This is a genomic window from Kineococcus anabasis (assembly GCF_054590795.1).
The window spans coordinates 250,551-291,679 of sequence record NZ_BAAIHU010000012.1 but is presented as its reverse complement, the minus strand read 5'-3'; the positions used below and the strand labels follow the sequence as shown (position 1 = coordinate 291,679).

Annotated in this window: 34 protein-coding genes and 1 pseudogene (1 of these 35 only partly in view); 19 read left to right on the top strand and 16 right to left on the bottom strand. The window is 77.0% G+C overall.

Features of this window, described 5'->3' with window-relative positions:
• Positions 1–24: 24 nt before the first annotated feature.
• A complete protein-coding gene (locus tag ACYQBY_RS19825; RefSeq protein WP_459645610.1) occupies positions 25–1,812 on the bottom strand; it encodes an MDR family MFS transporter in 1,788 nt (595 codons plus the stop codon).
• Positions 1,809–2,363, bottom strand: a complete 555-nt coding sequence (locus ACYQBY_RS19820) for a MarR family winged helix-turn-helix transcriptional regulator (protein ID WP_459645609.1) — start codon at positions 2,361–2,363, stop codon at positions 1,809–1,811. Before ACYQBY_RS19820 ends, ACYQBY_RS19825 begins: the two co-directional genes overlap by 4 nt.
• Positions 2,364–2,626: 263 nt before the next feature.
• Between ACYQBY_RS19820 and ACYQBY_RS19815 the strand changes: the two genes are divergently transcribed.
• Both ACYQBY_RS19815 and ACYQBY_RS19810 read left to right on the top strand, forming a co-directional pair.
• Complete coding sequence (locus ACYQBY_RS19815) at positions 2,627–3,037, top strand: ATP-binding protein (RefSeq protein ID WP_459645608.1); 411 nt, start codon at positions 2,627–2,629, stop codon at positions 3,035–3,037.
• Positions 3,038–3,258: 221 nt separating this feature from the next.
• Positions 3,259–5,295 (top strand): cytochrome c oxidase assembly protein, encoded by a 2,037-nt coding sequence (locus ACYQBY_RS19810; protein ID WP_459645607.1) that lies wholly within the window; start codon positions 3,259–3,261, stop codon positions 5,293–5,295.
• Between the two features lie 81 nt (positions 5,296–5,376).
• Here ACYQBY_RS19810 and ACYQBY_RS19805 read toward each other — a convergent pair whose 3' ends face one another.
• Positions 5,377–5,781, bottom strand: coding sequence for an OsmC family protein (locus tag ACYQBY_RS19805; RefSeq protein WP_459645606.1), 405 nt, complete (start codon positions 5,779–5,781; stop codon positions 5,377–5,379).
• 9 nt (positions 5,782–5,790) lie between these two features.
• The gene (locus ACYQBY_RS19800) at positions 5,791–7,722 is read right to left on the bottom strand and encodes a bifunctional sugar phosphate isomerase/epimerase/4-hydroxyphenylpyruvate dioxygenase family protein (protein ID WP_459645605.1); all 1,932 of its coding nucleotides are present in this window, start codon (positions 7,720–7,722) and stop codon (positions 5,791–5,793) included.
• A 299-nt stretch (positions 7,723–8,021) separates the two neighbouring features.
• On the opposite strand from ACYQBY_RS19800, the gene ACYQBY_RS19795 reads away from it, so the two are divergent.
• The 5 genes from ACYQBY_RS19795 to ACYQBY_RS19775 all read left to right on the top strand — a co-directional run bounded on the left by ACYQBY_RS19795 (position 8,022) and on the right by ACYQBY_RS19775 (position 13,775).
• Positions 8,022–9,404, top strand: coding sequence for an ATP-dependent 6-phosphofructokinase (locus ACYQBY_RS19795; protein WP_459645604.1), 1,383 nt, complete (start codon positions 8,022–8,024; stop codon positions 9,402–9,404).
• Between the two features lie 133 nt (positions 9,405–9,537).
• On the top strand, positions 9,538–10,026 hold the full coding sequence (locus tag ACYQBY_RS19790) for a hypothetical protein (protein WP_459645603.1): 489 nt from the start codon (positions 9,538–9,540) through the stop codon (positions 10,024–10,026).
• Positions 10,027–10,341: 315 nt separating this feature from the next.
• Positions 10,342–11,046: a hypothetical protein gene (locus ACYQBY_RS19785; RefSeq protein WP_459645602.1), complete on the top strand. Its 705-nt coding sequence runs from the start codon at positions 10,342–10,344 to the stop codon at positions 11,044–11,046.
• A 189-nt stretch (positions 11,047–11,235) separates the two neighbouring features.
• Complete coding sequence (locus ACYQBY_RS19780; RefSeq protein WP_459645625.1) at positions 11,236–13,125, top strand: sensor histidine kinase; 1,890 nt, start codon at positions 11,236–11,238, stop codon at positions 13,123–13,125.
• Positions 13,122–13,775: a response regulator transcription factor gene (locus tag ACYQBY_RS19775; protein WP_459645601.1), complete on the top strand. Its 654-nt coding sequence runs from the start codon at positions 13,122–13,124 to the stop codon at positions 13,773–13,775. The genes ACYQBY_RS19780 and ACYQBY_RS19775 overlap by 4 nt, the downstream gene beginning before the upstream one ends.
• A 21-nt stretch (positions 13,776–13,796) precedes the next feature.
• Here ACYQBY_RS19775 and ACYQBY_RS19770 read toward each other — a convergent pair whose 3' ends face one another.
• Positions 13,797–14,411 (bottom strand): TetR/AcrR family transcriptional regulator, encoded by a 615-nt coding sequence (locus ACYQBY_RS19770; protein ID WP_459645600.1) that lies wholly within the window; start codon positions 14,409–14,411, stop codon positions 13,797–13,799.
• A 79-nt stretch (positions 14,412–14,490) separates the two neighbouring features.
• On the opposite strand from ACYQBY_RS19770, the gene ACYQBY_RS19765 reads away from it, so the two are divergent.
• Positions 14,491–15,222: an SDR family NAD(P)-dependent oxidoreductase gene (locus ACYQBY_RS19765; RefSeq protein ID WP_459645599.1), complete on the top strand. Its 732-nt coding sequence runs from the start codon at positions 14,491–14,493 to the stop codon at positions 15,220–15,222.
• Positions 15,223–15,516: 294 nt separating this feature from the next.
• Positions 15,517–16,884, top strand: a complete 1,368-nt coding sequence (locus tag ACYQBY_RS19760; RefSeq protein ID WP_459645598.1) for a hypothetical protein — start codon at positions 15,517–15,519, stop codon at positions 16,882–16,884.
• 8 nt (positions 16,885–16,892) lie between these two features.
• Here the strand turns inward: ACYQBY_RS19760 and ACYQBY_RS19755 are convergent, their stop codons facing one another.
• From ACYQBY_RS19755 to trpB, 3 genes are all read right to left on the bottom strand, one after another.
• Entirely contained in the window at positions 16,893–17,660 is a 768-nt protein-coding gene (locus tag ACYQBY_RS19755) for a GntR family transcriptional regulator (RefSeq protein ID WP_459645597.1), read from the bottom strand.
• Between the two features lie 61 nt (positions 17,661–17,721).
• Complete coding sequence (trpA, locus tag ACYQBY_RS19750) at positions 17,722–18,516, bottom strand: tryptophan synthase subunit alpha (protein ID WP_459645596.1); 795 nt, start codon at positions 18,514–18,516, stop codon at positions 17,722–17,724.
• Positions 18,513–19,706 (bottom strand): tryptophan synthase subunit beta, encoded by a 1,194-nt coding sequence (gene trpB, locus ACYQBY_RS19745; protein ID WP_459645595.1) that lies wholly within the window; start codon positions 19,704–19,706, stop codon positions 18,513–18,515. Before trpB ends, trpA begins: the two co-directional genes overlap by 4 nt.
• Before the next feature lie 543 nt (positions 19,707–20,249).
• Between trpB and ACYQBY_RS19740 the strand changes: the two are divergent.
• Positions 20,250–21,176, top strand: a pseudogene (locus tag ACYQBY_RS19740) (glycoside hydrolase family 5 protein); the annotation flags it as partial.
• The gene (locus ACYQBY_RS19735) at positions 21,153–21,947 is read left to right on the top strand and encodes a cellulose binding domain-containing protein (RefSeq protein WP_459645624.1); all 795 of its coding nucleotides are present in this window, start codon (positions 21,153–21,155) and stop codon (positions 21,945–21,947) included. The pseudogene ACYQBY_RS19740 and the gene ACYQBY_RS19735, both read left to right, overlap by 24 nt.
• A gap of 83 nt (positions 21,948–22,030) precedes the next feature.
• Here ACYQBY_RS19735 and ACYQBY_RS19730 read toward each other — a convergent pair whose 3' ends face one another.
• Positions 22,031–23,857, bottom strand: a complete 1,827-nt coding sequence (locus tag ACYQBY_RS19730; RefSeq protein ID WP_459645594.1) for a DNA polymerase — start codon at positions 23,855–23,857, stop codon at positions 22,031–22,033.
• A gap of 123 nt (positions 23,858–23,980) precedes the next feature.
• Here ACYQBY_RS19730 and ACYQBY_RS19725 point away from each other — a divergent pair, with 123 nt between their 5' ends.
• From ACYQBY_RS19725 to ACYQBY_RS19710, 4 genes are all read left to right on the top strand, one after another.
• Positions 23,981–25,588 (top strand): methyl-accepting chemotaxis protein, encoded by a 1,608-nt coding sequence (locus ACYQBY_RS19725; protein WP_459645593.1) that lies wholly within the window; start codon positions 23,981–23,983, stop codon positions 25,586–25,588.
• 34 nt (positions 25,589–25,622) lie between these two features.
• Entirely contained in the window at positions 25,623–27,680 is a 2,058-nt protein-coding gene (locus ACYQBY_RS19720) for a S9 family peptidase (RefSeq protein WP_459645592.1), read from the top strand.
• Between the two features lie 57 nt (positions 27,681–27,737).
• Positions 27,738–28,373 carry a YczE/YyaS/YitT family protein gene (locus ACYQBY_RS19715; RefSeq protein WP_459645591.1) on the top strand — a complete coding sequence of 212 codons (636 nt, stop codon included), beginning with the start codon at positions 27,738–27,740 and terminating at the stop codon, positions 28,371–28,373.
• A gap of 63 nt (positions 28,374–28,436) precedes the next feature.
• Positions 28,437–29,351: a CAP domain-containing protein gene (locus tag ACYQBY_RS19710; protein ID WP_459645590.1), complete on the top strand. Its 915-nt coding sequence runs from the start codon at positions 28,437–28,439 to the stop codon at positions 29,349–29,351.
• Positions 29,352–29,398: 47 nt separating this feature from the next.
• On the opposite strand, the gene ACYQBY_RS19705 is transcribed toward ACYQBY_RS19710, so the two are convergent.
• Both ACYQBY_RS19705 and ACYQBY_RS19700 read right to left on the bottom strand, forming a co-directional pair.
• Positions 29,399–30,796: a hypothetical protein gene (locus tag ACYQBY_RS19705; RefSeq protein WP_459645589.1), complete on the bottom strand. Its 1,398-nt coding sequence runs from the start codon at positions 30,794–30,796 to the stop codon at positions 29,399–29,401.
• On the bottom strand, positions 30,793–31,698 hold the full coding sequence (locus ACYQBY_RS19700; protein ID WP_459645588.1) for a poly(ethylene terephthalate) hydrolase family protein: 906 nt from the start codon (positions 31,696–31,698) through the stop codon (positions 30,793–30,795). Before ACYQBY_RS19700 ends, ACYQBY_RS19705 begins: the two co-directional genes overlap by 4 nt.
• A 201-nt stretch (positions 31,699–31,899) precedes the next feature.
• Here ACYQBY_RS19700 and ACYQBY_RS19695 point away from each other — a divergent pair, with 201 nt between their 5' ends.
• The gene (locus ACYQBY_RS19695) at positions 31,900–32,889 is read left to right on the top strand and encodes a PaaX family transcriptional regulator (RefSeq protein WP_459645587.1); all 990 of its coding nucleotides are present in this window, start codon (positions 31,900–31,902) and stop codon (positions 32,887–32,889) included.
• A gap of 162 nt (positions 32,890–33,051) precedes the next feature.
• Here the strand turns inward: ACYQBY_RS19695 and ACYQBY_RS19690 are convergent, their stop codons facing one another.
• The 5 genes from ACYQBY_RS19690 to ACYQBY_RS19670 form a co-directional block, all read right to left on the bottom strand.
• The gene (locus tag ACYQBY_RS19690; RefSeq protein ID WP_459645586.1) at positions 33,052–34,092 is read right to left on the bottom strand and encodes a glutathione S-transferase family protein; all 1,041 of its coding nucleotides are present in this window, start codon (positions 34,090–34,092) and stop codon (positions 33,052–33,054) included.
• Positions 34,093–34,108: 16 nt separating this feature from the next.
• A complete protein-coding gene (locus ACYQBY_RS19685) occupies positions 34,109–34,645 on the bottom strand; it encodes a DoxX family protein (protein ID WP_459645585.1) in 537 nt (178 codons plus the stop codon).
• A 246-nt stretch (positions 34,646–34,891) separates the two neighbouring features.
• A complete protein-coding gene (locus ACYQBY_RS19680) occupies positions 34,892–35,368 on the bottom strand; it encodes a hypothetical protein (protein WP_459645584.1) in 477 nt (158 codons plus the stop codon).
• Positions 35,369–35,541: 173 nt separating this feature from the next.
• Entirely contained in the window at positions 35,542–36,225 is a 684-nt protein-coding gene (locus ACYQBY_RS19675) for a hypothetical protein (RefSeq protein WP_459645583.1), read from the bottom strand.
• A complete protein-coding gene (locus ACYQBY_RS19670; protein ID WP_459645582.1) occupies positions 36,222–36,719 on the bottom strand; it encodes a hypothetical protein in 498 nt (165 codons plus the stop codon). The genes ACYQBY_RS19675 and ACYQBY_RS19670 overlap by 4 nt, the downstream gene beginning before the upstream one ends.
• Before the next feature lie 122 nt (positions 36,720–36,841).
• On the opposite strand from ACYQBY_RS19670, the gene ACYQBY_RS19665 reads away from it, so the two are divergent.
• From ACYQBY_RS19665 to ACYQBY_RS19655, 3 genes are all read left to right on the top strand, one after another.
• Positions 36,842–40,192, top strand: a complete 3,351-nt coding sequence (locus tag ACYQBY_RS19665; protein ID WP_459645581.1) for a BTAD domain-containing putative transcriptional regulator — start codon at positions 36,842–36,844, stop codon at positions 40,190–40,192.
• Between the two features lie 209 nt (positions 40,193–40,401).
• Complete coding sequence (locus tag ACYQBY_RS19660; RefSeq protein ID WP_459645580.1) at positions 40,402–40,953, top strand: class I SAM-dependent methyltransferase; 552 nt, start codon at positions 40,402–40,404, stop codon at positions 40,951–40,953.
• On the top strand, positions 40,937–41,129 hold the 5' portion of the coding sequence (locus tag ACYQBY_RS19655; RefSeq protein WP_459645579.1) for an ankyrin repeat domain-containing protein. It continues 155 nt past the right edge of the window; 193 of the gene's 348 nt are visible here — the first part of the coding sequence; its start codon is at positions 40,937–40,939; the stop codon falls past the right edge of the window. Before ACYQBY_RS19660 ends, ACYQBY_RS19655 begins: the two co-directional genes overlap by 17 nt.

Sequence of the window (41,129 nt, the reverse complement as noted above, 5' to 3'; positions counted from 1 at the left end):
CGGGCCCCGCGCGCGGCGCGCCGCTCAGCCGCGGGAGGTCGGGGCGCTGCCCAGGGTGTCGTGCGTGGCGGCGTCGGCCACGCCCGCGTCCGAGGGCAGGGGCGCGGCCGAGCCCGCCACGCCCTCGGTGCCCTGCCCTGCGCCCGCCGCGGTGGCGACCTTCGGCGCGCCCGCACCGCCTCCACCGGCGGGTGCGCCCGCACCGCGGGCGGCCATCGCCGAGCCGGAGCGCAGCGGCAGCGCCGGCAGGAAGGCCACCACGAGGGTGCCCAGGACCATGGTCGCGGCGGCCACCAGGAAGATCACGCTGGTGGCGTCGGAGAACCCGGTCTTGAACGGGTGCGAGAGCACCGACGGCAGGGCGGCCACGAGGGAGGTGTCGCTCATCGCCTCGCCGAGGCGCTCCTGCAGCTGCGCGGGGGTGAGGCCCGCGTCCTGCAGGCCGGAGGCGAACTCCGGGGTGCGGGCGGCCTTCTGGTACTCCTCCGCGACCCGGTCGCCCAGCGTGCTGAACAGGATCGACAGGAACACCGCGGTGCCCAGGGTGCCGCCCATCTGCCGGAAGAACGTCACCGACGAGGTCGCCACGCCGATCTCGCGCGGGCTGGAGGCGTTCTGCACGGCCAGGATGATCGGCTGCATGTTGCCGCCGAGGCCCATGCCGAGCAGCACCATGACCAGCATGGTCTGCCAGATCGGGGTGTCCGCGGTGACGAGGGAGAACAGCAGCAGCGCCACGGCCATGAGGGCGGAGCCGATGACGGGCAGCGGCTTGTAGCGGCCCGTGCGGGCGATGACCTGACCGCTGACCGCGCTGGCCACGATGATCCCGAGGGTCAGGGGCAGCATCTGCAGGCCGCCCTCGGTGGGCGTGGAGCCCTTCGCGATCTGCAGGTACTGCGGCAGGACCGCGAACCCGCCGAACATGCCCATGCCCATGATGAAGCTGCCGAGGGTGCCCACCTGGAAGGTGCGGTTGCGGAACAGCCGCAGCGGCAGCAGCGCCTCGTCGCCCATGGCGCGCTCGGCGAGGACGAACGCCACGATCCCGGCGGCGCCGACCGCGTAGCAGGCGAGGGCGGCGGTGGAGCCCCAGCCCCAGTCGCGGCCCTGCTCAGCGACGACCAGCAGCGGCACCAGGGCCACGACGAGCGCGAGGGCGCCCGGCCAGTCGAGGCGGTGCCGGATGCCGGGCTTGGGCAGGTGCAGGTTGCGGTACACGACGAGCATCGCGGCGATGCCGATCGGCACGTTGATCCAGAAGATCCACTTCCAGCCGGTGATGCCGAGGATGGTCTCGTGCCCGGCGAAGAAGCCGCCGATGACGGGGCCGAGGACGCTGGAGATGCCGAAGACGGCCATGAAGTACGCCTGGTACTTGGCGCGCTCCCGCGCCGGGACGATGTCCCCGACGATCGTCAGGGCCAGCGACATGAGGCCGCCCGCCCCGAGGCCCTGGAGGGCGCGGAACGCGGCGAGCTCGTACATGGAGCCGGCGAACCCGCACAGCAGCGAGCCCACGACGAAGATCACGATGGCCGCCATGAAGAAGGGCCGCCGGCCGTAGGTGTCGGACAGCTTCCCGTACAGCGGCGTGGAGATCGTCGAGGTGATGAGGAAGGCCGTCGTGGCCCACGCCTGCAGGTCGAAGCCCTGCAGGTCGTCGGCGATGGTGCGGATGGCCGTGGAGACGATCGTCTGGTCCAGGGCCGCGAGGAACATGCCCAGCAGCAGGCCGCTGAGGATGGCCATGATCTGCCGGTGGGTGAAGGGGGCCGGTGCGCCCGCGGCCGCTGTCGGGGTGCTGCTCACGGGGTGTCCTCCGCAGGGGTGGTGGCCGGGGTGGTGCCCGCGAGCGGGCTGGTGCCGTCGAGGACCTCGCGGCGGACGCGGTCGAGGCTGTCGTTGAAGCGGCGCAGTGAGGCGGCGAACCGCTCGAGCTCGGCGGGCTCCCAGTCGCGCAGGGCCTCGCCGAGCATCGCCAGGCGCCGGGTGTGCAGCGTGCGCAGGAACTCCTCGCCGGCGGCGGTGAGGGCGAGCCGGGCGGCACGGCCGTCGGCGGGGTCGGGCTGGCGCTCCAGCAGGCCCCGCGTCACGAGCGCGGCGGTCTGCCGGCTGACGGTGGAGGGGTCGGAGTGCACGGCCTCGGCGAGGGCTCCGGCGCGCAGGGGGCCGGACTCGGCCAGGGTGGCGAGCAGCATCGCGGCGGCGCCGTCGGCCTCACCCTCCTCGCGGGCGAAGAGGGCCTTGAGGGCGTGGAGCGTGCGGTGCTGCCGTCGCAGCTGCTGGGCGAGGACCGCGCGGGGGTCGGAGACGTCGCAGAGGGACGCGAGCGGTGAGCCGCCCGGGGTGGTGCTGGACATGGAGCTCCCGGAGGGGTGGAGGTTCGTGACGCACTCTGCGCGGGGAGTGACCCGGGGAGAGCAGAGTCCTCACTGGTTGTAACGAAAAGTCGTGATCGGGCGAGAACCCTGCGGAGCGACGGGGACGTCCCAGGGATGAATGCTACATACAAGTACTTGGTTGGTGCAACCATTCCCCTGTCGTCCAGCGCCCAGCGCAGGCCTGCCGCAGAACCCCGGCCCCGGCCCCGATCGGACAGGACCGTCAGGACAGGAGTGGTGACATGGCCCCGAGCGTGGTGACGCTCGCCCCCGAACCCACGTCGTCACGTGCGGCCCGGCGTTTCGTCACGGAGTGGTGCCGCCGCGAGGGCGTGGTCGGCGACGCCGTCGACACCCTCCTGCTGCTCACCGCCGAGCTCGTGACCAACGCCGTCGTCTACGGCCGCAGCGAGGTGACCCTCGCCCTCACCCCCTCGCCCCGGCGCGTGCGCGTCAGCGTCGGCGACGAGAACACCCGCCTGCCGCAGCGGCGCGAGGCGGACCCCGGCGCGCTCAACGGCCGCGGCCTCGTCCTCGTCGAGGCCCTCGCCGACCGGCACGGCATCGACGTCTCGCCCGACGGCAAGATCGTCTGGTTCGACCTGGAGATCACCTCCCGCCCCGTCCTCGCCGGCTGCGGCGCTCCCGCCTGACCCGCCCCTACCGGGCCCCCGCCCATCTCCGGGTTCGGGTGCACCGGACGCCCGGCAGAGCGCCCGAACCCGGAGATGGGCGGGGAAGCGGGGGCTCGGGAGCGCCCGAACCCGGAGACGGGCGGGGAAGCGGGGGCTCGGGAGCGCCCGAACCCGGAGACGGGCGCGGACCCCGCCGGGCGCCGCGAGGGGACGTCGGCCCCGCGACCTACCCTGGGGACGTGGCTGCCCCCGCGCCCTCCCGAGAGTCCACCGGCTCCCCGTCCTCCACCACCGCCCCGGCCCTCGCCGGTGGGGGCGCCCTCCTCGCCGCCGTGGTCGCGGCCCTGCTCGGCCTGGCGGCCGCGGGGGAGCTGGCGGCCGGGCTCGTCGGGGACCCCGGCGCGCTCGTCCGCTACGGCCTGCCCGTGGCGCGCACCGTGCACGACCTCGCCGCCGCGCTCGCCGTGGGCTGCCTCGTCCTGGCCTGCGGCGTGCTGCCCGGCTCCTCCCGCGCCTCCGCCCGCGCCCTGGGCGTGGCCGCGGCGGCCGCCGCGACGTGGACCCTGGCCGCGCTGGCCGTGCTCGTCCTGACGTACTCCGAGCTGTCGGGCTCCCCGCTGGGCGCGCCCGGTTTCGGGGCGGGCCTGGCGCAGTTCTCCTGGTCGGTGGAGGTGCTGCGCAACCTGCTCCTGACGACCCTGCTGGCGGCGCTCGCCACCACCGTCGCGGCGGCCGGCACCGGCTACCGCGGGGCCGCGGCCGCGCTCGTCACCGCCGTCGTCGCCCTGCTGCCGCTGTCGCTGTCCGGGCACGCCTCCGGCTCCGCCTCCCACGAGAGCGCCGTGACCTCCCTCGGGCTGCACCTGCTCGGCGTCACCGTGTGGGTCGGCGGGCTGGGCGGTCTCCTCGCCGTGTGGGGGCTGCTCGGCGCCGGGCAGCGCCCGGCCGTGGACGGGGAGCGGCGCACCGACCACGTCACCGCCGCCCGGCGCTACTCCACCCTCGCGCTGTGGTGCTTCGCGGCCGTCGCCCTGTCCGGTGTCGTCAACGCCTCGGTCCGCCTCGGCGGCTGGGCCGGCCTGGCGAGCACCTACGGCGCGCTGCTCGTGGTCAAGACCGCCGCCCTGGTGGCCCTCGGCGCGGCCGGGTGGTGGCACCGCCGCCGCACGATCGACGCCCTGGCCTCCGGGGCCGGGCGCGCACCCTTCGTGCGCCTCGCCGCGGGGGAGGTCGTCCTCATGGGCGCGGCCACCGGCCTCGGCGTCGCGCTGAGCCGCAGCGCACCGCCCGTGCCGGAGCGGCCCGTGGACGTCAGCCGCGCCGAGGAGCTCCTCGGCCGGCCCCTGCCGCCGCCCTCCACCCCGCTGCGCTGGTTCACCGAGACCGCGCCGGACCTGCTGTGGCTCCTCGTCGGGGTCGGCCTGGCGCTCTGGTACGTGCTGGCGGTGCGGGCGCTGCGCCGCCGCGGTGACCGCTGGCCCGTGGGGCGCACCGTGGCCTGGCTGGCCGGCTGCGCGCTGCTGCTGTGGGTGACGTGCGGGGGGCCCGCCGCCTACGGCCGCATCTCCTTCAGCGCGCACATGCTCCAGCACATGCTGCTGACGATGGCGGTGCCGCCGCTGCTCGTCCTCGGCGGGCCCGTCACCCTGGCGCTGCGCACCCTGCCCGCCCGGCGCGACGGCTCCCGCGGCGCCCGCGAGTGGCTGCTGGTCCTCGTGCACTCGGGCTGGCTGCGGGTGATCGGGCACCCCGTCGTCGCCGCCGTGCTCTTCGCCGGCAGCATCGTGGTCTTCTACTACTCACCGCTGTTCGAGCTGGCCCTGAGCACCCACGTCGGGCACGAGCTGATGATGGTCCACTTCCTCGGCTCCGGGTACCTGTTCGCCTCGGTGCTCGTGGGCGTCGACCCGGGCGCGCACCGCCCCCGCTACCCGATGCGGCTGATCCTGCTGTTCGCGACCATGGCGTTCCACGCCTTCTTCGGGGTGGGCGTCATGCAGAGCACAGCCCTGCTGGCGGGCGGCTGGTTCGAGTCCCTGGGCCTCGGCGGGGACCTGCTCGCCGACCAGCGCCGGGGCGGGGGGATCGCCTGGGGGATCGGGGAGCTGCCGACGCTGTTCCTGGTGCTGGGCGTGGCCCTGGGCTGGGCGCGCTCGGACACCCGGGAGAACCGCCGCCGGGACCGTGCCGCGGAGCGCGACGGCGACGCGGAGCTGAACGCCTACAACGAGATGCTGGGCCGGCTCTCGGGCCGCGACGGCGCCGGGCGCAGCTGAGCGGCTCGCCCGTCCCCGGGCCGGGCGCTGCCGGACCACGCCCGGCCGGCGCCCGGACCCGGGGACGGGCGGGGGTTCCGCTCAGGCGGTGGCGAGCTGCACGTCGAGCTTCGCGGCGTCCAGGGTCTTGGTGAACGGGCAGAGGGACTCCGCCTCGGCGAGCACGCCGGCGGCGTCCTCCACGCCGGGCAGCGACACCCGCAGCTCGTAGGCGGCGGTGTAGCCGGGGCCGTCGTCCTGCGCGAGGGTCACGCGGGACTCGATGCTGGCCTCGTCGATGCTGGCGCCGCGGGTGCTCGCCGCGATCCGCAGGGACTCCAGCAGGCAGCTGCCCAGGGCCGCGGCCATGAGCTGCTCGGGGTTCGTGCCCTCCCCCGGGCCGCCGAGCTCGCTCGGCTCGTGGACGGTGACGGTCAGGGCGTCGTCGGAGGAGCGTGCCGCGCCCGGCGTGGCGGTCACGACGGCGGTGTACAGGTCCTTGGCCATGCCCCGACGCTAGGGGGAGCGCCGCACCCCCGCCCGGCGATCTTGGGCGCCCACCCGGCGGTCGAACCGCTCGGCCCGCTCCTGGCGCACCCGCTCCACCGCCGCCAGGCGCACCGCCGCGTTCTGCGTGCCGAACCCCGCGTAGGAGCCGGTGCGCTGGCACAGCTCCACGAGCAGGTGCTCGCCCACCGGCTCGGTGTAGCAGTGCAGGAACGCGCCCCCGCCGTCGGCGTCGTGCAGGACCCCGAGACGCTCCATGCGGTCCACGACCTCCGGCGGCAGGTCCGTGCGCGCCCGCAGGTCGTCGTAGTAGTTGCCCGGGATGCGCAGCAGCCGCCCGCCGCGCGCCAGGAACTCCTCCGCCGCGGCGAGGACGTCGGTGCACGCGAACGCCACGTGCTGCACCGCGCGGCCCGGGTTGCCGTCGCCCGCGGTGCCCGGCGGCTGGGCGTTGACGACGACGCGCACCGAGCCGTCCGGGGTGGCCGCCGCGCAGCTGCGCACCAGGCCGTGGGTCCCCGGCACCTCCTGCCGCTCCCCGACGTCCATGCCCAGCACGGCGCGGTAGTGCAGCACCGCCTCGTCGAAACGCGCGGGCGGCACGGTCACCGAGACGTGGTCCACGCCCAGCAGCCGCAGGTCCCGCGTCCCGGCGCGCTGCGCGGGCAGGCGCCCGGGCGCTCCCGGCGCGGGCGCGAAGTCCGCGCGCCAGTCCGCGGAGTCGTCGGCCAGCAGCACCGTCGAGCCGTCGGGTGCGGGCAGCTCCACCAGGCGCGCCTCCTCCGGCCCCACCGCCCGCTCCAGGGGCTCGGCCAGCACCGCCACGGCCTGCTCGGCGCTGCGCTCCACGTCCGCGCAGCCCAGCCCCACCGCCACCACCGACGCCGAGGTGCCCGCCCGGGGCGGCTGCGGGGTCCCCGCCGGGTGCAGAACGACGTCCACCCCGTCGCGCGTCCACAGCTCCACCGGCTTGGAGCGGTGCACCCCGGCGCGCGCGAACCCCAGCGCGGTGAGGGTGGCGGGCAGCTCGTGCGCGCCGGTGCCGGTGCGGGTGCCGGGGGCGACCTCCACGAACTGCACCGACGTGGGGCGCGGCTGCGGGACCCCGGCCACCTGCTGCAGCAGGTGGCGCAGGGAGCGCTGCGCGTCCCGGGCGGTGCGGTGCGGGTCGACGGCGCGGAAGACGTCGTTGAACACCTCCAGCGACCACGGGCCGCGGTACCCGGCGGCCTGCAGGTGCCCGGCGAAGCCCACGAGGTCGAAGCCGCCCTGGCCGGGGAAGCACCGGTAGCGGCGGCTCCACTGCAGGACGTCGAGGCGCATCAGGGGGGCGTCGGCGAGCTGGACGAACGCGATGAGGTCGCCCGGCAGGTCGCGGATGCCCGAGGGGTCGTCGCCGCGGGAGAGGATGTGGAAGCTGTCCAGGCAGATGCCGAGGGCCGGGTGCCCGGCGCGGCGCACGACGTCCGCGGAGTGCCGGTAGTCGCTGACGTGCCGGCCCCAGGCGAGGGCCTCGTAGGCCAGGCGCAGGCCGCGCGCGGCGGCCAGGTCCGCGACCGCCGCGAGCTGCTCGGCGGCGAGGTCGTCGTCGTCGAGGGCGTCGGGCGCGGTGCTGGAGCACACCAGGACGGTGGGGGCGCCGAGGGCGGCGGCCACGTCGAGCTTCTGCTCCGCGCGGCGCAGGTTGCGGGCGAACACCTCCGGCGGGACGGCCTCCAGGTCCCGCACGGGCTGGTGCAGGGCGATGGCCAGGCCGAGGTCCGCGGCGCGGGCGCGCACCTCGGCCGGTGTCCACGGGCACGCCAGCAGGTCGGCGTCGAAGATCTCCACGGCGTCGAAACCGGCGCCCGCCGCCGCGTGCAGCTTGCGCTCCAGGGTGCCGCTGAGGCAGACGGTCGCGAGGCTCGTGGCGGGTGCCGGCGGGCCGGGGAGGTCGCTCACGCGGGCTCCTGTCCGAGAGCTGGTCCGGGAGCTGGTCCAGGGGCGGGTCCGGCCGGGTGCACCCGTGGATGATCCCCGACGCGGCGGGGTACCGGTGCGCGGTGGCGACGATTCCACCCGTGCGGCGGCACCGCGGCGCCCGGGCGGCCCTGCGAGCGCTTTCCCGCGACCGGTCGGGAGCCGGCGGGGTGAACGGCCGGTGTCCGGTCCACCGGAGGGCCGCCCCGGTGGCCGGGGCAGGCCTCCGCATCCGGCACGATGTACGTGCAGGTCCGTTCGAACGAGGGTGGTCAACGGTCATGGACAGCGGCACCAACAGCAGCAAGGGCCGTGAGATGGACTTCACGGTGGAGACCCTGGGGCCGTGCACGGTGGACTCACCGCTCGCGCCCCGGCTCAACGCCCGTCGCACGACCCACCACTACGTGCAGCCCACCGACCGGGTGCTCTTCGACGACACCCTGTCCAAGATCGAGCGCCGGGACCGCCCCGTCAGCGAGCTGCCCGCGATGGAGCCGTGCGGCCCGCGCGACCGCATCTTCTTCGACCCGTCCAAGACCCGCGTGGGCATCGTGACGTGCGGCGGGCTCTGCCCGGGCATCAACAACGTCATCCGCGGCCTGGTGACGGAGCTGCAGAAGCACTACGGCGTCCGCCGCATCTACGGCTTCCGCAACGGCTACCAGGGCTTCGTCCCCCGCTACGGCCACGACGTCGTCGACCTCAGCGTCGACGTGGTCGACGGCATCGACGGGGAGGGCGGCACCATCCTCGGCACCTCCCGCGGCGAGCAGGACTGCGCCGAGATCGCCGACTGCCTGGAGCGGATGGGCATCTCCATCCTGTTCGTCATCGGCGGCGACGGCACGATGCGCGGGGCGCAGAAGATCTCCGCGGAGCTGCGCGAGCGCGGCCAGAAGACCGCCGTCGTCTGCATCCCCAAGACGATCGACAACGACATCCCCTTCATCGACCAGAGCTTCGGCTTCCAGTCCGCCTTCTCCGAGGCCACCCGCTCGATCCGCTCGGCGAAGGTCGAGGCGCGCACGGCACCCAACGGCGTCAGCGTCGTCAAGCTCATGGGCCGGCACTCCGGTTTCATCGCCTGCTACGCCGCGCTCGCGCAGAACGACGCGGACTACGTCCTGATCCCGGAGATCCCCTTCCAGCTCGAGGGCCCGCACGGTTTCCTCGCCGACCTGCGCTCGCGGGTGAAGGAGCAGGGCCACGCGGTCGTCGTGGTCGCCGAGGGCGCCGGGCAGGAGCTCTTCGAGGCCGACGAGGCCCGCGACGCCTCGGGCAACAAGAAGCTCAAGGACGTCGGCAAGCTCCTGCGCGACCGGCTGATCGAGGACTTCGCCGAGCACGGCATGGAGATCAACATGCGGTACATCGACCCCAGCTACGTGATCCGCAGCGTGCCGGCGAACCCGTACGACAGCGTGTACTGCACCCGCCTCGCCCACGCCGCGGTGCACGCGGCGATGGCCGGCCGCACCAACATGGTCGTCGGCCGCTGGCGCCGCCGGTTCGTGCACATCCCGATCAACCTCGCGGTCAGCTCCCGCAACCAGGTCGACCCGAACGGGGACCTGTGGTGGTCGGTGCTGGAGGCCACGGGCCAGCCGTGGACGTTCGGCGACTCCGACAGCCCCCAGGTGCAGGTCTTCGGGGGTCAGTGACGTTCCCCGGAACTTCGACCGGGCGTCACGGGAGGGGCACGGGAGCTGCACAGGACGGGGTGTGCCCCCGCAGCCGGGACCACGCAGGGACCGGGCGGGACCTCGACAGCCGACGAGAGGCCACCCCACCCCCGTGAACACGCCCACGCCCTCCACCGGCGCGCCGGCGTCGCAGGATCGCCGCCGCCACCGCCGCCTTGGTCGCGCCGGCGCGGAGGTGCTGCGCGGCAAGGTGTTCGACGGGATGACCGCGTTCGTCACCCCGCCGCCGGGCTGGCAGGTCCCCGTCGACGCGGACGGCGTCGCGCAGTTCCACCACCACCTGCCCACCGGTTCCCCCGAGCTGCGCTTCGGCGGCCTGGAGCCCACCGGCCCGCTGCCGTCGGCGGTGGACTTCCCGATCGTGCGCGGCGACGTCGCCGGCGACGACCTGGGCCTGTACCCCCGCATCGAGGAGGTGCTCGGCGCCTCCGGCCTGCCGCTGCGGTTCGTGCCCGGCAACCACGACATCGACTTCGACCCCACCGACGTCGCGGGCCGGGAGTACACCGACACCCACACCTCCGAGGTCCGCTCGGAGCTGCCGCGCCAGGACTTCCGCGAGGAGCTGTTCGCGAACTGAGCCCCGCACCCGCCCCCCGCGGGGACGGACCCGCCCTTCGCGGGGACGTCCCGCTGCGCGACACCGGCGTGTCGCCGGCAGGACGTCCCCGCAGGGGGCGGACGCACGCGGAGCGGGGACGTCCCGCGGCCCGGCACCGGCGTGTCGGGCGCGGGACGTCCCCGTCCTGCGTGGAACCCGGCGGCGCGTGGGACCCCGCCCGGGGGAGGTGCCCGCGAGGTCGGGACGCGCGCCCCTGACGCCCGGGACGCCGGGCGCAGCAACCTCTGCGGTGTCGCCGGGACGGACCCGGCACCGCAGTGCAGGAGCAGCGCCATGACCACCACCGTCCACACCACCACCACCGCGCGGAGCGGCACGGGCTCCCGCTGGACCGGGCGCGGCTGGGCCGCCGCCGGGGTCCTCGCCGGGGCGGCCGGGATCACGAGCATCCAGGCCAGCACCGCCGTCGACGCCCTCCACCGCCAGGACGGCGACGCGGAGGGCGTCGTCGCCGCCCTCGCCCAGCAGGTCCCGCAGATCCTCGTGTTCCACACCGCCACGACGGTGGCGACCGTGCTGCTGCTCGTCGTCGCCGCCGGCCTGCACCGCCGCCTCGCGCGCGCCCTGCCCGCCGACAGCCTCCTGCCGGCGGTGGCGGCCGGCGGTCTCGGGCTCGTCGCCGTCGCGGGCCTGATCGGCTCCGGGCTCGACACCGAGTTCGTCTTCGGCCTGCAGGACCCGTCGGTGCTCGTGCCCGAGGCCGCCGTCCTCTTCGCGCACTGGGTGGGCACCGTGCCGTGGCTGTGGGTCGGCTCCGGTGTCGCCGCGCTCGCGGTGGCCGTCGCCGCGCTGCGCCACCGCGCCCTGCCCCGCTGGATCGGCTGGGTCAGCCTCGTGCTCGGCGTCCTGACCACCCTGGTGGGCATCTCGCCGCTGCAGTACATGGCGGGGTTCCCCGGCCCGGTGTGGCTGCTCGTGGCGTCCCTGGGCTTCCTGCTCGGCGACCGCGCGGCCGACCGCGCCCCCACCGGCGCCTGAACCGGCGACCGCGGCTCCCGAGGCGGATCCGTGCGAAACGCCCCGATCACCCTCGCGGGTCACTACCGTCGCGTCGCTGTGGAGGGGACGACACGACGGCGGGAGCGCCCGGGACGCGCGGGGCTGCCCCGCACCGGAGCGGTGCTGGCCGTCCTAGCGTGGGTGGTGGGGCTGGCCTCGCTGGTCCTGATGGCCGCGGCGAGGCCGCCGCTGGACGAGAGCCTGTGGTTCTACCTGGTGGACCTGGCGGTGGCGTGCGTCTACGGCACCGTCTCAGGGGTCCTGCTGGCGCGCCGGCCGCACCCGGTGGCGTGGATCCTGGCCGTCGCGGGCCTCGGGGGTGCGCTCGCGGCGTTCGGCTTCGCGTGGGAGGCGCAGGTCGGGGCGTCCGGATGGCCCGCGGTGGGCCTGCTGATGGTGCTGCAGGGCGTGGCGTGGGTGCCCGGCACGCTGGCGCTGTTCCTGGTCGTGCCGTGGCTGGTGCGCGACCACCTGCTCGGGGGGGCGTGGTGGGGCGTGGCGGCCGGGGCGGTGGTCGCGGCGGCGTTCACGGTCGTGCAGCTCACCGGGCTCGAGGCGCCGCTGCCGTTCGTGCTGCTCGTCGTCGCGGTCGTGGCCGCGGGCCTGGTCACCACGGGGGAGGTGACCAGGCGGTGGCGGCGCGGCCCCGCCGCCGAGCGGGTGGGGCTGGGCTGGCTGGCGCTGGGCACGGGCGTCATGACCCTGTCGTTCGTGCCGCTGCTGCTGCCGCTGGTGTGGCCCGCGGTGGGCCTGCCGGTGTGGGCGACGCCCGTGCTGCACCTCGTCGCGCAGGCGTTCTTCCCCGCGGCGGTGCTCACCTCGGTGCTGCGGCAGCGGATGTGGGGCCTGGACCTGGCGGTCAGCCGCGCCGTCCTCGCCGGCCTGCTGACGCTCGTGCTGGCCGCGGCCTACGTCGTGGCGGCGGTGCTCGCCGCGCGGCTGCTGCCGGGGGAGGGCGTGGCGCACGTCGTGGCGGCCGCCGCCGTCGCGGCGCTCGTGCAGCCGTCGCGCCTGTGGCTGCAGCAGCGGGTGCACCGGCTCGTGCACGGTGAGGCGGTGGACCCGGTGCGGGTCGTGCGGCGTCTCGGCGGTTCCCTGGGGCGCCCGGGCAGCCCGGAGGACCTGCTCGACGGGCTGGTCCGCGACGTCGTGGCCGCCGTGCGGCTGGAGTCCGCCTCGGTGCACGCCACCGGGCGGGTCCTGGCCGCGGCGGGCACCCCGACGGGCGAGCCGGTCCGGGTGCCGCTGGAGCACCGCGGCGCCCCGCTGGGGGAGCTGGCCGTCACCGCCCCGCCGGGGGAGGCGCTGGACGCCCGCACCCGCCGCTCCCTCGCCGAGCTGGCCCCCGTGATCGCCGCCGCGGTGGCCCTGGCCCGCGCCTCGGCGGACCTGGACTCCGCCCGGGAGCGGCTGACGTCCGTGCGGCTGGAGGAGCGGCGCGTGATCCGCCGGGAGCTGCACGACGGGCTCGGGCCGTCCCTGGCGGGGCTGCGCCTGGGCCTGCAGGGCGCCCGCAACCTCGTGGCGCGGGACCCGGCCGCCGCGGACGCGCTGCTCGCGGCGCTGCAGGGCGAGCTGGACTCCCGCGTCGACGACGTGCGCCAGCTCTCCCGCAGCCTGCTGCCGCCGGTGCTCGACGAGCTGGGCCTCGGACCCGCCCTCGACGACCTCGTCGAGCGCCACGGGGAGTCCGGGGTGGAGGTGGTGCTGCGCTGCACCGGCGCCGACGGCCTGGACCAGCGCACCGCCGCGGCCGCCTACGGCATCGTCGTGGAGGCGCTGATGAACGTGGTGCGGCACTCCGGCGCGCGCACCTGCGAGGTGGAGGTGGACGTGCGGGCGGGCGGGGGCGCGGCGGGGGAGCTGCGGCTGGCCGTGGCCGACGACGGGCGCGGGATCGACCCGCGGGCGCGCACGGGGGTGGGGACCCGGTCGATGGCCGAGCGCGCCGCCGAGCAGGGCGGCTCCCTGGTGGTGCGCCCGCGCACCCCGTCCGGGACGGTCGTCGAGGCCGTCCTGCCCCTGTCGCCGGCCGGTGCCGGGGCGGTCGCGCCGTGAGCCCGCTGCGGGTGGTCGTCGTGGACGACCACCCGGTCTTCCGCCTCGGCATGGTCGGCCTGCTCGGCACGCTGGAGGGGATCGAGGTCGCCGGGCACGCCGACTCGGTCGCGGCGGCGCTGGCGACGGTGGACGCGCTCGGCGGCGCGGTGGACGTCGTGCTCATGGACCTCAACCTCGGGGACGGCTCCGGGGTGGAGGCCACCCGCGACCTCGTGCGCCGGCACCCCGGGCTGCGCGTCCTGGTGATCACCATGCGGGAGGACGACGAGTCGGTGGTGGCGTCGGTGCGGGCGGGAGCACGCGGCTACCTGCTCAAGGGCGCCACGCCGGAGGAGGTGGAACGGGCCGTGCGGGCCGTCGGCAACGGTGACGTGATCCTGGGTGCGCAGGTCGCGGCGCGGGCCGTGGCGCAGCTCGCGGGGGCACCGGTGGGCGGGCCCGCGGCGCCGTTCCCCGGGCTGAGCGACCGCGAGCGGGAGGTGCTGGACCTCGTGGCGCGCGGCTTCGACAACGCCACCATCGCGCGGCGGCTGGTGCTCAGCCCCAAGACGGTGCGCAACCAGGTGGCGATCGTGCTGGCGAAGCTGGGCCTGCCCGACCGGGGGGCGGCGATCGTGCGGGCGCGGGAGGCGGGGCTGGGCGCCTGAGGGCGCCGCCGGACCCCCGCCTCACCCGCGGGCGTGGGCCCTGAGGTGGCCGAAGGCGTGGTCCAGCGCCGTCCGCAGCCGCCGGGGGTCCCTGGTCGTCCTCGTCAGGAGCATCGCGCCCTGGACCGTGGCGAGCGTCGCGGTGGCCAGCGCGGCCGTGTCGGCCTCCGGCGCCAGCAGGCCCTGCTCCCGCAGCCGGCCGAGCGCCCCGGCGATGTCCCGCTCCCAGCGGGTGAAGGCCGCGACCAGCTCCTCCCGGCTCTCCTCGTCGCGCTCGCTGAGCTCGGCCGCCAGCGCCCCGACCGGGCAGCCCACCCGGCACGCGGAGTCGAGCTGCGCGGCCAGCAGCCCGTCGAACCACCCGCGCAGGTCCTCCCACGAGCGCACCGCCGCGAGGAGCTCGCCCTGCCCGCGCACGACGGTGTCGTGGCGGTGGGCGACGACGGCGCGGACGAGGCCCTGCCTGTCGCCGAAGTAGTGGTAGAGCTGGCTCTTGCCCGCACCGGCCGCCTCGAGCACCGCGTCGACGCTGGTGGCCTCGACGCCGCGCGCGGTCATCAGGGCGGCGGCCGCCTCGACGATGCGCTCGCGGCTGGTGCGTCCCTTCGCGGTGCGCGGTGCCGCCGTCCTCGACATGCCCTCACGGTACGCCTCTTGTACTGCCCGGTACATTCCGCTTTGATCTGTACCGATCAGTACAAAACGAGGGGGACGCATGGACCTGCAGGGGAAGAACGCGCTCGTGACGGGCGCCACCGCGGGCATCGGCCGCGCGACGGCCGAGGCCCTGGCCGCCGCCGGGGCGCACGTGCTGGTCGCCGGCCGCGACGCCGGGCGGGCGCAGGAGGTCGTCGCGGCCGTCACCGCCGCCGGGGGCCGGGCCCGCGCCGTCGTCGCGGACCTGGCCGCACCGGACGGGGTGGACGTCCTGGCCGCGGAGGCAGAGCGGGACGGGCCGCTCGACGTCCTCGTCAACAACGCCGGCGTCTACAGCTTCGCCCCGACCGCGGGGACGGACCGGCAGGCGTTCGACGCGATGTTCGACCTCAACGTCCGCGTCCCGTTCTTCCTGACCGCTGCGATCGGCAGGCGGATGGCAGCGCGCGGCACGGGCCGGATCGTCAACGTCTCCAGCGTCGCCGCCCACGTCGGCACGCCGACCACGGCCGCCTACGGTGCCACCAAGGCCGCGCTGGAGTCGCTCACCCGTTCCTGGGCCACGGAGTTCGGGCCGCACGGCGTGAACGTCAACGCCGTCGCGCCCGGCCCCGTCCACACCCCGGGCACCTCGGCCTTCCGCGACGGGCTCGAGGCCATGATGAAGAACACCCCGGCCGGCCGCCCGGGCGAGCCCGCCGAGATCGCCGAGGCCGTCCTCTTCCTGCTGCGCAACGACTTCGCCCACGGCACGACCGTCGTGCTCGACGGCGGGACGGCGCTCGGCTGAGCGCTGCCCCCGTCGGGACGGGCTCCCGGGAGGGTCCGCCGGGACCCGGTCCCGGGCGGGAGGACGCGACACCGCCCGGCGGGGCGCGGTCGTGATCAGCCGCGACTGCTGCCACGATCGGCGGACCACTCCCCGGGATCAGCCGTTCCCCCGTCCCACGCCGAGGTCCTCATCCGCGCCGCACCCGCCCTCCCGTTCGCCGTCTGCCTCGCGCTCGCGGCCGGTCTCGGCGCCTGCACCGGCGCCGACGGCGCCCCCCGCGAGCGCACCCGGGGCGGCGGGTCCGCGCCCGCGGTGCAGGTCCAGCGCCTGCAGGCGCCGGTCACCGTGCTGCCGGGCGGCGACCCGGGGGAGCTGGCCGCGGCGACCAGCCGGACGCTGTTCACCCGCAGCCCCGCCGTGGTGGTGGCCGCCGCCGGCGAGGAGGAGCGGGCGGCCGCCACGGCCCGGGAGCGCGGCGTCCCCCTGCTGCCGGCCGGGGACGCCGCGGCGGCCGAGGTGCGGCGCCTCGGTGCCACCGAGGTCCTCACGGCGGGCGCCGGGGCGGCGGCGTGGGCCGGGGAGGCCTTCGCGTCGGAGGGCCCGCGGGTGGCCGAGCTCGGGGCCGCGACCGGTTCCGCGTCCCGCCCCCGCCCCGCGCCGGACCTCCTCGTCCTCACCGACGGCAGCCCCGCGCAGGCCGCCGCGGCGGCCACCGCGCAGGCCGCGGGCGCGGTCGTGCGCGCGCTGCCCGGCGGGGACCCGCGCGCCGACGCGCAGCTCGTCGCCGACCTCGCCGCCCGCCCGCCCGCGCGGGTCGTCGCCCTCGGCGACACCTTCGGCCCGGTGGAGCGGCTCACCGCGCGCCTCGCCGCGGCGACGGCCGGCGCGCAGGTCCCCGGCGGCGGCCAGCTGCCCGTCGCCGGACGCCGCATCGTCGCCCTGTACGGGCACCCGGGGACCCCCGGCCTCGGGGTCCTCGGCGAGCAGGACGCCCAGGGGGCCGTCGAGCGCGCCCGGCGGGTCGCCGCGGAGTACGACGGGCTCGGCGGGCTCCCCGCCGTGCCCGGCATGGAGATCATCGCCACGGTGGCCTCCGGCTCGCCCGGTCCCGACGGCGACTTCTCCAACGAGGTGCCCGCCGAGACGCTGCGCCCCTGGGTGGAGGCCGCGGAGGCCGCGGGCATCTACGTCGTCCTGGACCTGCAGTGCGGGCGCAGCGACTGCGCCGAGCAGGCGCCCCTGTACGCCGACCTGCTCAGGCGCCCGCACGTCGGGCTGGCCGTGGACCCCGAGTGGCGCCTGCACGGGGACGAGCGGCCCCTGCAGCAGATCGGCTCCATGCACGCCGAGGAGATCAACCGCGTCGCGGCGTGGCTCGCGGAGCTCACCCGCGCCGAGCGCCTGCCGCAGAAGGTGTTCGTCGTGCACCAGTTCCGGCACTCCATGATCCGGGAGCGGCACCTGCTGGACACCGGGCACGACGAGCTGGCCGTCGTCCTGCACGCCGACGGCCACGGCACCCCGGGCCAGAAGATGGACACCTGGAACGCCCTGACGGCCCGGACGCCACCGGGTGCGCTGTGGGCGTGGAAGAACTTCTACGACGAGGACCGCCCCACGTTCACGCCCGCGCAGACGGCCGCGGTGCAGCCCTCCCCGGTGTTCGTGTCCTACCAGTAGGGCGCGGGTCAGCGCCGCGGCGCCGCGCCCCACGTCACCGACACCGCCGAGCGGGCCCGCTCGGCGCGCACCTCCACCAGCTCCCCGAGCATCGAGGCGTGGTCCAGCACGACCGGCACGTCGTCCGGGTCGTACGTCACGCGCTCGCTGTGCAGGGCCGCCGTCCCCGGCTCCGCCGCCAGGTGCCCGGCGGCGGCGCCGGCCAGCACCTCCGGCGTGATGCGCTCGGAGGCGCGGGCGATGTGCACGCCCGCGTCCGCCAGCGCCGCGTACAGCGAGGTGCCCGCCAGGTCCCGGCCCCGCACCCGGTCCGCGTGCGGCTGCGGAACCCAGGAGACCTGGTGCACGGCCGGGCGCCCGCCCAGCAGCCGCAGCCGCTCCAGGCGCAGCACCCGAGCCCCCGCGTCCACGCCCAGCACCTGCGCCACGGCGGGGGGAGCCGCGCGCAGGGCGGTGGCCAGGACGCGGGTGTCGACGTCGTGGCCCTGCTCGCGCAGGTCCTCGGCGAAGCTGCGCAGCGTGTCCGTGCGGTACGCCGGCTGCTGCGGGGCGACGAACGTGCCGCGCCCCGCCTGCTGCACCACGAGCCCCTCCTCCCGCAGGGTGCCCAGGGCCTGCCGCAGCGTCATGAGCGTCACCTCGTAGCCCGCGGCGAGGTCGCGCTGCGCGGGCAGGGCCCCGCCCGCGCTGAACTCCCCGGAGCGGATGCGCCGCCCGAGGTCGTCGGCGATCACCCGGTACCGCGGCACCCGCGCCCCGGTGCGTTGCTGCGCCATCGGCCCTCCCGTCCGGCCCTGCTGCGGGCGGGGCCAGTGTGGCGGACGGGCGTGCGCCCCCTCAGGCCGCGTCCAGGGCCGCGCGCAGCCCGCCGAGCCAGCGCCCCAGCTCCGCGGGCGACGCGCCGTCCGCGATGCGCCGCACCACGGCCGAGCCCACCACGACCCCGTCGGCCACCTGAGCGGCCCGCGCGGCCTGGGCGGGGGTGGAGATGCCCAGGCCCAGCAGCACGGGGGTGTCCGTCAGCGCGCGCAGGTCCGCCGCGAGCCGCACCGCCTCCGGGGGCAGGTCCTCCCTCTCGCCGGTGGTGCCCATGACGCTCTGCGCGTACACGAAACCCCGGGAGCGGCCGGCGATCGCGGCGCGGCGCGCGGGCGGGGTGGACGGCGCGGCGAGCAGCACGCGGTCCACCCCCGCCGCCGCGCACGCCGCGGACAGCTCCGCCGCCTCCTGCTCGGGCACGTCGGGGACGATGAGCCCGCCGACGCCCGCCGCGCGCAGCGCCGGGCAGAACCCGGGCGTGCCGAGCGCGAGGTTGGCGTACGTCATCGCCACCAGCGGCACCCCCACGTCGAGGCGGGCCAGCTCCGCCAGCGCCGAGGTGACGGTGGTGCCGCGGGCGAGGGACCCCTCCTGCGCGGCGGTGATGACGGGCCCGTCGAGGACGGGGTCGGAGAACGGCAGGCCGACCTCGACGGCGTCGGCCCCGGCGCCGGCGAGGGCGCGCAGGTGCTCCGTCCACTCCGCGGTCGCGCCCGCGACGAGGTACGGCACGAGGAGCCTGCGGCCCGCCGCGACCCGCGCGCGCAGCGCGGTCTCCAGCGGCCCGGTGCCCGGGACCGCCGGCGCGCTCACCGCAGCTCCCGCAGCGTCGCGATGTCCTTGTCGCCGCGCCCGGAGAGCGTGACGAGCACCGTGCAGCCGGGGGTGAGCTCCCCGGAGGCGGCCGCGCGCAGGACCCAGGCGATCGCGTGGGCGGACTCCAGCGCGGGCAGGATCCCCTCGGTGCGGGCCAGGCGGTGCACCGCGGCCACGACCTCGTCGTCCCCCACGGCGGCGTAGTGCGCGCGGCCGGTGTCCGCGAGGTGGGCGTGCTCCGGCCCCACACCGGGGTAGTCGAGACCGGCCGCGACGGAGTGCGCCTCGCCGACCTGCCCGTGGGCGTCCTGCACGACGTAGGAGCGGGTGCCGTGCAGGACGCCGGGGCGTCCGGAGCCGATCGCCGCGCCGCCCGCGGCCTCCACGCCCACGAGGCGCGCCGCGGTGCCGGTGAAACCCGCGAACGTGCCGGCCGCGTTGGACCCGCCGCCGACGCAGGCGACGACCACGTCGGGCACGAGCGCGGGCAGTTCGCGGGCGCACTGCTCGCGGGCCTCCTCGCCGATGACGCGCTGGAACTCCCGCACCATCCACGGGTAGGGGTGGGGCCCGGTGACGGAGCCGAGGCAGTAGTACGCCTCGCGGGTGCAGCCCACCCAGTGCCGCAGGGCCGCGCTGGTGGCGTCCTTGAGGGTGCGGGTGCCGGTGCGCACGGGCACGACCTCGGCGCCGAGGACCTCCATCCGGTAGACGTTCAGCGCCTGGCGCTCGATGTCGCGCTCGCCCATGAAGACGGTGGCGTGCAGGCCGAGCAGGGCCGCGGCGGTGGCGGTGGCGACGCCGTGCTGCCCGGCGCCGGTCTCGGCGAGGATCCGGCCGCGGCCCATGCGCCGGGCGAGCAGCGCCTGGCCCAGCACGTTGTTGATCTTGTGGGAGCCGGTGTGGGCGAGGTCCTCGCGCTTGAGCAGGACCGTGACGCCGAGCTCGGCGGAGAGCCGGTCGGCGCGGGTGAGGGGGGTGGGGCGCCCGGCGTAGGTGGTCAGGAGGCGGTGCAGCTCGGCCTGGAAGGCGGGGTCGTGGCGGGCGGCGGTGAAGGCGTGCTCGACCTCCTCGCAGGCGGGGACGAGGGCCTCGGGGACGAACCTGCCGCCGTGGGCGCCGAAGCGGCCGGTGGTGCCGGGGTTTGCGGGTGCGCAGGCCGGTGGCGGTGGGGTGGTCGTGGTCATGGCAGTTCCCTTCTAGATGTTTGTTCTAGAACAGTGCACCGAGCATGGCACGTCCTGTTCCCCGGCGCCAGGAGCACCGGGGCGCCCGTGTCCTACGTGTCACGGACAGTGGTCGCGACGGAATGTGAACGTCGTCATGTCACGATCGGGTCACGACATCGTTCTGGCCGGGCCGGCGGCGGTTGACACCGCACCGCGCGGGGGAAAACATCCACCGCGTCCAGCGCCCGATGTCGTCGACGACCGGAGGCGCCGGACTCCCACCCGGTGCGACGAAGGGTTTCGGCACGCAGACTCGCGAGAGCGCTCTCGCCGCAGTTCGTACCGTCGCCGCCACGCGGTGGCGACCGCGTGCCGCGCCGGGTCGCGCCTCCCGCCCGTCCTGCGCGGCCGGACCCGGTCCCGTCCACGTTCCAGGAAGGACGACCTGTGCAGACGATGAAGTCTCGACGGCGCGCGAAGCTGGCGACGGCCGCGGCCGGAGCCCTGCTGCTCGCCCCGTTCGGCGCGGCGGCCCCCGCCCAGGCGGCTCCCGCCGGCAGCCCGGCGGTCGTCAACGGTCAGGTCCGCGTCTGCGGCGTGAAGCTGTGCAACCAGCACGGCAACCCGATCCAGCTCCGCGGCATGAGCACCCACGGCATCCAGTGGTTCGACCGCTGCTACAACGACGCCTCGCTGGACGTCCTCGCGAACGAGTGGAGGAGCGACCTGCTCCGCATCGCGATGTACGTGCAGGAGGGCGGCTACGAGACCAACCCCACCGGTTTCACCAACCGCGTCAACCAGCTGGTCGACGAGGCCGAGGAACGCGGCATGTACGCCATGATCGACTTCCACACCCTCACCCCGGGTGACCCGCTGTACAACCTCGACCGGGCGAAAACCTTCTTCGACGCCGTCTCGCGCCGCAACGCCGCCAAGACGAACGTCATCTACGAGATCACCAACGAGCCCAACCGCGTGTCGTGGGCGAACGTCAGGAGCTACGCGGAGCAGGTCATCCCGGTGATCCGGCGGAACGACCCCGACGCGGTCATCATCGTCGGCACGCCCGGCTGGTCCTCGCTCGGGGTCTCCGACGGGAGCGACCACACGGTCATCACCAACAACCCGGTGCGCGCCGAGAACATCATGTACGCGTTCCACTACTACTCCTCGTCCCACAAGGACAACTACCGCGCCGAGGTCGAGCGGGCGTCGAGGGTGCTGCCCCTGTTCGTCACCGAGTTCGGCAACGTGGCCGCCGACGGCGGTGGCGCCGTGGACCGCGCGAGCAGCGTGGCGTGGCTGGACCTCCTCGACCGCCTCGGGATCGGCTACGCGAACTGGACGTACTCCGACGCGGCCGAGGGCAGCGCCGCCTTCCGGTCCGGGACCTGCACCAACGGCGGGTACGCCGGGACCACCAACCTCACCGAGTCCGGCGCCCTCGTGCGCAGCCGCATCATGACGCCGGACAACTTCCCGACCGGCACCGGTGGCGGTGGTGGGGACACGCAGGCGCCGACGGCCCCGTCGGCGGTGCGCTCGACGGGGACCACGTCCTCCAGCGTCTCCCTGGCCTGGACGGCCTCCTCCGACGCCGTCGGGGTCACCGGCTACGACGTGTACCGGGGCACCACCCGGGTCGGGACGGCGACCGGGACGTCGTTCACGGACACCGGCCTGGCGGCGAGCACCGCGTACTCGTACACCGTCCGGGCGCGGGACGCCGCGGGCAACGTCTCCGCGGCCTCGGCCCCGGTGTCGGTGACCACCGGCGCCGGCACCACCCCGCCGCCCCCGCCGCCCGGTGGGGTGAAGGTGCAGTACCGCAACACCGGGACCAGCGCCACCGACAACCAGGCGAACCTCGCCGTGCAGCTCGTCAACACCGGCACCACCACCCGGAACCTCACCGGGACCAGCCTGCGCTACTACTTCACCCGCGACGGGGGGACCTCCTTCACCGTGGCGTGCGACTGGGCGCAGATCGGCTGCGCGAACCTCCAGAACAGGGTCGTCCCCCTCGCCACCCCGGTGGCCGGGGCCGACGCCTACGTGGAGACCACCTTCACCGCCGGCTCCGTGGCCGCCGGTGCCTCCACCGGGGAGATCCAGCTGCGCTTCCACCGCAACGACTGGCAGAACCTGAACGAGACGAACGACCACAGCCGCGGCACGAACACCGCCCCGGCCGACAGCACCCGCATCACCGCCCACTCCGGCGGAACCCTGCTGTGGGGCACGCCCCCCGCCTGACGACGGGACGGCACCACCCGCACGTGCGACGGCGGCGGGCGGACGGAGGAACTCCGGCCGCCCGCCGCCCCACGTGTGGCGCCCTACTTCGCGTCGGACCAGCGGCGCACGACCGCGACGTCCGCGACGAACCGCACCCCCGAGCCCGCCGCCCACCGCGCCGACGTCGACCCCAGCGCCGCGTGCAGCAGCCCCGCCGTCGCCTCCGCCCGCTCCGCCGGGACGTGCACCAGCAGCTCGTCGTGCAGGCACAGCACGATCCGGCCCGCCCCCGCCCCCGCGCCCAGCCCCGCCCGCACCGTCGCCGCCCACGCCTTGAACAGCTCCGCCGCGGCACCCTGCACCACCGCGTTGCGCGCGAAGCGCCCCCGCCCGTGCGGCTCGCCGCCCGCCGCCGACAGCCGCAGCAGCCGCCCGCCCGCCGTGCGCAGGTCCCTGCCGTCCCGGCCCGCGGCCTCCGCGGCCCGCAGGTACGCCAGCGCCACCGGGTAGGCCGCCTCCATCCGCTTGAGCGCCTGCCCCGCCGTGCCGGAGGTCTGCCCGTACATCGCGGCCAGCACCGCCACCTTCGCGGTGGGCCGGTCGCAGCCGAGCTGTGCCGCGACGGGCGTGTACAGGTCGTCGTCCAGGGTGGCCGCCGCCAGCGCCGCATCGCCCGAGACCGCCGCCAGCACCCGCGGCTCCACCTGCCCGAGGTCCGCGCGCACCAGGACGTGCCCGGCCTCCGCAGCCACGCCCGGCCGCAGCTCCGCCGGCATGTTGTGCAGCCCCGCCTGCGCCGTCATCCGGCCCGCCGCGGCGTCGGCGGCGCCCCACGCCCCGCGCAGCCTGCCGTCGGGGCCGACGTGGCGGTCCAGCCAGCCGTAGCCGTACGTCGTGGCGATCCGCTCCGCCTTGCGCCAGGTCAGCAGCGCCGCCACCGCCGGGTGGGCGTCGCGGAAGCGCTCCAGCCGCCAGCCGCGCGTGTCCGGCAGGTCCAGGCCCAGCTCCCGCAGCGCGGCGAGCACCTGGGCGGGGTTGCGCAGGTCCGGTGCGGGACGTCCCGGCGGCAGCAGCGACGTCACCGCCCGGTCCCGCTCCGCGCGCAGGGCGGCCTCCTCCCGCTCGTCCCGGGGGCGCGGGCCGGCGGCGGCCGCGACGACCGCCTCGGTCGCGGCCCGGTCCACGGGCAGCCCGTCGTGCTCCAGCTCCACGGCCAGCAGCGCCGCCGCGGACTCCGACCACGCCGTCTGCACGGGCAGCGGCGGGCCCGCGCGCCCGGCCCGCGGATCGGGCAGCGCCGCCACGGCCGCGCCCTGCCGCTGCGACACCAGCAGGGCCAGCTCCGCCCAGCGGGCCGCGCGGCGCAGCAGCACCGCGGGCGGCTCCCCGGAGGCGGGGTGCAGCGCCGTGCCGTCCGCCCACCGCGCCCGCACGCCGCCGTCGTCGCGCAGGGGGTCCTCGGGGCGCTCCTCGCCGTCACCGGCCAGGTCCAGGGCGAGGGCGTCGGCGCCGTGCCGGAGGGGCCGCGCCGCCTGCGGCGCGGGCGCGGGCAGGCCCCAGGCCGCCGCCCACGCCGACGCCGGGTCGTCCGCCGGGGCCCCGTGCAGCAGCCGGTGCACGGCGCCGACGTCCCAGCAGCGGCCGACGCGGACCCCCGCGGCCACGAGCCCGGCGGCCGTCCCCGCGGCGGACCACCACACCCAGCGCGGCCCGGCCGCCGCGTCCACGGCGGCCACGACCTCCCCGGGCCCGGCGCAGGCCACCGTCCACGTCCCGCCCGGTGCGGCGAGGCCCGCGCCGACACCCGGCACCACCCACACCGCGAGCGCCCCGCCGCCGCCGACCCCCGCGGCGGCCAGCGCGGCGGGCACCCCGGGGGCCGGGACCGCGACGGGCGGCAGCGGGGCGGGCAGGACCGGCGGGGGCACCGGGGCATCCTCCCGCGCGACGGCGACACGACGGGCCGGGCGCGCCCCGCGCGGATGCTCAGGTGGGCGCCCGCCCTGCCGATGGGAGCACCGGCCCTCCTCCCCAGAAACCCGGAGAACCTCGTGACCGCCCTGTTCCGGCGCCTGCGCGTCGCCACCCGCCTCGCGGTCGCCGTCGGCCTCGTCGTCGTCCTCCTCGCCGTCACCGCAGGCGTGGCGCTGCTCAGCTCCGCCCACCAGCGCGACACCGCCCGCGAGCTGCGGGACCTGGCGCGGCTCACCCACTACGTCGACACCCAGCGGTTCTGGGACGCGGACGTGACCGGCTGGCAGGCCGCCTACGCGTGGGACACCTACCGCATCGGCGTGGAGCGGGCGCTGGCCGACGGCGAGGCGAACCGGGCCGGGTTCCTCGCCGACAAGGCCGCCCTGCTGGCGGAGCTGGACGCGGCGCCGCTGGAGCTCATGACGCCCGCCGAGCGCGCCACGCACGAGGTGGTCGTCGCGAAGTGGGACGAGTACTTCGCCTCGGAGGAGGCCGCCGTCCGGCTGTACCGCGCCGGGGACGTGCGCGGCGCCGAGGCGGAGATCATGGAGCGCAGCTGGGTCGTGTACGGGGAGGTCCTCACCGCGACGCAGGAGATGACGGCCTCCGTCGCGCGGCGTTCCGACGCCGCGTTCACCCGGGCCGAGGCGGAGGCCGGGCACACCCGGGACCTCGTGCTGGCCGTCCTCGGCGGCGCCCTCGCCCTTGCCGTGGTGCTCCTCGTGACCCTCACGCGCAGCATCACCGGCCCGCTGCGGCGCGCGGTGGCCGACCTGCGCTCCGTGGCCCGCGGCGACCTGACCGTCACCCCCGCCGTGGACGGGCGCGACGAGTTCACCGCCATGGGCCGGGCGCTGGCCGAGGCGGTGGCGAGCACCCGCGACACCGTGCGCGGCGTCGGCGAGGGCGCCCGGGACCTCGCGGACATGGCCGGGGCCCTCACCGGCACCGCGCGGCAGCTGTCGGCGGGGAACGCGGAGGCCGTCGAGCGGGCGGGGGCGGCGTCCGCCTCCGCCGAGGACGTGGCCCGCAGCGTCGACACCCTCTCCACCGGCTCGGAGGAGATGGGGATCGCGATCTCCGAGATCGCGCAGGGCACCGCCGCGGCCGCCGGCGTGGCCCGCCAGGCGGTCGAGGCGGCCGACCGCACCGGCGCGGCCGTCAGCGCGCTCGGGGAGGCGTCGGAGCAGATCGCCTCGGTCGTCAAGACCATCACCGCGATCGCGGAGCAGACGAACCTGCTGGCCCTCAACGCCACCATCGAGGCGGCCCGCGCGGGCGAGGCCGGCAAGGGTTTCGCGGTCGTCGCCAGCGAGGTGAAGGAGCTGGCGCAGTCCACCTCCGCGGCCACCGGGGACATCGCCGCGAAGGTCGCCGCGATCCAGGCCGGCACCGCCGACGCGGTGGCGTCCATCGCGGAGATCTCCCAGGTCATCGCGCAGATCGACGGCTACCAGGCCACCATCGCCGCGGCCGTGGAGGAGCAGACCGCCACCACCTCGGAGATGTCCCGCAACGTCTCCGAGGCCGCCGACGGCGCGCGCAGGATCGCCGTGACCGTCGCCGCCGTCGCCCGCACCGGGGAGGCGGGGCAGGCGGACCTGGCGCAGGTCACCGGCGCGGCCGAGGCGCTGACCGCCACCGCCGCCCGGCTGCGCGAGGCCGTGGGGGCGTTCCGCGTCTGATCCCGCGGGCGCCCGCCGCGTGGTACGACGGAGCGTGAGCCCATCGCCCTTCGCCGGCCTCGACGACTTCCTCGCCCTGCCCCGGCTGTCCGGCCTGGCCCTGTCCCCGGACGGGCGCCGCCTGGTCACGACGGTCGCGGCCCTCGACCCCACCGCCACCCGGTTCACCAGCGCGCTGTGGGAGGTGGACCCCACCGGGCGGCAGCCGGCGCGGCGCCTGACCCGCAGCGCCAAGGGCGAGTCGGGCCCGGTGTTCGCCGGGGACGGGTCCCTGCTGTTCACCTCCGCCCGCCCCGACCCCGCGGCGAAGGACGGCGAGGACGCACCCGCGGCGCTGTGGCGGATGCCCGCCGCGGGCGGGGAGGCCGCGCTGGTGGCGACCCGTCCCGCCGGGGTGACGGGCGTGGTGGCCGCCCGCGCCGCGACGCGCCTGGTGCTCACCTCCCCGACGCTGCCCGGCGCGGCCGCCGAGCCGGCCGGCGAGGGCGAGGCGTCCTCGGCGGCCGGGCGCGCCGCCGCCCGCAAGGAGAAGAAGGTCACGGCCGTCCTGCACGCCGGCTACCCGGTGCGGTTCTGGGACCACGGCCTCGGCCCGGAGCAGGTCCGCGCCTTCGCCCTCGACCTGGACGCGGACGACGACGCCGCCCGTCCGCCGCTGCGCGACCTCACCCCCGCGCCCGGCCGCGCGCTGGACCACGCGGGGGCGGAACTCACCGCGGACGGGACCACCCTCGTCACCACCTGGCAGGTGCCGGAGCCGCGCGGCTCGGTGCGCACCACCCTCGTCGCGGTGGACACCGCCACCGGGGAGCGCCGGGTGCTCGCCGACGACGGCGAGGGCGGCGGCGACCTGCTCGCCCCGGCGCTCTCCCCGGACGGCACCCGCGTCGCGGCGGTGCTGGAGACCCGCAGCACCCCGCACCGGGCGCCGCGGGTGCGCGTCGTCGTGCTGCCCCTCGACGGCAGCGGGCCGGTGGCGGAGGCCGCCCCGGGCTGGGACCTGTGGGGGACGGCGCCGCGCTGGTCGCCGGACTCCTCCGCGCTGTTCGTCACCGCGGACGAGCGCGGTGCCGCACCGGTGTTCCGCATCGACGTCGCCACCGGCGCGGTGCGCCGCCTCACCGGGGACCGCGGCGCGTACTCCGACGTGCAGGTCGCCCCCGACGGGCGCTCGCTGTACGCGGTGCGCTCGGCGGTGGACGCCCCGCCCGCCGTGGTGCGCCTCGACGCGCACGTCACCGACCAGCAGCCGGTGACCCTCCCGGGCCCCGCCGTGCCGGAACTGCCCGGAACCCTCACCGAGGTCACCACCACCGCCGCCGACGGCGCCGCCCTGCGCTCCTGGCTGGTGCTGCCCGAGGGCGCCTCGGCCGCCGCGCCCGCGCCGCTGCTGCTGTGGATCCACGGCGGCCCGCTGCACTCGTGGAACTCCTGGTCGTGGCGGTGGAACCCGTGGCTGGCCGCCGCCCGCGGGTACGCGGTGCTGCTGCCGGACCCGAGGCTGTCCACCGGCTACGGGCAGGAGTTCGTCGACCGCGGCTGGGGCGCGTGGGGCCGCGAGCCGTACACCGACCTCATGGCCCTCACCGACGCCGCGCTGGGACGCGACGACCTGGACGCGGAGCGCACCGCCTGCATGGGCGGCTCGTTCGGCGGCTACATGGCGAACTGGGTCGCCGGGCACACCGACCGGTTCCGGGCGGTCGTCACCCACGCCAGCCTGTGGGCGCTGGACCAGTTCGGGCCGACGACCGACGCGGCGTACTACTGGGCGCGGGAGATGACCGCGGAGATGGCCGCCGCGAACGACCCCGCCGCGCACGCCGGCGCCATCACCACGCCGGTGCTCGTCATCCACGGCGACAGGGACTACCGGGTCCCGGTGGGGGAGGGCCTGCGGCTGTGGTGGGACCTCGTCTCCCGCTGGGACGGCGCCCCGGAGGACCTGCCGCACCGCTTCCTGCTGTACCCCGACGAGAACCACTGGGTCCTCGCGCCGCAGCACGCGAAGCTCTGGTACGAGACGGTGTTCGCGTTCCTCGCCTGGCACGTCCACGGCGAGGGGTTCGAGGTCCCGGAGCTGCTGCGCTGATCCCGGCACCGGCCGGGTGGCCGACGTGCCCGCCGCCCGCGTGCGAGGGTGGACCGGGTGAGCGCCCCCCTCCGCCGCGTCCCGCAGTTCCTCACCGGCCTCACCCTGTGCTCGGCGGGGGTGTGGCTGTCGCTGCAGGCCGGTCTGGGGGTGTCCCCGTGGGACGTCCTCCACGCCGGCCTGGCTGCGGGCACCGGCCTGTCGTTCGGCGTGGTCGTCATGGCCGTGGGCGTCCTCGTCCTCGGTGTCTCCGCGCTGCTGGGGGTGCGGCCGGGCCTGGGCACGCTGTTCAACGTGGTCTTCGTGGGGGTCGCGCTGGACGTGCTGCTGGCCACGCCGTGGCTGGACGGGCTGGCGGCGGCGGGTGTCGCGGTGCGACTGGCGGTGCTGGCCGCGGCCGTGGTCCTGCTCGGGGTGGGCTGCGCCCTGTACATCGGGGTGGGTTTCGGCGCCGGGCCGCGCGACGGCCTCATGGTCGCGTTCCACCTGAAGGGCTGGCCGATCGGGCTGTCGCGGGTGCTCGTGGAGACGTCGGTGCTCCTCGTGGGCTGGCTGCTGGGCGGCCCGGTCGGCGTGGGCACCGTCCTCATGGCCCTCGGGCTGGGACCGGCGACGCAGCTGGCGTTCCGCCTGCTGCGGCAGGAACCCGGGGCGCACGCCGCGCGCCGACCGGCGGCCGCACCGGCCCGCTGAGCCCGCCGGAACCGGGGGGCGCCCGCGGCTCAGGTCCGCGGTGCCGTCTGCCGATGGGGGGCGATGACCGCCGTCGCCCGTCGCCGTGCCCGGACCGTCCTCGCGCTGGGCCTCGCCGCCCTGGTCGCGGCCCCCACCGCCGCCTCCGCCGCGGGGGTCCCCACCGTCGAGGCCGAGTCGATGACGCTGGTGCAGGGCCGCGCCGTGCTCGTCGCCGACGCCACCGCCTCGGGCGGCCGGGCCCTGCGGATGCTGACCAACGCCACGGCCACGGCGCCGGTGACCACCCCGTCGAGCGGGCGGCTGGTGCTGCGGATGCGCGGCGAGCAGTACCGCGGCGCGCCGCGGGCCACCGTCCGGGTCGACGGTGCCGTGGTGGCGACGTTCGACGTGACCGCCACCGCGTGGACCGACCACGCGGTGGCCGGCTCCTGGGCGGCGGGCACGCACACCGTCGCGGTGTCCTTCACGAACGACACCTCCCTCGCCGGGGTCGGCGACCGCAACCTCGCCGTGGACCGCGTCACCTTCGAGGCAGCCCCGACGCCGACCCCGACGCCCACCCCCACCCCGACGCCCACCCCCGCCCCGACGCCGGCGCCCGGGCTCGACGACGCCTACGAGACCCGGATCGTGGAGCTGGTCAACGCCGAGCGCGCCGCTGCCGGGCTCGCGCCGCTGGCCGTCTCGCCCTGCGCCGACCGCTTCGCCGAGGAGTGGTCCGCGCACATGGCCGCCACCGGGCAGCTCGTGCACCGCCCCGACCTGGGCACCCTCCTGACCGCCTGCTCGGCGCGCCGGGTGGGGGAGAACATCGCCTACGGCAACGTCACCGCCGACCAGATGATGGCCATGTGGATGGGCTCGGCCGGGCACCGCGCGAACATCCTCAACCCCGCCTACACCCACCTCGGCGTCGCCGCGGTCACCACCTCCACCGGGCGCGTCTGGGGCACCCAGAACTTCCTCACCCTCTGACGTCCGCCCGGCGGGCGCTGCCGCGGTACGGGGACTCCCGCTGCGGTTCAGGCGCCGCCCTCCCAGGGCCGGTTGAACCGCGGTGCGTCGGGGTGCACGAACCTCGGCGCGGTGTCCGTGCCGGCCCGGGTGGCCGCCGCGTTCATCGCCTGCGGGGACGTGGCGGGCCAGGAACCGCTGTCCAGCCGGGTGAGCACCGTGCGCAGCGCCGCCTGCTGCTCGGCCGGGGAGAAGGTGCAGTGGCCGGCCGACTCCACGCTCACCTGCCGCAGGAGGGGGCCCGCTCCCGCCCGCCGGACCGCGTCCCCGTACCAGCGGTCCTGCGCGGGCGTGGAGATCTGGTCCCCGGTGTTGGAGACCGTCAGGACCGGGATGCGCAGAGCGCCGTCGAGGACGATGCCGCGCGCGAAGCGTTCCACCGCGGCGGGATCGGCCTCGATGCGGGGTGCCGCGGCGAGGACGCCGAGGTCGGCGTCGAGGTCGAGGCCCGCCCGCCGGTAGAGCTCGCGCACGGCCCGGGCGAGCGCGGGGTCGGCCCGCCGGAGCTGGGCGGCGTAGTCGACGTCGGTGTTCCAGGACGGGTTGCCGCCCACGAGCCGGGTGATCTGGCGCCGGCTGCCCATCGCCTGACCGAGGTAGGGCAGCGGCCCGCCGGCGAGGGCGAGGTAGGCGCCCTCCCGCAGCGCGTCGACGTCGTGGCGGTCCGGGATCGGTGGGGTGGTGCCGTCGGGCCGGACACCCCACGCCGGCACCTGCCCGATCGCGGCGGCCAGGGCGGTGCGGGCCCGCCCCGCGGCCGTCTGCTGGGCGCGGCCGACCGCGTCGAGCCACGCGGTCCTGGCACCCGCCACGTCGGCCGGCACGTCGACGACCGGCAGGCCGGGCGCGAGGAGCCGCTCCAGCACGAAGACCGTGTCGAGCTTCTGGTTCCACTGCGCCACCGAGCCGCTCAGGCCGCCGCAGAACGGCACGGCGGCGTCGAACGCCCCCGGGTGCACCTGCGCGACGCCCGCGGAGACGAAACCGCCCATGGACGTGCCGGAGGCGATGGCGTTCCGGGCGGGGCCGTAGGCGTCCTCGAACCGCGCGAGGGCCTCGGCCTGGTTGTCGATCGCGGCGCGGAGGTCCCAGCCCGTGACGGCGCGCGTGGTCCCACCGCGTGCCACGCCGTCGGCGAGCAGGCGCTCGGTGAGGGGCTCGGTGGGGCCGGGCCCCGCGAAGTCCAGGGCGACCACCACGGTCCCGTTCCAGCGCGCCGGGACGACGAACTCGAACGGGGTCCCGTCCCGCAGGGTGCCCGTCAGGCACGTCGGGGCCGACGGCGAGGCGGGCAGGCACGGCCGGCCCGCCGGGGCGTCCGCCGCGGCGGGGGCGGCGGTCAGCGCGAGGGCGAGGACCGCCACCAGAGCCGCACCGGGAGCCGCACCGGGAGCACGGGGGCTCACGCCGGGAAACCCTTGGAGGTGACGACCCAGCCCTGCTCGGTGCACAGGCCGCACTGCGCGCCGGTGAACCGGGCCCCCGCGACCGGGTCCGCGCGCAGGGTGAAGTCGAACCAGTCCGCGGCGACCTGCCACCCCGTGGTGGACTGCGGCCCGGCGATGAGGCCCTGGTGGCCGGCGTCGCTCTTCTCGGCGAGGACGGCGGGCACGTCCAGCAGTTCGTAGTTCTCGATGCTGTTGCGGTGGGCGACGTCGCCCGGGCCGCCGTTGACCAGCAGCGTGGGGGTGTGCAGGTCCGCGAGCAGGTCGCGGCCGTACCCGCCGAAGGCCGGGGTGGGGAAGTAGCCGGTGTTGAAACCGGCGACCGAGTCGACGCGGGGGTCCGTCCCGGCCACCAGCGCCTCGATCCCGCCGCAGGAGTAGCCGATGACCCCGATCCGCGAGGTGTCGACGCGGTCGGAGAACTGCTTGCGGGCCGCCTTGGCGGTCGTGGCCCAGTCCACGGCGGCCAGCAGGTCCTGCGGCCGGGCGGAGGTCGCGCCGCTGCCGAGGGGGGCGTCGGGCGCGCCGTTCGCGATGACCACGTAGCCCTGCGAGGCCAGGCCGGTGAGGAAGCCCATCGCCTCGAAGTTGCTGCTGACGCAGGCGCCGTTGCCGAACACGAGCAGCGGGAGGCTGTTGCGGGGCAGGCTCTTCAAGTCCGCCGGCCGGTAGACGGTGTGCCCGGCGAGGCCGTCGGTGCCCTCCCGGACGGTGGCCTGCGCCGCGGCGGGCGCGGCGGAGCGGGCCGTCGGGGCGTACTCCTGCGGCTGCGCGGCGGCGGCGCCGGGAACGCCGCAGGCGAGGGCGCCCGCGACGGCGAGCGCGAGCGCGGAGGTGTGGAGTGCTGCGGTGGCGCGGGTCATGCGGGTCCTCCACGTCGAGGTTCGTGCGCGGCGCCGGGTCGCCGGGCGTCACGAGTGCGTGGGCGGCGTCGCCCACGCACGATTGGTGTCAGCAAGTGCGACGAGCGTCCACCCTGGTGTCGCCTGTGTCAACCGGCTCGGCCGCGGCCCGGGTGCGTACTGTGGGCCGCGCACCGAGGCGGCGGGAGGTGGACGGGCAGCATGGCGCCGGGCGACCTGCCGCGTGCGCAGCTGGGTCCCGAACCCCAGCTGCTGCTCACCTCGCTGCTCGGGGACTTCTGGTACTGGCGCGACGAGCACATCCCCTCCGCCGCGCTCGTGCAGCTCCTCGCGGAGTTCGGGATCACCGCCGACGGCGCCCGCGCGGCGATGCGGCGGCTCGTCTCGCGCGGCCTGCTCACCGTCGCCCGCAACGGGCGCACCACGGCCTACGGCATCCCCCCGCGCACCGCGACGGTCGTGGTCCAGCGCGTGCACCGGCTGCTCACGTTCGGCGCCCAGGCCCCGCAGTGGGACGGCGCGTGGACCGTGGTCGCGTTCTCCGTGCCCGAACGGGCCCGGGAACTGCGCGGCGCCCTGCGCGCGCGCCTGCGCGTCCTGCACTTCGCCGCGCTCTACGACGGGGTGTGGGTGTCCCCCCACGACGGCGCGGCCGCCGCCCGGGCCGTGCTGGACGAGCTCGGTGTGCGGACGGGCACCGTGTTCCGCGCCACCGAGGTACCCGGTGCGGCTCCCGGCGGCGACCCGCGCGCCGCGTTCGACCTGGAACCCCTCGCGGCGCAGTACGCGGAGTTCGCCGACCGGTACGAACCCCTGCTGGCCGCCGTCGAGGAGGGGCGGATCGGCCCGGCCGAGGCGCTGCGTGCCCGGACCGGGCTGCGCGTGGACTGGCGCAGGTTCCCCGAGATCGACCCGGACCTGCCCGGGCCGCTCCTACCGCCGGACTGGCCGCGCCCGCGGGCCCAGCGGGTCTTCGTGACGATCTACGACCGGCTCGGACCGCTGGCCGAGCAGCGCTTCCGCGAGCTGCTCGCACAGTCGGCCCCCGACCTCGCCCCGCTGGCCCGGCACCACGACTCCGCGACCGTGGCGGAGCTCTTCGCCGGGCTCGGTGGGGCGCAGCCGGCGGGGGACACCCCGTTCGAGCGGGCGCTGCAGGAACGCCGCCTGCGGGAGGCGGCCCACCCCTGAGGAGCTGTTCCGGCGACGCGCACGAGCGCGACGTCGGCGCCGTCCCCGTCCCGGAGCGGGATCCGTCCGTGTCCCCGTGGTGCACACCGGACCACCGGGCGCGGACCTGGGCGGGGTGGCCCGGCCGCCGGGTGACCCCGCGACCGCGTGGAGCCGGCGGGCTCACACCGCCTGCGGCCGGTGCCCCTCGGGGACGACCTCGGCCCCGACGGGGGGCGGTGGTGGGGTGCCGTCCCCGAAGGGCCTGCCGCCCAACGCTTCGCGGCCGTGCGGCTCCAGCCAGCCGGCGAGGTCCGGCCCCGCGGGCACGATCCCGGTGGGGTTGATGTCGCGGTGCACGACGTAGTAGTGCTGCTTGATGTGCACCACGTCGGTGGTGTCGCCGAACCCGGAGGTCTGGTAGAGGTCGCGGAAGTACGCCGACAGCACCGGCATCTCCGACAGCTTCGACCGGTTGCACTTGAAGTGCCCGTGGTAGACGGGGTCGAAGCGGGCCAGCGTGGTGAAGAGCCGGACGTCGGCCTCGGTGATGGTGTCGCCCACCAGGTAGCGCTGGTGCTCAAGGCGTTCGGAGAGCGCGTCGAGCCGTGCGAACAACCGGTCGTGGGCCCGCTGGTACGCCTGCTGGGTCCCCGCGAAACCGGCGCGGTAGACGCCGTTGTTGACGTCGCGGAAGACGTCGCGGTTGACGGCGTCGATCTCCTCGCGGAGGTGCTCGGGGTACAGCTGCGGTGCTCCCGGCCGGTGGAACTCCGCCCACTCCAGCGACAGGTCGATCGTCATCTGCGGGAAGTCGTTGGTCACGACCTGGCCCGTCCTGGTATCCACGATCGCCGGGACGGTGATGCCCCGGTCGTAGCCGGGGATCCGCGCGAAGAACGCCTCCTGCAACCGCTCGATGCCGAGCACCGGGTCGCGCCCACCGGGGTCCAGGTCGAAGGTCCAGCTGCGCGCGTCGTGGGTCGGGCCGCACACGCCCATCGACAGCACCGGCTCCAGGCCCAGCAGTCGCCGCACGATGATGGCGCGGTTCGCCCACGGGCAGGCCCGGCTGACGACGAGACGGTAGCGGCCCGGCTCGACGGGGTACCCGTCCCGGCCGTCGGTCGTGATCCGGGTCTCGATGTAGCGCTGGTCGCGCCGGAAGTCGCCGGTCGGGTTCACGTACCCTGTGCTGCCGCCGGAGATGTCGTTCGCGCTCACGAGGTCCTCCGCCGGATCAGCTCTGCGCGTCGGCCGACGTGACGTCGGCGGCGACGGCCGCCTGACGCCTGGCGATGGTGACGCCGGCACCGACCCCGGCCGCGACGAGCGCGGCGGCCGCGATCCACGGCCGGGTCAGCCTGTGGCCCAGCGCCGCGTCGACGGAGTAGCCGCCCGGGCCGGAGAGGGCCAGCGAAGCGGCCGTCAGACCGAGAACGGCCGGGTACTCGTACCCACCGGCCACGGCGAAGAAGCCGTTGGGACGGTGCACGACCGTGGCTGCGGCCATCGCTGCGGCCGCGGCTGCCCCACCCAGGGGCGTTGCGAGCCCGGCCGCCAACAACGCTCCACCGCCTGCCTCGGAGAGTCCCGCGAGCACGGCGTTCTGCTTGCCCGGCCGGAATCCCATGGCGTGCATGGCGCCCGCGGTGCCCTCGATGCCGCCGCCGCCGAACGCCCCGAAGAGCTTCTGGGCGCCGTGGGCGACGAGGGTTCCGCCGACCCCGAGGCGCAGGGCCAGCAGCCCCAGGTCCTTGCTGCGGCGATCGCTCACGTGCGGTCCTCCCGATGCCGGCACCCGCCGGGCGGCAGGCGCTGATGTAGTGCGATGCTCAACTAGAACACGGCGGAGGCGCTGCTGTCTCGCCGGACAGGTCCGGCCTCGGCCGGCGCCACCCGGCAGCCGCCTCCCGGGTCTCTGCGTGATGACGAGGTCGTCCGACCGGGCGGGGGGCCGGTGAGCGGCCCCCCCCCGCGGTGCCCGGCGCAGATCAGGCACTCCTCGTGCACGTCCACGAGGTCACGGTAGGGCTGCGCCGGGACCCCGGTGGCGTCCTGCCGCGTCGCGGGTTCCCGGCGGTGGGGGCACCGGTGCCGTGGCCGAACCACCTCCGCCGGTTCGGTGGTCGGCGTAGAACTGCCAGGCGACCTGCTGGGCGGTCAGGGCGGTGCCGTTCCAGACGGCGACCTCGTCGAGGGAGCCGGTGAGGTACCCGGGCGCCGGCCAGGTGGCGCTCGCCCCGGCGTGCACGCCCGGTGAGGTGCTCGCGGAGGAGTCCGCCGCCGTCACCGCGCCGGGAGCCTCCTCGAAACGGTGCTGGAACGAGGGCGTGTCGTTGCGCACCACGGTGGGGTGGTTCGGGAAGGACGCCGCCACCGTCAGGGACGAGGAGATCGGCACCCGAGCGCTGGACGCCGCCCACGCCAGCGGTGGGGAGAGCACCGCGAAGGTCGCCGGCAGGGTGAGCAGCGCACCGGCGCCCCGCCTCCTGCGCACACAGCGGGGGTGCACACCCCACCTCGGCTGAGCGGGACCCGGGACGTGCGGCACGGGGGTCTGCTCGGCCGGCCCGCCGGTGGTCCTCGGGCCTGTCCCCGCATCCGGGGACGACGCCCGTCGCGCGACGACCGCCGCCCCGGCGGGGACGGCGGCCGCGGCGCGTGCGCCGCTCAGCGCTGCTCGGTGGCGCGCGCGGTCCCGGCGCGCAGCCCCACCCCCGCCAGGCCCAGCCCGAGCAGAACCGTGCCGGTGATGACGGCCACGCCGTCGGGGCCGGGCAGGCCCGGCCCGGCGACGAGCACCGCGACCCCGGCGAGCAGCGCGGCCGCCACCGGGCGGGGCAGCGCGCGGGCGCGCAGGCCCCCGACGGCCAGGAGCACGTGGCCCACGAACAGCGAGAGGGCCGTGAGCGCAGTGACCCCGATCGCCGCGGACTCGATGGTGTGCGAGGTGTCGTGCCCGACGTGCGGGGCGACGAACGTCTCCAGGAAGGCGGAGGGGGACATCAGCACCATCGCCAGCCAGACCAGGCCGGTGCCGACCTGCGCGACGCGGGAGGAGCGCAGCAGCGCCGACACGGAGCCGATGCCCGCCGCGACGAGCAGCCCGCCCGCGGCGAACGTCACGTGCGCCGGCCCCCACAGGGGGGACAGCTCCGCCGCGTCGGAGTGCTCCAGCGGGTGCGCGAGGTTCCCGGCGGCGAACAGCAGGCCGCCGGCGACGACGCACAGGGCGCGCAGGCGCCGGCCGGCGCGGTGGTCCGGTCCCGGGACCCCGGCGGGGGCGCCGGTGGACGTGGTGGTGGGCGTGGTGGTGGCGGTACCGGTCGTCGTGCCGGACGTGGTGGTGGTCACGGGTTCTCCTCGGTGTTCTGGGTGTGGGTGTGGGTGTGGGTGTGGGTGTGGGTGTGGGTGTGCCCGGTGCCGGTGTGCCGGGGGACCGGGGCGGTGGGCGGGTGCCCGAGCGGGTCGAGGAGCAGCTCGACGCCGCAGTCGACCGCGAGCTCCACGAGGGTCGTCGGGGTGAGGCTCCCCTCGGCCAGGGCGGCCAGCAGGGCCTCGGCGCCGGGCGGTGCGGACACCACCGCCAGCCGGGCGGGCCCGTCGACCGCGGCCAGCGTCAGCGCGGCCCCGCGCGGCCACGGCAGCACGCCGGGTGCCCGGGCCTGCACCCCGCCCGGTTCCAGCCGTGCCGTGCCGTCCACGACCACCACGGCGAGGTCGCAGCCCAGCGGGACGCACCGCTGCAGGCGCCGCCCGGGGCCCAGGTCCACGAGCGCCACGCCCAGGCCGCGACCGGCCGGGGCGGGGACCCGGGAGGTACCGCCCGCCGCACGTTCTCCGCTCACCGCGGTCCCTCCGCTCCTCGTCCGCGCCGGGCCGTCCCCGGTGCGGTGGGACGAGGGTGCGCACCGCTCCTGGCGCCCGGCTGGTGGCCTGCTGGTGACGTGGCCGGTGGCCCGCTGGTGACGTGACCGGGGTGGGGGACGACCTCGCCGGAACCGCCCTGCGGGCGGCGCGGCCCTGCCTAGACTCCCTGCCCGTGTCCCTGGAGCTGCGCGTCCTCGGCTGGACCGAGGTCCTGCGCGAGGGGAGCCCCGTCGAGCTCGGCGGGCGCAAGCCGGCGGAGGTGCTGGCCCTGCTCCTGGCCGAGCGCGGCCGCCCGCTGGAGGCCTCCGCCCTGGCGGAGCGGCTGTGGCGGGGGGCGCCGCCGAGGGCGTGGGCGGTGAGCCTGCAGGGCCACCTGTCCAGGCTGCGGCGGGCGCTGGAGCCGGAGCGCGCGCCGCGGGCCGCCGCGACGCTGCTGCTCACCCGGGGCAGCGACTACGTGCTCGACGTCCCCGCCGACGTCGTCGACGCGCGGCGCTTCGAGCGGCTGCTGCGGGAGGCCTCCGCCTGCCCGGACCCGGCCGCTGCCGTGGAGCTGCTGGAGCAGGCGCTGGCGCTGTGGCGGGGCGCCGCCTACGCCGACGTCGCCGACGTGGCGGAGGTCGAGGCGGAGGCGCAGCGGCTGGAGGAGCTGCGGCTGCAGGCGTGCGAGGAGCTGGCGGCCCGGCTGCTGAGCCTGGGGCGCGCCGAGCAGGCGGCGGCGCAGCTGCGCCCGCTCGTGGCGGCCCACCCGCTGAGGGAGGGCGCCCGCGGGGTGCTGGCCCGCTCCCTCTACGCCGCGGGCAGGCAGGCCGACGCCCTGGCGGAGCTGCGGGACCTGCGCACCCGTCTCGCGGACGAGCTGGGGGTGGACCCGTCCCCGGCGCTCGTGCGGCTGGAGGCCGGCGTGCTGCGCCAGGACCCCGCCCTGGACGCCGCCCCCGCCCTGGACGCCGCCCCGGCGCCGGTTCCCGACGCCTCCGGCCCCGGAGGAGCGGACCCGGGACCCGGCGACCCCGAGCCCGGCGGCCCGGGGTTCGTCGGCCGGCGGCGGGAGCTGGACGCGCTCGCCGCCGCCTGGTCGCGGGCCCGGGCCGGCCGCACGGTCCCCGTCCTCGTCACCGGCGAGCCGGGCATCGGCAAGACCCGTCTCGTCGAGGAGTTCGCGCGACGGGCGGGCACCGTGCCGCGCTGGGGCCGGTGCCTGCAGGCGGCGGGCGTCCCGGCGTACTGGCCGTGGCAGCAGGTGCTGGGCGGGCTGCCGCCCCGCGCCGCGGAGGGTGACGCCGACGCCCACCGGTTCGCCCTCGCGGTCGAGATCACCGAGCGGGTGCGGGCCCTGGCCGCCCGGGAGCCGCTGGCGCTGGTGCTCGACGACCTGCAGTGGGCGGACGGCGACTCCCTGCACGTGCTGGAGGTCCTGCTCACCCAGCTGCGCGACGCGCCGGTCCTCGTGCTCGTCACCTGCCGCCGGGAGGCGCTGCCGGGGGAGGGGGCCGGCCGGGTCGCCGCCGCGCTGGTCCGCGCGCCCGGCGCGTGCCGCCTGGACCTGGAGGGGCTGAGCGGCCGGGACGTGGCGCGGCTCGTCGAGCACGTCGCCGGGGTCCGCCCGGACGGGGTCCTCGCCGACGCCCTCCTGGCCCGCACGGGCGGCAACCCGTTCTTCGTCGCCGAGGTCGCCGCCCTGGGCGACGGCGACACCGCGCAGGTCCCCTCCAGCATCCGCGACGTGCTGCGCATCCGCGTGCGGGACCTGCCGGACGGGGCGGTGCGGGTGCTGGAGGTGCTGGCCGTCGCCGCGCGGGACGTGCCGCTCGGGCTGCTCGCCGACGCCCTGGGCACGTCCCCGGCCGCGCTGGAGGACGACGTCGTCGCCGCCCTGCGGCACGGGCTGGTGCGGGAGACCGTCCCCGGGCGCCTCGGGCTCGCGCACGACCTGGTCCGCGACGCCGTCCTGTCGGACCTGGGCCCGGCCCGCCGCGCCGGGTTGCACGGCGCCCTCGCGGACGCCCTCGGTGCCGGTCCGGCCGGTGCGACGTCCGCGGCGGCGATCGCCGCGCACCGCAGCGCCGCCGCGCTCGGGCGGGTGGACGCCGACGCGGCCGCGGCGTGCCTGCGCGCGGCGCGGGAGGCCCTGGCGCAGGCCGGCGACGACGAGGCCCGGGTGCTGGCCGCCCGCGGGGTGCAGCACGCGCCGGCGGGCGGGGACCTCGCCGCCGACCTGCACCACGTGCACGGGGTCGCGGCCCGCCGCCTGGGCCGGCTGGAGGAGGCGGCGGCCTCCCTCGCCGCCGAGGCCGACGTGGCCCGTGCCACGGGCGACACCCGGCGGCTGGTGCGGGCGGCCGTCGCCGCGGCGGGCGGGCTCGGCGGGTACTGGTCGCTGTACGCGGCGCCCCTCACCAGCGACGCCGCGCTGCTGGAGGAGGCCGCCGCCCTCGCCGCGGACGCCGAGCCGGCCTCCGCGGGACGCGTCCTCGCGGCCCTGGCCGCCTACCGGGCCACGCGGGGGCTGCCCTCGGCGGCCGGTGTCCTCGCGCGCGCCGCCGCCGCGGCCGGGTCGGCGGGTGCGGCGGACACCTGGACGCACGTGCGGGTCGCCGAGTGCGTCGTGACGTGGACCCCGGCCACCGCGGCGCGCCGCGGTGAGCTGGCTGCGGCGCTGCTGGCGGACGCGCGCGGCGAGCCCGCGCTCGAGGCCACCGCCCTGCACCTGCAGCGGGTGACGCTGCTGGAGCAGGCCCGGTTCGCGGAGTCCGAGCTGGCCGCCCGGCGGTTCACCGAGCTCGCCGGTCGCCGGGGCGATGCGGAGCTGCAGCTCCTGGACGTGTGGTGGCACGTGGGGCTGATGCTCGCGCGGGGTGAGCTGGACCGTGCGCGCACCGTGGCGGCCGACGCCGCGCGGGACGGCTCGCTGGTCTCCGCGGCCGCGGCGGTCATGGCGCGCTCGTCGAGGACCACGACGGAGGGGATCGGCGCCTGGCTGGAGGGGCGCCTGGTCGACATCGTCCCCGACGCGGTGGACCTGGCGGCGGCCAGCGACCCGGAGTGGCTGCTCATCCAGGCCCTCGCACACGCCGAGGCCGGCGCGTCCGGGCCCGCCCGCCTCGCGCTGAGCGGTCTGGAAGGCATCCCCTCGGCGGGGCCGCGGGAGCCGTCGCGGGTGGTGCTGTCGGCGGAGACGTACGTCGCGCTGGACGACGCGGACGGGTGCGCGCGGGTGCTGCCGGTGCTGGAGACCTACGGCGACGGCATCGTCGTGCTCTGGCCGGGGCTGACGGTCCTGGGTCCCGTGGCGCTGTACCGGGGGTCGGTGCTCGCCGTCCTGGGCCGGACCGGGGAGGCGCGCGCCGAGCTCACCCGCGCCGTCGCGCTCGCGGAGGCGATGGGGGCCCACCCGTACGCACGGCGCGCGCGCCGACGGCTGGCCGCGCTGCCCCCCGGTCCGCGCTGATCCGCGGCGGCTCCCGCCCCGTCCCCGGGTGCCACCAGCCGGCCGCCAGTCCCCGGCAAGCCGGAGGAGCCAGCGTGGTGCCCGTCGCAGCACCGCACGTCGCGGGGTACCGGGGGGGGGATCCCGCGACGCGCGGCGCGGCGGGCGCTCCTGCGGCGGGGGAGAGGGAGCGGTGGTCCCGCGGTGCACCGACCTGCCACGATCCCCGCATGCTCGCGGACCTGCGCCGGCACCTGCCCGGCGTGCGCGCTCACCGGGCCGGGGCCGAGCGGCTCCCGGTCGCCGGGAACTCGCTCGACGCCGTCCTGGTGGCCGACGCCTGGCACTGGTTCCCGCACGCGCAGGCCGTCGCGGAGGTCAGGCGGGTCCTGCGCCCCGGGGGACGGCTCGGCCTGGTCTGGAACACCCCGGACCTCACGACGGGCTGGGCGGCGCGGATCGCGCCGTTCGACCCCGACGCCGAGGCCCGTCGTTCCCCGCCCCGGCCGGCCGGCCTGCCCGGGGACGAGGTGGAGACGGCCGTCTTCCCCTGGGAGTGGCAGGTGGACGCCGCCACCGTCGCCGGTGCCCTGGGCACGAACTCGGCCTGGCTGCGGGCCGACCCCGGGCACCGGCGACGGCAGTTGCGGGAGGTGGCCGACGTGGTGGAGGCCGCCTGCCGGGCCGCCGGCACCGCGACCGTTCCCTGGCGCCAGCACGCCACCTGCATCCGCTGGCAGCCGGGCCGGCTGACGGGGAGGGACCGTGGAACCGGCGCGTGAGGCCCTGGAGCACGGGGACGTGGCGGGGCTGCGGCGGTTGCTGGACGCGGGCCTCGACCCCGACCACCGCGAGACGCCGAGCGGCGCGACCCTGCTCCAGCTCGCCGTGGACTGCGAGGCGGACGGTGCGGCCCAGTGCGGAACCCCGTTGGAGGACGCCATGACGGCGCTGCTGC

Coding starts and splice junctions, on each gene's coding strand:
- ACYQBY_RS19820 (WP_459645609.1), bottom strand. CDS start 2,363: ATGTCCAGCACCACCCCGGGCGGCTCACCGCTCGCGTCCCTCTGCGAC.
- ACYQBY_RS19815 (WP_459645608.1), top strand. CDS start 2,627: ATGGCCCCGAGCGTGGTGACGCTCGCCCCCGAACCCACGTCGTCACGT.
- ACYQBY_RS19805 (WP_459645606.1), bottom strand. CDS start 5,781: ATGGCCAAGGACCTGTACACCGCCGTCGTGACCGCCACGCCGGGCGCG.
- ACYQBY_RS19795 (WP_459645604.1), top strand. CDS start 8,022: ATGGACAGCGGCACCAACAGCAGCAAGGGCCGTGAGATGGACTTCACG.
- ACYQBY_RS19785 (WP_459645602.1), top strand. CDS start 10,342: ATGACCACCACCGTCCACACCACCACCACCGCGCGGAGCGGCACGGGC.
- ACYQBY_RS19780 (WP_459645625.1), top strand. CDS start 11,236: ATGGCCGCGGCGAGGCCGCCGCTGGACGAGAGCCTGTGGTTCTACCTG.
- ACYQBY_RS19770 (WP_459645600.1), bottom strand. CDS start 14,411: ATGTCGAGGACGGCGGCACCGCGCACCGCGAAGGGACGCACCAGCCGC.
- ACYQBY_RS19765 (WP_459645599.1), top strand. CDS start 14,491: ATGGACCTGCAGGGGAAGAACGCGCTCGTGACGGGCGCCACCGCGGGC.
- ACYQBY_RS19755 (WP_459645597.1), bottom strand. CDS start 17,660: ATGGCGCAGCAACGCACCGGGGCGCGGGTGCCGCGGTACCGGGTGATC.
- trpB (WP_459645595.1), bottom strand. CDS start 19,706: ATGACCACGACCACCCCACCGCCACCGGCCTGCGCACCCGCAAACCCC.
- ACYQBY_RS19735 (WP_459645624.1), top strand. CDS start 21,153: ATGACGCCGGACAACTTCCCGACCGGCACCGGTGGCGGTGGTGGGGAC.
- ACYQBY_RS19710 (WP_459645590.1), top strand. CDS start 28,437: ATGACCGCCGTCGCCCGTCGCCGTGCCCGGACCGTCCTCGCGCTGGGC.
- ACYQBY_RS19700 (WP_459645588.1), bottom strand. CDS start 31,698: ATGACCCGCGCCACCGCAGCACTCCACACCTCCGCGCTCGCGCTCGCC.
- ACYQBY_RS19695 (WP_459645587.1), top strand. CDS start 31,900: ATGGCGCCGGGCGACCTGCCGCGTGCGCAGCTGGGTCCCGAACCCCAG.
- ACYQBY_RS19660 (WP_459645580.1), top strand. CDS start 40,402: ATGCTCGCGGACCTGCGCCGGCACCTGCCCGGCGTGCGCGCTCACCGG.